Below are 57671 nucleotides of genomic sequence, written 5' to 3' on the forward strand. Positions count from 1 at the left end.
CGCACCTATAATGTTTTTCACCAGCGCGGTCTTGTAAGTGCTTGATTAATCAGAAGTTTAGAGCACCACGGGAAGCGCTGTGAGGTCGATGCCGCTTTGATGCCGAACTCGCAAGCCACGCGCAAGAGCGCAAGGCGGCGGGCGCTGCATCCGAGTCAAGCCGACGCCCACGAAACACCGATACGGAATACCCCAGCCGGCAGGCTACAAGCTGCCGGCGGATCGAAGCGAGTACCTTGTGTTGATGCTACTGATTCAACTGCTCCTGCGCTGGCTGCCGCCAGCGAGATCAGGCATTGAATCGCCAGCAGAGCGCGCCACCATTGCGCCAATAGCTATAAAAAATATAGCAAGTCAACACCACATCGGGCTCGCGCCCATCCACGCGCCCCCACCCCGTCTGCCATCGACTTGATACTCGAGGTGGTTGTCCGCGCTTGCGCGGCGGCCATGGCAGCCAGGGCACAGAGGCAATTCCTTCGTTTCGCGCGACGTCGTCCGTGCATCGTTAGGTCCGTCACGGACCGGTAGAACGACAGAAATAGAAGGACAACGCATCATGAAGCGGATGCTGATCAACGCCACGCAGGCTGAAGAACGCCGCCTGGCCATCGTCGACGGACAAAAGCTCCTCGACTACGAAATCGAGATCGAAGGGCGCGAACAGCGCAAGGGCAACATCTACAAGGCCGTGGTGACGCGCGTCGAGCCGTCGCTGGAAGCCTGCTTCGTCGACTACGGCGAAGACCGCCACGGCTTCCTGCCGTTCAAGGAAATCTCCAAGCAGTACTTCGCGGAAGGCGTCTCGGCCAGCCAGGCCCGGATCCAGGATGCAATCAGGGAAGGCCAGGAACTGGTCGTCCAGGTCGAGAAAGAAGAGCGTGGCAACAAGGGCGCGGCCCTCACCACCTTCATTTCGCTGGCCGGCCGCTACGTCGTGCTGATGCCGAACAACCCGCGCGGCGGCGGTGTCAGCCGGCGCATCGAAGGCGACGACCGCGCCGAACTCAAGGAGGCGATGGACCAGCTCGAATACCCCAAGGGTATGAGCATCATCGCCCGCACCGCAGGCATCGGCCGCTCCGCGCCCGAACTGCAGTGGGACCTGAACTACCTGCTCAAGCTCTGGACCGCCATCGACGGCGCAGCCAAGGGCGGCAAGGGCGCCTTCCTGATCTACCAGGAATCCTCGCTGGTCATCCGCGCGATCCGTGACTACTTCAATCACGACATCGGCGACATCCTGATCGACACCGACGACATCTACGACCAGGCACAGCAGTTCATGGCGCACGTGATGCCGGAACATGCCGCCCGCGTGAAGCGCTATCGGGACGACGCTGCGCTATTCAGCCGCTTCCAGATCGAGCACCAGATCGAATCGGCCTACGCTCGCACCGTGCAACTGCCTAGCGGCGGCGCGATCGTGATCGACCACACCGAAGCACTGGTTTCCGTCGATGTGAACTCGGCGCGAGCCATCAAGGGCGGCGACATCGAGGAAACCGCGACCCGCACCAACCTCGAAGCCGCCGACGAAGTCGCGCGCCAGATGCGCCTGCGTGACCTGGGCGGCCTGATCGTCATCGACTTCATCGACATGGACGAGTCGAAGAACCGCCGCGAAGTCGAAAGCCGCCTGCGAGATGCCCTGCGCCAAGACCGCGCCCGCGTCCAGTTCGGCTCGATCAGCAAGTTCGGCCTCATGGAAATGAGCCGCCAGCGCCTGAAGCCAGCGCTGAGCGAGGGCTCGTCGATCCCCTGCCCCCGTTGCGGCGGCTCGGGCCACATCCGGGACACCGAATCGAGCGCGCTGCAGATCCTGCGCATCATTCAGGAAGAGTCGATGAAGGACAACACGGCCGCAGTGCATGTGCAGGTGCCGGTGGAAGTGGCCTCCTTCCTGTTGAACGAGAAGCGCCCCGAGATCGCCAAGATCGAGCTCAAGCAGCGCGTGACCGTGCTGATGGTGCCCAACAAGACGCTCGAAACCCCCAACTACAAGCTGGAACGGCTCAAGCACGACGATCCACGGCTCGACCACATCGAAGCCAGCTACAAGATGGCCGACGAGATCGAGGACCCGACCTCCGTCACGCGCCGCTCGCAGGAGCCGACCAACAAGCAGACCCCGGTGATCAAGGGGGTGCTACCCGATGCACCGGCGCCAATCGCCGTGCCGAAGCCCGAGACGGTGCGCCCGCCTGTGGCCGCACCGGCACCCACGACGACGGCTACGGCCGCGCCTGCGGTGGCCAAGTCGGCCGAAACCGGCTTTTTCGGCTGGATCAAGCGCCTGTTCGGTGCAGAGCCGGCGCCGGCGCCTGCCCCCGTCGCCATTCCCATCGAGGCACCGAAGCCGCGCCGTGAAGGACGTGGCGGGCGTGACGGCGAAGCTCCGCGAACCGCTCGCGAAGGCGAACAGCGCCGCGGTGGACGCGGCGAAGGACGTGGTGGCCGCGACGGCGATCGCCGCGGGGCTCGCTCCGGCGAGCGTCGTGAGGGCGAGCGCCGCGAAGGACGTGAAACTCGTAGCGAAGCACGCAATGACGGCCAGGTGCGTGAGCCGCGTGAGCCCCGTGACACCCGCGCGCCTCGCGAAGGCGAGCGCCGTGGACGCGGTGAACGCCGTGACGGCGAAGCGCGCCAGTTGCCGGCCGAGGCGACCGACATTCAACTTGACGCACAAGCGATCGCCTCGAACGCCGGCGACGAAGCGGCTACGCCTTCGGAACGCGCACCGCGCGGTCGCGGCGAACGTCGGGAGCGCGGTGAGCGCGGTGAGCGTGGGGAACGCGGCGAGCGCAACACTGACGCCCAGCGCGAACGCAATGGCGAGACCACCGGCGAGACTAACGTCCAAGCTTCGCAAGGTGATGCTCCGGCCGAACGCGGCCAGCGCAACGGTCGCGAAGAGCGCGCACCCCGTGGCGAGCGCAACGAAGGACGCCGCGAGCGTCGCAACGAAGGCACCCCCCGGTCTGACGAGGCATCGGTGGAAGCTCAAGCTCAAGCGGTCGACGCCAACGCATCCACGGGTGCCGGCGCGATCGGCGAAGGCCAAGGTCCCGATGCCGCAACGCGCCGCGACGGCGAAGAGCGCCGCGGCCGGTCGCGGGACCGCTACGGCCGCGATCGCCGCGAGCGCAGCCCCCGCGACGACGCTGATGTGAATCAGCCTGCTCCGGCTGCCCCCGTGACCGCCCAGGCGGACGACGCGCTTCAGGTCGAGGCACCGCCTGTCATGGCGCGCCCTGAGCGCGTCGCAGCCCCTGTGGCGGCGCCCATCGTCGTGGAGGCGAAAACCGCCGCCTCCTCCCGGGCTCTTCCGAAGATTCAGCCCTTCGAACTACCGCTGGACGAACTCGCCCAGGTGGCGGAAGGCTCCGGCCTGCATTGGGTCAATTCGGACGCTGAACGCGTCGCACAGGTTCGCGCTGCGATCGCGGCGGAACCCAAGCCGGTGCACGTGCCGCGCGAACGCCCGCCGGCGATCGTGATCGACGAAGGTCCGCTGGTGCTGGTCGAGACCCGCCGCGACCTCGGCTCGATGGTCCTGCCTTTCGAGCAGCAGCCCGGACAGGACGCAAGCGCCCGTCACTGAGGCGCAAGGGGAGGCGCCTCGCCTCCCCTTTCTCATTTGATCTGAAGAGCCGGCTCGCACGAGCCTCGCGGCACCCGGTTGCCGCAGCCATCCTGAAGACTGGAAGGTCTCCGCCAGCGCCCGCGGGACCCTTTCCTTCACATTCGCGCACCAACGGCCTACTTTGGCTCGCAATCTCGGCGAGAAGATGCTGCGTTGCCCATCGGAAACATCCGTGCTTTCGTGACAAATCGCCAAACGGCGTATGCAAACAACACCCCCAGAGCGTTTAACGTTAACATGTTGTCATACAAAAGGATTACACTTTGGGTGGATATGTTGCAGTGCATCAAAGTGGGCCAGGCAGATACCTACAGAGGAGAAGACCTAGGCCGTTTGGCGGAAGATGTACGGCTTTTGTTGACATCACAGCGGCCGCAGCATATGTTCAAATTCTTGCTAATAGTAGTAAAGCGTTACACTGCCGCGCTCTTGATTGAGGCAGCACCCGTTACGGGGGATTTTTAAATGTTTCGTTCAGACTCGACCGCACATGGCAACGTGGTCCGACGCTTCCCCCCGGAAGGTGGTGGCCCTCCTTCGCCCCCCATTTACGCGCAACCGCGCAAGCTCAACCTCGCCGAACGCGTCACGAAGCGGACCTTTGACATCGTGGGCGCGCTGGTCTTCTTCGTCGTTTTCGGACCCCTCTATTTGCTGGTCGCGCTGGGCGTTGCAGTCAGCATGGGGCGGCCGGTCCACTTCTGGCAAAACCGCCTCGGAGAACGAGGCCAACGGTTTCGCTTCTACAAGTTCCGCTCGATGGTCCGCAATTCCGAGGACGTGCTGGACGAATTCCTGAGCCGCAACGACATGGCGCGCACCGAATGGGACACCTTTCAGAAGCTGGAAAAGGATCCGCGGATTACGCCGATCGGCCAGTTCATCCGCAAGCTGAGTCTCGACGAGCTCCCCCAGTTCTGGAATGTGCTCAAGGGCGACATGAGCATCGTGGGGCCCCGCCCCTGCATGGAGCGCCAGCGCAGTCTCTACGGCAAGGGTTGGGAGCACTATTGCGCGATGCGTCCCGGCATCACGGGGCTGTGGCAGGTCAGCGGACGCAATCGCTTGTCGTACGCCCGCCGCGTCGAACTGGATGTGGAATACGTCAGCAACTGGTCCCTATGGCTCGACATCAAGATCCTCGTGAGGACGGTCCGCGCCGTCACCACGGGGGAGGGCTCGCGATGACTCAGATCCAGCCCGTCGTCCTGTGTGGAGGCAGCGGCACAAGACTGTGGCCGCTGTCGCGCAAGACCCTTCCCAAGCAATTCGTTCCACTGGTCGGCAACAAAAGCCTTCTCCTGCTCACACTCGAGCGGTTGCGGCAGCTCAACACCGAGGTGACCTGCGTCGCGGCTGAAGAGCATCGCTTTCTCGTCCAGGAAGGCATCGACGCAGCCCAGGTGAGCGGCAAGCAACTGCTGGAGCCGGTGGCACGGAACACGGCCGCTGCGATGGCCGCGACCGCGCTGCTGACCGACCCCGAACGCCTGCTGCTCTTCGCGCCTGCCGACCATCACATCCCGGATTCGGAGCGCTTCGTCGCCACGATCCTCAAAGGCATCCCTGCCGCGCTGGCGGGTTATCTCGTGACCTTCGGCGTCGAGCCGACGTTCCCGAGCACGGCCTACGGCTACATCCGTCAGGGCGACAAGCTCGACGCGGCACTGGGCGAAGAAGCTGGCCACGCGGTCGCTGCCTTCATCGAGAAGCCGGATGCAGCCCGTGCCGAACAGTTGCTACTGGAAGGCGGAAACCTCTGGAATGCCGGGATTCTTCTCGTGCAGGCCAAGGTGCTGATCGCGGCGCTTCAGGAGCACGCGAGCGACATCCTGGACGCCTGCAAGCTTGCGACTGCAACGATCGACGCTGACGGCGATTTCATGCGCATGGACGGCGCTGCCTTCGGGCGCTGCCGCAGCCAAAGCATCGACTACGCGGTGCTCGAAAAATGCGCTCGCGTCGCGGTCATTCCCTTCCAGGGCCGGTGGAGCGATGTGGGCAGCTGGAATGCCGTCGCCGACCTGCACGACACCGATGCCAACGGCAACCGCATCAGCGGCCACGGCTTCGCGATGAGCGCCACCAACACCTTCATCCATGCGCCCGGCCGCCCGGTCGTGGCCCTGGGCACCAAGGATCTGCTGGTTGTCGACACGCCCGATGCGCTCCTGGTCGTGCACAACGAATGCGCAGAGCAGGTCAAGGACGTGGTCGCCTTGCTGACCACGCACGGCCACAGCCAGGCGACGCGGCATCGGCGCGTTCCAAGGCCGTGGGGCGCCTACGACAGCATCGACGACGGCGAACGTTTCGCCGTCAAGCGCCTGACGGTCAAGCCCGGCGCGCGACTGGCGCTGCGCATGCACCACCACCGCGCCGAACACTGGGTCGTCGTCCAGGGCACGGCCAAGGTGACCTGCGACGACAAGGCGCAGCTCGTCAAGGAAAACGAATCGATCTACATCCCCGTGGGTGCGATCTACCGGCTGGAGAACGCCGGCAAGACCACCCTGGAAGTGATCGAGGTCCAGACCGGTGGATACCTCGGCGAAGACGACATCGTGCGTCTCGACGACGCCCCTTCCGCAGGCGAAAGAAAACTCGCCTGATCGACCTCTCCCATCAACCTCAAGCCAGCGCGGTAGTTCAATGAACGAGTTTCAGAAGCGAATCTTCGTGGCGGGGCACCGCGGCATGGTTGGGAGCGCGATCGTGCGGTGCCTGGCCGAGAAGGGTTACACCCACATCGTGTCCAGGACCCATGCGGAGCTCGACCTGACCGACCAGGCCCAGGTGCGCGCCTTCTTTGCCGAGGAACGGCCCCAGGAGGTCTATGTGGCTGCCGCGAAAGTGGGCGGCATTCACGCCAACAACAGCTATCCGGCCGAGTTCATCTACTCGAACCTGATGGTCGAGGCGAACCTGATCCACGAGTCCTGGCGCACGGGCGTGAGCAAGCTGCTCTTCCTGGGTTCGAGCTGCATCTATCCGCGGCTGGCCCCGCAGCCCATGGCCGAAGACGCGCTGCTGACCGGCAAGCTGGAACCCACCAACGAGCCCTATGCGGTTGCGAAGATCGCCGGCATCAAGCTCTGCGAGAGCTACAACCGGCAGTACGGCTGCGACTTCCGCAGCGTGATGCCGACCAACCTGTATGGGCCGGGCGACAACTATCACCCCGAGAACAGCCACGTGCTGCCGGCGATGATCCGTCGCTTCCACGAAGCGAAGCTCAGCGACGCACCCTCGGTGGTCATCTGGGGCACGGGCTCACCGAAGCGGGAGTTCCTCTATGTCGACGACATGGCAAGGGCCTGCGTGCACGTCATGGACCTTCCGCGGAACACCTATGCGGCCCATACGGACGTCATGGCCAGCCACATCAACGTCGGCAGCGGTGAAGACCTTTCGATCGCCGAACTTGCACAGACGGTGAGCGACGTGGTGGGCTACCGCGGCGCGATCCACTTCGACACCAGCAAGCCGGACGGAGCGCCGCGCAAGCTGCTCGATATTTCCTGCATCCGCGAACTCGGCTGGAAGCCGAGGGTTTCCCTGCGCGCGGGAATTGTGCTCGCGTACGAAGATTTCTGCAGCGAAGAACTTGTCGCTTGAGGGGCGCGCCCCTCCCCGTCGTGATGTCGAGCATGCACGCAGCCTCCATTTCCCTCATCCCGCCGGGCACCGGCGGCGTGCGGGACTACGCGACGACCGTCGGAGGCCCACTCCACACGCCGCTGCTGGAGCTGACGCCCACGACGGACACCTCAACCCTGTCCGGCGATTTCCTGCTGCTGCATTTCAGCGGCTACGGATTCGAGAAGCGCGGCGTGCCGGTCTGGCTGGTCCGGAAGGTCCGCAGCCTGCGCACCCAGTTCAAGGCCTTCGGAATCGTGTTTCACGAACTCTTCGCGCCGGCGGGTTCTCCGCTGGGTTCGGCGTTCTGGCTCAACGGCTATCAGAAGCGGATCGCCAAGCAACTGCTCGTGCTCTCCGATTTCTGGCTCACCAATCGGGAAGAGTCCGGCCGTTGGCTGCTGAATCAATCCCAGGCCGCGCCTCATCGCGTGCTTCCGGTGTTTTCCAACGTGGGCGAGCCTCCTGCGGTCGATCTGGACAGGGAACCTCGGCTGGTCGTCTTCGGCAGCTCCGGGGTGCGGGCCAATGTCTATCAATGGGGCGACGGCGAGATCTTCCGCTGCGCCAAGCGAAAAGGACTCGAGATCCACGACATCGGGCCGGCCATGTCCGACGGCGTGCTGGCACAGCGCCTCGCGCAGGAAGGTGTCGTCACGCATGGAAAGCTGTCGGCCGAGGATGTCAGCCGCGCACTGTCCAGCGCGACCTATGGCGCCCTGTCGTATCCGACGGACTACGTCTCCAAGAGCGGCGTCTTCGCCGCATACAGCGCCCATGGCATCTGCCCCATCCTGCTCTGGCAGGACTACGGGGCGCACGACGGCCTGACGGCGAACGTTCACTACGCGGCCGGTTTCGATGCGTTGGAGGCGTCCGACATCGATTCGCGCTCCGTCGGACTCGCCGCGCGCCAGTGGTATGAGCCACACTGCGTGAATGCCCATGTCACCGCGCTTCGCACGCTGATCTCCGAGGCTCGAAGGTGAACGACATCCGCTTTCTCTGGATCTCGCGCGAGCGCCCCGAACGAGGGTCGCGGCGCTGGCTCGTGGTGTGGGCGAAGCGGGCCCTGAACTTCCGCGCCTTGCTGAAGATCCTGAGGAATCGCCGCCACTTTCGCGCGCGCGGCGTCGAGGTGGGCGCGCTGTCCATCCTCGACCGCTTCGACCTCAAGGGACCGGCCTCGAACCTGCGCGTCGGCGAGCACACCTTCATCTCGGGCTCGACGGAGATCGTCGCGCTCGACACCGTCACCATCGGCTCGCGCGTCGTCATCAACGACCGGGTCACCATCCTGACCGCCAGCCACCATGTGGGAGACCCGGGCTGGCGGCTCTTCAAGAAGCCGATCCACATCGAGGACTACGCATGGATCGCCGTCGGCGCGACGATCCTGCCCGGCGTCAGGATCGGCTATGGCGCCGTCGTCGGCGCGGGCGCGGTGGTCGCAAAGGATGTCCCCCCGCTCGCGGTAGCCACGGGCAACCCCGCAACGATCCGGCTGAACGCCCGTCCGCCCGATCTTTGCTACGACCCCGTTTCGCTGCTTCCCGCCTACGAGGCGTGGACCGGTCACGACAAGGGAATCCGCCCGCCGGCGACGCCGCCTCTGCAGGGCGAGGCGGGCTCAGGACCACGACCATGACCATGAAATCCATCCTCGTCACCCATCCCGGGCTGCAGCACTCGCACCAGCTCGCCCTGGCCCTCCATGAGAGGTCGCTGCTGCAGTCCTTCTGGTCTGGCGTGCCCGTGGCCGCGCAAGGCGAGCCGCCGCCATGGTGGCTGCCGGGAAAATACCGACAGAAGGTTCGCCACGTCGATATTCCGGCGGCGCTGCGCCGTCATCCGGCGCGCTTCCAGGTTGCGTTGCGCGTGGCGGGTTCGATGAGCCATAGCCGGACAAGCTCCGACACGACGCATCGCATCTTCCATTGGTTCGATGCATGGGCCGCCCGGCACATCCTGAGGTTCAAGCCGAAGGTTGTGGTCGCTTATGAAAACGCGGCATATCACACCTTCAAGGCCGCTAAGGCGATCGGCGCGCGGTGCGTGCTGGATGCCGCCGCGTTCCACCACCGGACATTGATCGAGCTGTACGCCGACCCCAACACGCCCTACACGCCCGAGATCAACCGGCGCAAGGACGAAGAGGTCGAGATGGCCGACCTGATCCTCACCTGCTCGCCGCTGGCGGCGGAAAGCTACGTGAGGAACGGCGTCGCGCGCGATAAGCTGCGCCCCCTGCTGCTGGGCGCTGAACCGCCTGCCCAGGTCCCGACCTGGCAGCCGCACCAGGGCAGCCCGCGGTTCGTTTACGCGGGCACGCTGAGCCGCCGCAAGTCGGCCGACCTGATCACCGACGCGTTCCAGCGGCTGCATGCGGAAGGCCTCTCGTACGACCTGGAATTCATGGGCGGCATCAGCGAGCCGAGCCTCGGGGACGCGATCGCGGCGACACCCAATGCACGCCACAGGCCCCATGCGCCGCAGAAGGAGCTGTACGCGGTACTGGCCCAGGCGGACTGCCTGCTGCTGCCCTCCCGTTCAGAGTCCTTCGGCATGGTCGTCGCCGAAGCCATGGCCTGCGGCACGCCGGCCATCGTGTCGACGAATACTGGCGCCAAGGCACTGGTCGAGGCCAACCCGGGAAGCGGCTGGATCGTCGAACCCAACGTGGACGCACTCTGCGCCACGGTGCGCCAGCTCATCCAGAACCCCCAACTGCTGCAGGCGGCGCGGCCGGCCGCGATGCAATCGGGGCAGGCCTTCTCATGGGCCAACTACCGCTCCCGCGCAGGCCAGCTCCTGGAGGAGTTCGTGCAATGAGCACCACCGCGGCGCACTTTCCACGCACGTTGAGCCATCGCACCTCGCTGAGTCGTGCCGGCTATGCGTTCATCGCGGTCTTCCTGATCGTGGTGCTGGAGGGGGCGGTCCGCAAGTGGGTGCTTTCGTCGGCGACCTTGCCGCTGATCTTGGTGCGCGATCTGATCGCGATCTACGTGATCTTCTACGCGTGGAACAGCGGGGCCCTGCGGCGGCAGAAACGCGTCACCACACCGCTGCTGGGATGGTCGTGCGTGGTCGTGGGATGGGGCCTGCTGCAACTCGTCGGTGGAGAGAGTTCACCAACAGTACTGCTGATCGGCCTGCGCTTCTGGCTGCTCTACATCTGGTTCGGCGTCGCGGCGGCTGCGGCGATGACCGAAGCCGACTACCGCGCTGCCATTCTGGTGGCGGCCGGCACCCTTCTCGTGATGGCGCCGCTCTCGGTGCTGCAGCACTTTTCGCCGCCGGGCGCGCGCATCAATGCGCAGACGGAAAGTACAGACGAGGAAGGGGTTTTCGTCGCCGTGGCCGGCGTGGTCCGCACGACGGGGACGTTCAGTTTCACGCTCGGCTACACCACCTTCATCGCGCTCCTGGCGCCTCTCGTCCTCGCGCTCGTCGGCGCGAGGAAGAGGACCCGGCTGCAGTTCTTGTTCGTGACGGCAGTCTTCGGGTGCTTGGTCGTCGCCAGCGTGGTCAGCGGCTCACGCGCTGCCGTTATCTACTCGGGGCTGATGGTGGCAACCTACTTTGCGGGAAGGCTCTGGCTGGCGAAGGGCAAGGGGAAAGTCAGGGCGGCCATTGCCATCTTCTTCGGCATGATCCTGGTGGCATTGCTCCTCTACGCGTTCAGCGGTGCCATCGAAGTCACCGGCCAGCGATTCGAGCAGGCCTCTGAGGTCGAGGATTTCTGGGAGCGACTGCTCCACATCTTCATCGGAGAGCCGTACACCTACGATAAGATCACTTGGCTCGGGTACGGGCTCGGCCTGGGCTCCAACCTGGCCACCTATGTGCGCACCGGCGACTCCACCTACTTTGCGCTGGCCGAAGTCGAGGCTAGCCGGATCCTGCTGGAAGGCGGCCTCATCGGCTACCTGTTCACGGCGCTCAAGCTCGTGGTCCTGTCCATCGGCGTCGGCAAGAGCGTGCGCCTCGCCTACAGGCAACGCTCCGTGTACCCGATTCTGCTCTGGATGACCGTGTCTCTGGCCATCCTCACATGGTCGGCAGTGGGCCAGATCTCCGCCCATGGGCTGCTGGGCCTCCTGCTGGCTTTCGGGTTGCTCGTCTTCAGGTTCCCGAAGATGGAATTCTTCCCCCCTCGAAGCGCGGCGACGTGAGGCTCCTTCACCTGATCACGTCGGTGGACCCGCGTGGAGGCGGCCCGATCGAGGGCGTCCTGAGAATCCACGAAGCGCTCGTCGGCCTGGGCCATGGCAGCGAACTCCTGTCTCTGGACGATCCCTCGGCGCAGTTCGTGCACGACTGTCCGGCGCCGATCCATGCGCTGGGGCCATCTTCCACCAGCTATCACTACAACCGGAACGTCGTCGGCTGGCTGCGCGAGCATGCGTCCGACTATGACGCCGTGATCGTCAACGGCCTCTGGCAGTATCCCGGCTTCGCCACATGGCGGGCGCTGGGCCAGTCCGTCACGCCCTACTTCGTCTACACGCACGGGATGCTCGATCCGTGGTTCAAGCGGCGCTATCCGCTCAAGCACCTGAAGAAGTGGCTGTACTGGCCCTGGGGCGAATACCGGGTGCTGCGCGATGCGGCCGCGGTGATCTTCACCTGCGAGGAGGAACGCGTGCTGGCGCGCCAATCCTTCTGGCTGTATCGCGCGCGGGAAGTCGTGGGCTCCTACGGCACCTCATCTCCGCCATCGAATGCGCGGGAACTGGCGTCTACCTTCCTGTCGGCGTTCCCCGAGCTGAAGGACAAGCGCCTGCTGCTCTATCTTGGCCGCGTCCACGAAAAGAAGGGTGGCGACCTGCTGGTCGAAGCGTTTGCCCGCGTGCTGGGTGACAGTCCGGACCTGCGGCTCGTGATGGCCGGCCCCGGCGAGGAAGCTCTCGTGCAGCAGCTCAAGAGCCGCGCCGAGCAATTGGGCATCGCGTCGCACATCACATGGACGGGGATGCTGGCCGGCGACATGAAATGGGGCGCCTTCTACGCCGCCGACGCCTTCTGCCTGCCCTCTCACCAGGAAAACTTCGGCATCGCCGTGGTGGAAGCGCTTGCCTGCGGCAAGCCGGTCCTGATCAGCGACAAAGTGAACATCTGGCGCGAGATCGCCGAAGACGGCGCGGGTCTGGTCGGCGACGACACGCTCGAAGCGACCGTCGACACCCTGCAACGCTGGCTGGCGCTGCCGCGTTCGGAAGTAGCTGCCATGCGCATCGCGGCGCTGCGCTGCTTTCAATATCGCTTTCAGGTCAGGCAGGTCGCCGAGACACTCGTCCAGATCATCGGAGACCATTCTCCCGGGGCCTCGCGCTTCGGCCCACTTCAAGGTCCGCAAAGCGCGCCGAGCCGGCGCCACAACACTGTCTGAAGGCCTCATGAAGCTCCTCGTCTACGGAATCAATTTCGCGCCAGAGCTCACCGGCATCGGCAAGTACACGGGCGAAATGGTTGCCTGGCTGGTCGCGCAGGGGCATGAGGTGCGCGTCGTCACCGCCCCGCCCTACTACCCGGACTGGGCCGTCTGGCCCGGCTACAGCGCTTCGCGCTACGCCACCGAGACATGGCACGGCGCCACTGTGATCCGCACGCCGCTGTGGGTGCCACGCAAGGTGACGGGCGCCCGCCGCCTCCTCCATCTGGCCAGCTTCGCGCTGACCAGCATTCCGGCGCTGCTCGCGCAATGGCGTTGGAAGCCCGACGTCGTGTGGGTGACCGAGCCGCCCTTGTTCTGCTCGCCGGCCGCACTCGCGTTCGCGCGCCTGCGTGCGGCCAAGGCATGGCTGCACATCCAGGACTATGAAGTGGATGCAGCCTTCGAACTCGGCCTCCTCAAAGGTGCGCGCCTGCGTTCGCTCGTCGCGGCCGTCGAGCGTGGCCTGATGCGCCGCTTCGACCGCATCTCGACCATCTCGCTGCGCATGATGGAACGCGCCAGCACCAAGGGCACCGAGGACGCCAGACTGGTCTCGCTGCCCAACTGGGCCGACGTATCCGCCATCCAGCCGCTGCGCGCCGACAGCCCCTATCGCGCTGAACTCGGCATCGCTTCCGACGCCGTGGTCGCGCTCTATTCCGGCAACATGGGCGCCAAGCAGGGTCTGGAACTCCTGGCCGAGACCGCCCTCATGCTTCGCGACCAGCCGAAGCTGGAGTTCGTCTTCTGCGGCAACGGCGCCGGCCGCGCCGACCTGATGAAGCGCTGTGAGGGACTTGAAAACGTACGCTTTCTGGACCTGCAACCCGTCGACCGCCTGGGCGACCTGCTGGGTCTTGCAGACATTCATCTCTTGCCCCAGCGCGCCGACGCCGCCGACCTCGTAATGCCCTCCAAGCTCACCGGCATGCTGAGCAGCGGCCGTCCGGTCGTCGCCGGCGCCCGCGCCGAAACCGAACTCGGCAAGGTCACAGCCCAATGCGGCATCGCCGTCCCCCCAGACGACGCCAAGGCCTTCGCCGGCGCCGTCATGACCCTGGCATCCCAGCCAGACCTGCGCCGCGACCTCGGAGCCCGGGCCCGTAGCTACGCCGAAGAACGCTTCGACCGCAACGCCGTGCTAGCGCAGTTCGAACGCGACCTGGAAGCCTGCATCACTCAAGTGGAACCCCAGGGCCGGCGTAGCCAAGCCCCTTCGTGAGCCCTTCGTGGAACACCGCGGAACCGGCTCCGCCGGGCCGCTGGTGTTGCCCCGGCAGGGGGTGGGCGGCTACACGAAGTGAGCAAGCCTGGGGGCTTGCCTATTGTTCTTCGGGCAGGATGCTCTCGTAGTTGTAGTTGGTATAGCGATACCTGCCGTACTTATACGCCGCGTACCCACGACGCCCGACGTTCATCGCATTGAGCAGTACGCCTGTGGCCGTCTTGCCGCTCATCACGAGCCGTCGCGTGCTCTCCTTCAGTTCGCCCATGGTCGACAGATCGGCGCGCGCAACCAGCAGCACCGTACCCGCATGCGTCGCGACCGTGCTGGTGTCGGCGGCGACCAACACCGGAGGGGTGTCGATGACGACAAGGTCGTACTGCCCTGACAGCTTCTCCAGCGCCGACTTGAACGAGTCGGACACCAGCAGTTCCGCAGGATTCGGAGGCAATTGGCCGGTGGCCAGGAAATCGAGATTGGGCACCACTTGGCGGTGAACAGTCTGCTGCACCGTCAAGCTGCCCGCAATCAGCTCCGACAGGCCGCCATGGCGCTGCAGCCCGAAGTACTGGTGCGTGTGGCCGCGCCGGAGGTCGGCGTCGATCAACAGCGTCTTCCGACCGGCTGCCGCCATCAGCGCGGCGAAGTTCGCCGTCACGAAGCTCTTGCCGACGCCCGGCGTGGGGCCGGTGATCAGGACCCGGTTGTTCGGAGCCTCCAGCATCGCGAACTGCATGGCGGTGCGCAGGCTTCGCAGGCTTTCCACGGCGGGATCGTCCGGATGCTCGATGGCCAGCAGCCTGACGCCGGTGGCGCCGCTGAGCCGCCGCTTGGAGATCGCGTCCTGCGCCGCACTCAGCGGGATCGTGGAGAAGACCGGCAGTCCACACTCGGCCTCGACTTCGTGCGGATCGCGAAGCCGCCGCTCGACGAAGGCGTTGCGCAGGAAGGCGGCGGCGACGCCCAGGAACAAGCCCAGGGCCAATGCGGCACCGATGATGACCTTCCGGTTCGGCTTGACGGGATAGGTCGGAAGGATGGCTTCATCCAGCACACGGACATTGCCGACCTTGCCTTCCTTCACCAGCCGCAGTTGCAGCGCGTTGTTGAGCAGCGACTGGTAGAGTTCCGTGTTCACCTTCACGTCGCGCTCCATGCGCACAGCCTCCTGCTGAAGCGCGGGCAGGTTCTTGATCCGCGCCTGGATGCCGCCCATGTCCACCTTCAAGGCGGCGATCTGCGAGTCCAGGGTCTGGATGGTGGGGTGATTCACGGTGAACCGGCTTTCCAGTTCGCGCCGGCGTTGCTCGGCTTCGAGCAGCTTCGTCTGGCGATCGACTGCCTGCCCCAGGACCAGCGTGGCCTCCTCCCCGATGGTCACGGTGCCCTTCTCCATGCGAAAGCGGTTGTAGGCGTCCTCGGAGGCCTCCACCTGGCGCTTGAACTGCGGAAGCTGGACGTCGAGGAACGCCAGGGTCTTCTGCGCCTCTGCCGCCTTGCGCTCGATGTTCTGCTTGACGTATTGCTCACCGACCGCGTTCAGCAAGCGTGTGAGCTTGTAGGGATCCCCGTCCTGCAGTGACACGCTGATGATGCCGGACGCCTTGCCACGCTCGGCCAGGGCGAGGCTGGACTGCAGGGCGATAGTGGTCGGCAGCTTGGCGGAGCGCACGAGGTTGAACTGCGCACCCGGCTTGCCGGCGAGCTCGGTCACCAGCAGCTCGATGCTTCCCTTGCCGACATTCGCCTTCAGGAGCGTGCCAACCGTCCCGGTCAGCGGCTCGGGCAGGCCCGGGGACGAAAGCGTGTACTTCCCGGCCTCCTGGGCGGTCACGATGAAGAGCGAACCCTCCATTTGGACAGGCACGTTGAATTCGGACACCGCGATCTGCTCCGTGCCCGACACGTAGCCGTCGAGCCACAGGAATCCCGGGTCCGACAGGCCGGTCGCGCGCCGCGCCATCCAGCCGCCGACGTACGGGACGTAGCGCGGATTGGCCGTGATGTAGAGCTTGGTGGCCTCCACCGCTTGGCCCGCGATCATGCGCGAACGAAGAATCTCGATCTCCGCGCTCGCGGGTGTCTTGACGTCGACCAGCCCGCCGGCTTCGCTCAGGATGCCCTTGCCGCCGGCGTCCGTATCCTCGACCTGGACGACAAGGTTCCCCTCGTAGATCGGCCGCTGCAGCAACGCATAGGCGACGCCGATCGCGAACACGACGAGGGTGACGGCAGCAATCAACCACTTGTTCGCCGTCAGGACCTCGAGGTAGTGCCCGAGGTTGAGATCCTCCTCGTCCGTCGTGCCGAAAGAACTGGGACTGGCTTTGGGTGGTGTGAGAGTGGAGGTCATCGACTGGATACTCTTGATATGCGTTTGACCCATTCCTGGGCGCCGTCTTCTATGAGCGAAAAGGACTGGCTGAAAGCCGTGCGGCCCGCGCGGTAGGGGTCAGGCACGTCCTGGTCGCTGAACTCGCACAGACGAAACACCTTGCCGGCAGCAAAGACGTAGCGCTCCTCGACCGTGCGCCGCTGCTCATGGTCCATCACCAGGATCAGATCGGCTCTCTGGCACAGGTCGAGACTGATCTGGCGCGCACGATGGCTTGCGAGGCTGAGGCCGCGCTCGTCCATCAATTCGCAGGCGATCGGATCTGCCTTGCTCCCGACCAGCGCCTCCAGGCCCGCGGAACTGACCTGCGCGTCCGGCAAGGCCGCGGCAAGAAGGCCTTGCGCCATCGGGCTGCGACAGATGTTTCCGAGGCACACGACGAGGACGTTCCGGATGGTCACGATCTCTACTGTCCGGAAACTGGCGAACCCAGCTGGCGATAGGTGATCGCGGTCGTGGCGGTCGGGAGAACGAGGTTCAGCACGCGGTTCCACTGAACCAGCGGGACGGGATCGACGTACACCACGTCCTTGGGCTTCAGCGCGAAACCATCCGCCATCGCGATGGCCGTCGGCGTGCGCGCGTCGAGGTGGAAGATCGACTGGCCCTTCGCCTCGTTGCGGATCACGTAGATCTGAATCGGGTTGGCGGTGGTCAGGTTGAGGCCCCCGACTTCGATCAGCGCGTCATTCAGGCTCAGCCGGCCGCTGCGCAGCATGACGCCCATCTGCTGCGTCACTTCACCCATCACTGTGACCTTGCTCTCGTCGCGATTGCGCACATAGATCATGTCGCCGGTCTTGAGCGGGATGCGGCTGGGATCGATGCCGGCGTCGGCCATGGCGATCAGGTCGATGCGCGTCGTCTTTCCGTCGCGCGTGAGGTTCACGGAGGTTCGGTCGCCGCTCGGAGCCACGCCGCCCGCACGATTGAGCGCCTCGGAAAGCGTCATCGGAATGTCCGTGAACACCTGCAGGCCGGGCGTGCGCACTTCGCCTTCCATGTAGGCACGCTTGCTCCGGAAAGCCTCGACGCGCACGCTGAGCTGCGGATTCTTGAAGACGCGCGACAGCCGCTGCACGACGGCTTCTTCCAACTCCTGGATGGTCATGCCGACCACGTTCAGCTTGCCCACGTAGGGGAAGCTCAAGTGTCCGGTGTTCGACACGATGTAGCCCGGCGCCGGCGAAACGCTGGCCGGATCGGCCACCGTGGTCGCCGGGACGGTGCTGAACACCATCTCCGGATGATCGAATACCACGATCCCCACGACATCGCCGATCCCGATGCGGTAGGGCCCGGCCTGCCCGAGCAAGGCCATCACGTCGGGACCGAGCTTGGTCTCGAGGGTGGCCGCGCGCTGCGCCTGAATCAAATCGGGCGTGATCTCGATGAGAGCGCCCGGAGGCGGCGGATCGATGGTGGACGTCGAGAAGCCCGCGGGCGACACGGATTTCGACGCGTCATTGCTTGCGGAACGGAAGCCCGGTGCCAGCGGCGCACAGCCCTGGACCAGCACACCTACGGCGACCAGCAAAGCGGCATGTAGTGGAAGACTTTTCAAAACTAACTCCGCATCGTGACCCAGAAATGAATACTTTTGCAAACAGTTACGACTGTACATCAGGAAATCGGGCTGCTCAAACCCTTTCTCGGCGTAGGTCGTAAGGCAGAGGCGATCGAGATTTATGACCCAAAAAGGCAATGCAAGTTGTAGGCGCACTGCCCGCATTGAAACTTTCGGGCTAATCGCAACGCTACTATTTAGATAGCACACTCGCCGCGTGCGGCGGGGGTTTCTCAGGGATTTTCTGCTTGAGCCGCGCGCTTCCAGGCTGCGGAGGCCTGGTCCGCATCGTCGCGCGCTTCGGCAAGTTGCGCCAGCGCCAGCCAGGCTCGTCGATGTAGGTTCGCGTCATGCAAGCCAAGTCCGGCCTGTGTGAGCAACTGTTGCGCCTTGCCCCAGAGCTGGCGCCGCATGCAGGCCATTCCGGCAAGGTACTGCAGATTGGCGTCGCGCGGGCTGTTTCGCTGCGCCGATTCGATGCGGGCCAGCCATTCGGCATCGACCGAGTCGAGACCCGCCTCAAGGGCTCTCACCAGCCTGACCTGCAGGGATGCACCCAGGCTATGAGGCTGCTCGATCATGCGTTCCCAGACCGGCAGCAGCCAGGCGCGCGCCAGCGTGAGATCGCCGCGCAGCGCCACCATGCGCTGGGCCGCGTGGATCGCGACCTCGGGCATCTCGCGCTCCCAGCTTTCGAACTCATTCCAGGCGCGCAACAGTTGGGTCGGATCGTGTGCGCCCGACAGCAGTTCGGTCGCCAGCCCGCGCACGATGCTTTGTGCCGCGGCATCCGAGAAGGCGCGGTGCTTGGCCAACAGGCGCGCGGTTTCGAGCGCTTCAAGCGTCCGGCCATCCTGACGCGTCGCCTTCAGGCGCAAGCGCAATGCCAACGTCCGCCGTTGCGCGCCCTGCGGCAGCTCCTCCAGCCGAGCCAGGGCGGCGGGCGCATCGCGATCGTCGAGCGCCCAGCGGGCGGCACGCAATTGCACACCTTCGCGTGTTTCGGGCGTCGACAGGGCGCCGCGCTCCGCACTCTCGTTGAGGGCCTGCTGCAGATGGGCATCGCGAGCGGGGCGGTCCTGCAGCGATTGCGCGCTCTCTGCCGCAAGCAGATGCGCCATGACACGCACCTGCAAGGCCTGCGGAAGCCCCGCGTCCAGCGCCGCGAGCGCTCTTTCCTGCGAGAGCGCGGCCAGGGCGGACTTGCGCGCGCGCGAAAAGCGTCCGGCCAGCAGTTGCACCGCGGCGTCGAGCAGCGCGGCGTGCAGCGCACGCTCCTTTTGCTGCAGGCGCCACTGACGCGCCTGCTTCGGCAGCGAGAAGAGCGCCGAGAGACCGCGCAGCGCAACGTGCAGCAGCACGAAGGCGGCCACCAGGAGCAGCAGCACCAGGTTCAGCGACAGGTCGACCCGCCATGGCGGCCAGAAGACGGTGATCGTGCCCTGGTTGTTGCCGGCGAACAGCGCGACAGCAGCCGCGATGCCGAAGAGTGCGAGAAACCAAAGGGCTGCGCGCATAACCCGACTAGCGACCGGCCGCGGCCGTTGCCAACGCCGCCAAGGTTTCGTCGACGCGCGGCGGCTCGCTGGTCTTCACCTGCGCCTGGAGCTGCTGCACCAGCGTGGCGGCGGCCTGGACGCGACGCGAGGCCGGATCGAAATAGCGGTTGATCGCCGCCGAGACCGTCGCGAGCTCGCCGCGGGCCGTATCGACCTGCCTCGACAACAGCGCCAGGCGCGCGTTGAGCAGCTTGAGCTTGAGGTTCTCGCGCAGGAAGAAGGTCTGGTCGGGCGTCAGCAGCACCGCCTCGGGGCGTTCGATGCGTCCGACCCGCAGCAGCGAGCGCGCCTCGTTGCGCACCATCGACAGGAAGCGCTGCCACCACGGAGCATCCGCCGGCACGGGCTCGACCTGCAGCGCATTGCTCCCCGCGATGCGCGTGCCCACCGCGTTGAGAACGGGCAAGTCGTCCACGCTGCGAATGAGGTCGTCGAGCTTCTGGAGCGCTTCGCCGTTGTCGCCGCTCGCGCTGCTGCGAAGCCGGTCGGCATCGTGCTGCATCGCGCGCTGCAGCGGAGCGAGACGCGGCTGCGCGGCGCGCGAAATTCGCATGTCGCCCGCCTTGAGCGCCGCAAGCAAAGGCTGGACGTTGCCCGTGACCTGCGCCTGCTGCAACGCGAGCCGCACGGCCGCCTCGATGTCGACGACCAGGTTCTCGTCGCGCGAGCGCGAAAGACTCTGCATCAGCTCCTCGAGCTGGGAGCGTTGCAAGGCGACCTCGCCCACGCGCGTCTCGGCGAGGGCCAGCCGCGCCGCCGTGTCGCGCACGACTTCATGCGCTTGCCGTGCAAGCGTGCGGGCCTCGAGGGATTGGGCGAGTGCATCGGCGCTCTGGCGCGCGAGCTGCTCCTGCATGCCGCTGACCTTTTGCCAGAGCGCCAGTGCAATCACCAGCGCGGCCAGGGCAACGATGGCCAGCACCGCGAACATGACTTTCGACAGCAACGCCACGGCCGCCGCATGGCTTGTCTGCACAGGGGACAGCACCGGAGCGCGCACCACAGCCTCATGCGGGGACTCATTCAAGACGGAAGCGTCGCTCATGCGAGGGATTCTATCGACGCGACCAGTGCCACCGGCGACGGGCTGGAGACTCGCACACTGCCGAAACCCGCCGCGCGCGCTGCATCGGCGATGCGCTCGTGCGTGGCAATCGCCCGCGCCGCGTTCCATCGCGTGTCGGGCATGCAGCGGCACAGATTGGCGATGGCCTCCGAACTGCTGAACAGCCAGACCGCGCCCCCGCTCGCAGCTTCGGCCGCGAGCTGGTGCTCGGCCTCGCCGAAGGTCGGTGCCAGACGTCGATAGGCGGTCACCTCGTCGCAAGCACCGCCAGCCGCGGCGATCTCGCGCGCAAGCCAATCGCGTCCAGAGACCCGGCCCGAAGCGTCGCCACCCCGCACGATCAGCACCCGTGTCCCTGGCCGCACCTGCGGTCGCACCAGCGCCCACAGGGCTTCGGAATCGAACTGCGCGGCATCCGCAGGCGGCGCGTCGATCGACGACTCCGGCACGCCAGCTTCCCGCAGCCCGCGCGTGGTGCCGGGACCTGTTCCCCAGAAGCGCGAACGTGCGGCCGCGCTGGCGTCGATGCCCCTGAAGAAATGCTCGGCTGCGGCGGCGCTCACGAACATCAGCGCGTCATAGTCGGAGAGGTGTCGCCACGTCGCGTGAAGCGCCCGGGGATCTTCCAGCGGCTCGATTGCGATCAACGGCAATGCGACCGCGTCCAGCCCCGCGGCCCGCAAATCGTCGACCCAGCGCGCAGCCTCGCGGGCTGGGCGCGTGACGATCACGCGTGAGGCGGCCATTTCAATGTGCGCCGGCCGCGCGCAGCATCCTCGCGGCATCGTCGCCTAGCGCGCCGGCCTCCGCGAAATCCGAAACATGGGCCAACACATGCACCCGCACCAGCGGTTGCGTGCCCTCGGGATCGCCCCAGGCCGCATCGATGCGCAGGCCGTCATCGGGCTGCCATCTCGCATGGGCCGCCAGCGGCATGGAGCAGCTGCCGCCCATCGCGCGGCTGACCGCGCGCTCAGCCGCGGTGGCGAGCCAGTCGCTGCGGCTCGACAGTGGCGCGAGCAGATCGATCAAGTCATTTCGATCCGCGCGCACCTCGATGCCGAGCGCACCCTGCCCTGCGGCCGGCAGCATGGTGTCGGGCTCGAAGGTCTGGCGGATGCGGCTTTCGAGGCCCAGCCGCTTCAAGCCGGCAGCGGCCAGCACGATCGCGTCGTACTGACCTTCGTCGAGTTTGCGCAGCCGCGTGTCGAGATTTCCGCGCAAGGGCTCGATCCGCAGATCAGGCCGCAGCGCGCGCAGCAGCACCACGCGACGCAGGCTGGAGGTGCCGACCACCGCGCCTTGCGGCAAGTCGTCGAGCGACGGATAGCGCGGCGACACGAGCGCGTCGCGGGGATCCTCGCGCTCCAGCACGCAGGCCAGCGCGAACCCTTCGGGCAGGTCCATCGGCACGTCCTTGAGCGAATGCACCGCGATGTCGGCGCGCCCTTCTTCGAGCGCGAGTTCGAGTTCCTTGACGAAGAGTCCCTTGCCGCCGACCTTGCTGAGCGAGCGGTCGAGGATCTGGTCGCCGCGGGTGGTCATGCCGAGCAGGCTTACCGTGTGGCCTTGTTCTTGCAGAAGGGCCTTGACGTGCTCGGCTTGCCACATGGCCAGCCGGCTTTCGCGCGTGGCGATGACGATGTTGCTCAAGACCGTTTTTCCCATGAGAAAGAGACCCGCGGGATGCTAGCATGTTGCGCCGCAGCAACGTCGCCGCAGGCCCATCGAACGAGGAGATGTTCCGAATGAAGACGAGCCCCGCCCCGGCTGCCACCAAGCGCCGGCACAGTGACGAAGACCTGCCCCTCATCAACGACATCCGCCTCCTCGGCCGCATCCTCGGCGATGTGATCCGCGAGCAGGAAGGCGCGGAAAGCTACGCGCTGGTGGAAAAGATCCGCACCCTGTCGGTGGCTTTCCGGCGCGACGCGGACCATGCGGCGGACCGCGCGCTCAAGAACCTGCTCAAGGGCCTGAGCGCGGCCGAGACGGTGCGGGTCATCCGCGCCTTCACCTACTTCAGCCACCTTGCGAACCTGGCGGAGGACCGCCACCAGATCCGGCGCCGCACCGAAGCCGACCGTGCCGGCGAGAGCGCCGAAGGCAGCCTGGAGGTCGCACTCGCGCGCATCCGCAAGGCCGGCATCAAGCCCGAGGCGGTGGTAGCGTCGCTCGTGCACAGCTACGTGTCGCCGGTGCTTACCGCGCACCCGACCGAGGTGCAGCGCAAGAGCATCCTGGACGCCGAGCGCGCCATCGCGCAGCTGCTAACCGCTCGCGACGAGATCGCCTTGCGGCAGCTCGCCTTCGCGGGCAAGAAGGATGCGTTGACACCGATCGAATACGCCGAGAACGAAAGCCAGATGCGGACCCGCGTCACGCAGCTCTGGCAGACGCGCCTCCTGCGCTTCTCGAAGCTCACGGTGGCCGACGAGATCGAGAATGCGCTGAGCTACTACGAAGCGACTTTCCTGCGCGAGATCCCGCGCGTGTATGCCGATCTGGAGAAGGCGCTGGCCCACGGCGGCGCTGTCCCTTCGGTCGCGCCCTTCCTGCGCATGGGCCAGTGGATCGGCGGAGACCGCGACGGCAATCCCAACGTGACGGCCGAGACCTTGGAGTACGCCCTGCGGCGCCAGGCCGAGTTGGCGCTGCGCCACTACCTGACGGAAGTGCACTACCTGGGCGGCGAGCTGTCGCTGTCGGCCACCCTGGTCGACGTGTCGGTGGAGATGCAGGCGCTGGCCGAGCGCTCGCCCGACAAGAACGAGCACCGGGTGGACGAGCCCTATCGCCGCGCATTGACGGGTATCTACTCGCGCCTGGCCGCGACCCTGCGTGATCTCACCGGCGGGCAGGCCGCGCGCCACGCCGTGCCGCCGCAGAACCCCTATCCCAACGCCGAGGAGTTCCTGGCCGACCTGCGCACCATCGAGGAATCGCTCGGCGACAAGCACGGCGCCGTGCTGGCCGCGCAACGGCTGCATCCGCTGATCCGCGCGGTGGAAGTGTTCGGCTTTCACCTCGCAACGGTCGACCTGCGCCAAAGTTCGGACAAGCACGAGGCGGTGGTCGCCGAACTGCTCGCCACCGCGCGCATTGAGCCCGACTACGCCTCGCTGGCCGAGGAGGCCAAGCAGACGCTGCTGCTGCGGCTGCTCGACGACGCCCGCCCCTTGCGCGTGCCGGATGCCGACTACTCGCCCCTGGCAAGGAGCGAGATCGCGATCTTCGCCGCTGCCCGCACGGCGCGTGCGCGCTTCGGCGTGGCGGCCATCCGCCACTACATCATCAGCCACACGGAGACCGTGAGCGATCTGCTCGAAGCCTTTTTGCTCCAGAAGGAGGTCGGCCTGTTGCGCGGAACGCTGGCCGAGAACGCCACCTGCGATTTGATCGTCGTGCCGCTCTTCGAAACCATCGAGGACTTGCGCAACGCCGCGCCGATCGTGCGCGCCTTCTACGCCCTGCCCGGCATCCATGCACTGATCCAGCGTTCGGGCGCCGAACAGGACGTGATGCTCGGCTACAGCGACAGCAACAAGGACGGCGGCATCTTCACCAGCAACTGGGAGCTTTATCGCGCCGGCCTCGCGCTGGTCGCGCTCTTCGACGAACTGAACGTGGAGAGCAGCGTGCCCATCCGCCTGCGCATGTTCCACGGCCGAGGCGGCACGGTGGGTCGCGGAGGCGGTCCGAGCTACCAGGCGATCCTCGCGCAGCCGCCGGGCACGGTGCGCGGGCAGATCCGCTTGACCGAACAAGGCGAAGTGATCGGCTCGAAGTACGCCAACCACGAGATCGGCCGGCGCAATCTCGAGACGCTGGTCGCCGCGACGCTGGAGGCCACGCTCCTGCCGACCGCCAAGGCGGCGCCCGCGACCTTCGTGGCGGCCGCGGCCGAGTTGTCGGCGGCGAGCATGGCGGCTTACCGGGCGCTGGTCTACGAAACACCGGGCTTCGGCGACTACTTCTTCAGCGCCACGCCGATCCGCGAAATAGCCGAACTCAACATCGGCTCGCGCCCGGCCTCGCGCAACCCGAGCCGCAGCATCGAAGACCTGCGGGCGGTGCCATGGAGCTTCAGTTGGGGGCAGTGCCGGCTCACCCTGCCTGGCTGGTACGGGTTCGGATCCGCCATCGAGCAGTTCCTCGCGCAGGCCGCCAATCCGGCCGCGCGCAAGGAGCGCCACGCCTTGCTCCAGCGCATGTACGTGCAATGGCCCTTCTTTCGCACGCTGCTGTCCAACATGGACATGGTGCTCGCCAAGAGCGACCTCGCACTGGCCTCGCGCTACTCGGAGCTGGTAGCCGAGCGCAAGCTGCGCCAGAAAGTGTTCTCCATGATCGACGCCGAGTGGCACCGGACCTCGGATGCGCTGGTGCTGATCACGGGCGCGAGGCAACGACTGGAAGGCAATGCCGAGATGCAACGCTCCATTCGCCATCGTTTTCCGTACATCGACCCACTGCACCACCTGCAGGTGGAACTGATGCGCCGCTACCGCGCGGGGCAGGACGACGAACGGCTGCAACGCGGCATTCACATGTCCATCAACGGGGTGGCGGCAGGGTTGCGGAACACGGGTTAGCTAGCGCTGCATGCTCATGACCGGGCCGGCCTGCTGCTGCGCGTTTCGCTGATCGAGGGCCTGAGCCCGCTCTCGATCGTGTGCGTGACGCTGGAACTGCTGCATCGCCTGCGGCCATTGCGCCGCGCTTTGCGCCATCGGCGTGTGGAGCGACTCCATCGTCGGCACGCTGGCGATCTGCTTGAACAACGATTTCAGATCGCCTCGCACCGCGAAGATCTTGGAGGCGGCGTCGGTGCTGGGCGACAGATGGTCGATGCGGCTCATTCCATGGTTGCGTGCGGCGACTATTAACGCGGCAGCCAGGTTGTCGCTGCGCTCGTCGGGTGCACGGCCATGCGCTCGATCCATCTCATGCACCAGGGTGCGGGTTCGCAAATAGAGCGCATGGTCCGGGTGTGCGGAATTGTCGAGGCCGACTTGCTCCGCCTTGGGGTGTGCCGGGCCGGACGACCCGACGGGCGTGATGCCGCGCGATCGAAGGACGCTCCACTCGGGCACAGGACGGCTCTTTCCGTCGACCAGAACATCGCCGTTGCGCGCAATCTGATAGACCTCGGTGTACCGTGCAATGGGCCGGCTGGGATCGAAACGGCGTTTAGGCGGGACATCGCCCAGGGCGACGCCGCTGTTATGAAAATACGCAGTGCTGGCTTCAAGGACCACGGCCGCTGTGCCATGCAGGTCGTAGCCGCCGCCGATGCCCGAGTGGTTGCCGTCGATTTCGGTGAACCTGACGCGCGGATCGGCCCTGTAATCGGCAAGCTTGAATTCACCGCGCAATTCGTCCTTGGCGCCGAACACCATGACGTTGCCCAACACGTTGGGGGGCAATGACATGTCTCCCTGGATGAATGTATGCACGGGGTCGATCAGGACCATGCTGGCGATGGGGACGGAGCCCGGCGGGGCGACGACGGTGCCATCGGGCAAGACGAGGCCGCGCTCGTGCAGGAGTTGAGCAAACACCACTTGAGTGGCGGTGCCTCGACTGAACCCCACGGTGGAGACGGAAAGGTCGGAGGAAGTCGCCGCAGTGGTGTCTCTCCAAATAGTCACGGGCTTGTCTCGTCAATTCCTGCGGCGCGGCTTCGGCCGCCTGATGAACAGTTGGCGTGGGTAAAACCCCCGCATTGATCCGGTTGCCATGACTGCCGCCAGTGCCGACGCCAGGGAAGTAGCCAGCCCTGAAACCATCGCTTTCGCTCGCCTGCGCTTGGTCGTAAAGATTGGCCACATTGGTCTGAAAAGGATGGCCGGACAACGGTATGTTGTTCCGGTCATTGCCGGTGCCATCAAAGGCCGCGAGGTAAACGAACCTGCGGGCCGGAACGCCGGAATCGGCCGTTAAAAGACGGGCTCTCGCTGCTTCCAATTCTGCGACTTCGGCGGGGCGACAAGTATCCTGCAATTGAGGCTCCCATTTTCACGCTCCCTGATGACTTGTTATTTATGCGTATTGACGGGGTAGATTTCGCGAGTTACGAGGTACCTTGACTCCGTTGTTTTCAGAATTGGCGGGTCGTATTCGTGCTTGGCTTTCGGCGTCACCAAGAACACATGAAGCTGCTTGCCATCAATCACAAAAGTCACTTTATATTTCTCCATGTCGGACGGCAAAAGGTTGCGCAAATCGACCCGATCCTCAATAACTTCGCCTGTGGCCTTGATGCGCCATTTCACGAATAAAAATTCGCCAATAGGCATGGCGCCAAAGACACTGGACTGCGGCCCGAGTCTTTCCTTCGGTGGCTGAACTTTGTCTCTCACCATTCGATACTGATCGCCGTAGCTGTACTCCAGCAAATCAACTTGGGTGGCCCATCTGTCGGATTTCCCATCAAAGGAAAAACCGTGAAAGGCCTGCTTCGGCCCCATCGCACAGGCAGCCAGGGTCGTCAGCATGGCCACACATATCGCCGTGGAGAACCGGCGCGTCAAAGGAGTGAGGGTAAAACGGTTCATGCCGCGCTCCACCGGCAAGCGCCAGCTGAAGCGGTGGGGCAGTGGAGAAGCCGAGTCCAGCAACCTTAGCAACACGGTGCCCCGGTGTTGCAGCGGCTCTTGGCGAGACGAATGAAATCGTTTGGTCGGGCGTGCGCGTGCCCTGACCGCAAGCGGTTTTCCATGTGAACACTCCCTGAATCTTCTATTGGCCTGCGCACGGTTGCGCGCGAGGCTGCGCCACTATACCGGCCGCAAAAGACCGCGCGCCCGGCCGATGAAGAAGATAAAACGGTGATGTGCGCCGTCTCCTACGTCAACAACCGACAAGGGAGAAAGGAAGGGTATTCAATGAAGAGTACCCTGACCCCTACGTTCACAGCTCTCGCAATCGCGCGGCGGCTCAAGGGCCGTTCAGAGGAATCTCCGCCATGTCTACCCCGCAATCGCTTGCCCGTTCCCCAATCGACTTCGTCAGCGGCGACTTCGATGCGCTGGCATCCCACATGCGACATTGCGCGTCTGCACAAGGGCGATGGTTTGCGGTCCAGAGCCATCTGCAGCGGGTGCGTTCAGTCGCCGCTGGCCGCATCGTGACGATGGCCTGCGTGGCCGTGGTGCTCGCCATCGGACTGTTCGCGGTCGCTTGAGCGCCGCGGCGGTCGTCGACCGGCTCGATTCGCTGAGCCAGTACGCGCGCAACCTGCTCCTGAGCCCGCACCAACCGGTCGAGCCACCGATCCGGGCCGAACTGTTCGGCGCCCAGCGTTTCGAGCAGCACGGCCACAGCCTGGCACGCGCGCAGGTCGTACAGCGCGGCAACGCGCGAGGCGATGCCACACCTTTTTTTCCGAGAGTCGACAAGAACCTCGCATCGCTGCGCAGCGCCTTCGACTACATCGCGTTGATCTCGCAGAGCGGCCGCTACGTGACGCCGGCGGCCGAATGGCTGCTCGACAACTTCCATCTCGTCGAGGCGCAACTCCATCAGATCCGCGAGGGCGTGCCACGCAGCTACTACGCGCGGCTGCCCAAGCTGGCGGCACCACCGCTGGCCGGCCTGCCGCGGGTCTACGGAATCGCCTGGGCCTACGTGGCGCACACGGACAGCGTGCTGAACAAGGAACTGTTTACCGCGTTCCTCAACGCCTACCAGGACATCGACGAGCTCACGCTCGGCGAGCTGTGGGCCTTGCCGACCACGCTGCGGGTGGTCCTGCTGGAGAACCTGCGGCGCGTCGCGGAGAGCATTGCCGAGAGCAAGGTGGCGCGCGAAGTCGCGCACGCGGCATGGGACGCGGCCGAGAGCCTTTCGATGCAGGACCTCGATGTGCTCTACCGCGCGCTGCAAAGCCGCGGCATGCAGGAGAACTACCTCACTCAGCTGTGGCAGCGCTTACCCGTCGAGCACGGCGATAACGCACCAGCGCTCGTGAAATGGACCGAGCAGCACTGCCCGAACGGTCCCGCACTGATCGCGGATGCACAAACGGCGCAGGCCGCCGCCAACCTCACGGTCGGCAACATCATCATCACCCTGCGCATGATCGGGCAGGTCGAGTGGGCCGACCTGATCGAGCCGGTCAGCCGCTCGCTGCGGGTGCTGCGGCAATTGCCCAGCTATGGCCGCGAGAGCGAACTCACGCGTCAGCAGATCACGCACGCGATGGAGCAGGTCGCGCGCGCCCTGCGAAAGCCGGAGCGCGAAGTCGCGGAAGTGGTGGTACGCCTGGCGCTGGAAGCCACCGACGACCCTCGGGCGCAGGAAGATGAAGAGGCGCGCTGGTCGCTGGCTGAGCGGACGGCCGGCTACTACCTCTTCGGCGAAGGCCGCCTGGCATTGATCGCCGCGCTGGCGCCCGCCGGCGGCGACCGGGCGGTGCCGTTTTCGCTGCGACGTATTTCTCATCGCAGCTGGCGCCTGCCGCTCTACGCGCTGACGATCGTCGTCGGCACGGCGCTGATGCTGGCCGCTTCAGTCCATGGCCTGAACCGCGTCGGCTGGCCCGATGCCGCCTGGACGTCCGTGGTGGCGCTGGTGCTGCTGGCCTGGCCGCTCTCCGAATCGGTGATCGCGCTGGTGCACCGCATCGTCGCCGAATCGACTCGCGTGCGCGCGCTGCCGCGTCTGGATTTCGCCGCGGGCATCCCGCAATCGCATCGCGTGCTCGTGGTCGTCCCGTCGATGCTCAGTTCGCTGGAGGCCAATGCCCAACTCACTCACCGTCTGCACTTGCATTGGCTCGCCAACCGCGAGGATCATGCGCAGTTCGCCCTGCTGACCGACTGGACGGATGCCCCGCAAGCCTCGATGCCGGACGACGCAGCCCTGCTCGACGACGCGATGCGGCGCATCGCCGCGCTCAACGACACCTACCCCACACCCGCAGGCATGCCGCCGCGCTTCACGCTGGTGCACCGCCCGCGAACCTGGTCCGACACCGAACAGCGCTGGATGGGCTGGGAGCGCAAGCGCGGCAAGCTCGAGATGCTGCTGCGCCTGCTGGCCGTCGACGACGCGAGCGGCTTCATGCCGACCGCGCAGGGACTACAACTGGCCGCGCGCATCCCGTACGTGATGACGCTCGACAGCGACACCGGCCTGCCGCCCGGCACGCTGCGCGACCTGGTTGCGGTCGCCGCGCATCCGCTGAACACACCGCAGATTGCCGAAGAAGGCCAGCGCGTGGTGGCGGGCTTCGGCATCTTCCAGCCGCGCATCGTCACACCCTTTCCAGAGCACGAGGAACGCTCGCTGTTCCACTGGATGTTCGCGGGCCAGTGCGGGCTCGACCCTTACAGCAACAGCGCCTCCGACCTCTACCAGGACGTCTTCGGCACCGGGTCGTTCACGGGCAAGGGCCTGCTCAACGTGCAAGCCGTGCACGCGACGTTGGACCGGCGCATGCCCGACGGCGCGGTGCTCAGCCACGACCTGCTCGAAGGCACGGTCGCGCGCTGCGCGGTGGTGAGCGACCTGGTCCTGATCGAGGACCATCCCCACCACGCCGGCGTCGCTGCGTCGCGCGTGCATCGCTGGACGCGCGGTGACTGGCAACTCCTGCCGCTCATGCTGCGCGCTCGGCGCTTCGGCATCGATGCACTCGGTCTATGGAAGATGAGCGACAACCTGCGCCGGGCCCTGGTGGTGCCGGCATCGATCGCGCTGCTCGTGTGGGTCATCTTCACGGATTCGCTTCCGTTGACCTGGGCGCTGGCAGCGGTCGCCTCGGCGCTCGCGCTCGGGCCTCTGCTGGGCGCCCTCGCCGGACTGGTGCCGACGCGGCGCTCGATCGAGCTGCCGCACTTCTTCGATGTTGGAGGGACCGAACTGCTGCGCGCCCTGGCCAGCGCCGCCTGGCAATTCATGCAGTTGGCGGCGCAGACGCGCCTGCTGCTCGATGCGTCGGTCCGCGCTGCATGGCGATTGGCGGTGAGCCGTCGCCATCTGCTCGAATGGACGACGGCCGCCCAGGCCCAGGCGCAGGCGCGCTATGAGTTGCAGTCGTTCGTGCGGGGTGGCGCACTCACCAGCACCGTGTGCCTCGCGCTCGCCGTGGCATCGATGTGGAGCCCGCATCCCTGGATGGGGCCCCTGCTCTTCGGGCTGTGGGCGCTCGCCCCGGTCGCTGCGTGGTGGAGCAGTCGCACGCCGGCAGCAACCGAAGGCGAACTGACCGCCGAACGGCGCAGCTACCTCGAAATCCTGGCGCGCGACACCTGGCTCTTCTTCGAGCACGTCGTCGGTGCCGAGGACAACCACCTTCCGCCCGACAACCTCCAGTTCGAACCCGAGCCCACCGTCGCGCACCGCACGTCGCCGACCAACATCGGCATGTACCTCCTGGCGTGCTGCTGCGCACGGGAGTTCGGCTGGATCGACACGGGGGCGCTCGCCGCGCGGCTGGCCGCGACGCTCGACACGGTCGATCGCCTCGACAAGCACGAGGGACATCTCTACAACTGGTACGACACGCGATCGCTGCGGATGCTGCCGCCAGCCTATGTATCGAGCGTCGACAGCGGCAACCTCGCGGGCCATCTGATCGCGGTCGCGCAAGCTTGTCGCGCTTTCGCTGCCGCGGAGGGCGAGTCCGCAGAGATGGAGACGCTGGCGCAGCGCTGCGAGACCTTGTGCGCGGGCATGGATTTCCGCGGGCTGTACGACACCAAGCGCCACCTCTTCCACATCGGACTGCGGATCGAAGAGAACGTGCTCGACGCAAGCTACTACGACCTGCTCGCCTCCGAGTCGCGGCTGCTCAGCTTCCTGGCCATCGCCAAGGGCGACGTGCCGCGCCGCCACTGGATGGCGCTGGGCCGCCCCTTCCTTTCCGTGGGGGTGAAGCCGGGCCTCAAGTCCTGGTCGGGCTCGATGTTCGAGTACCTGATGCCCGCGCTCGTCATGGCCGAGCCGCACGGCGGCTTGCTGCAGGTTGCGAACCTCGTCGCCATCGGCGAACAGCAGAGCTTCGGTTCGGCACACGGGCTGCCATGGGGAGTTTCCGAATCCGCCTACTTCGCGCAGGACCATTCGCTCGCCTATCAATATTCGCCTTTCGGCGTCCCGAGGCTCGCGTTGCGCCGCACGCCTCCTACCGATCGCGTGGTCGCACCCTACGCCACCGCGATGGCGGCGGTGCTCCGGCCGGCCGATGCGGTGGAGAACCTGCGCCTGCTCGAATCGCTCGGCGCGCGCGGCGAGTTAGGATTTTTCGACGCGGTCGATTACACCGTCTCGCGCCAGCCTGCCGGACAACCCTACACCGTCGTGCGCAACGTCATGGCGCACCACCACGGCATGACTCTGGTGGCCCTGTGCAATGCCGTGCGCGGCGACGCACCGCGCCGCTGGTTCGGCAGCGCACCTCTGGTGGAAGCGCATGCGTCGCTGTTGCACGAGCGCACGCCGCGCCAGATCATCGGCAGCGCCGATCCGCGCACGCCGCCCGAGCCGGCGACGGGCGAGGCGCCACCGATCTTCCAGCCCCGCGTCGTCGACCCGATGGAGCCCGGCTTCCAGCCCACGCACCTCCTCTCGAACGGCAGCTACACCGTGGCACTGCGCGCCAACGGTGCGGGCGTGAGCCGCTGGCGCTCGTTCAACGTGAGCCGCTGGCGGGACGATCCGCTGCGCGACGGCTACGGCACCTTCTTCTACGTCCGCGACGCGAACAGCCGCGCACTCACATCGCTGACGGCCCTGCCCGCCCCCGGCGAACATTGGCGCTACGGGGCACGCTTTCTCGCCGACCAGGTGCAGTTCGACGCGACGGGACCGGGACTGCAGGCGCGCATCACCGTGCTCATCAGCCCCGAGGACGACACCGAGCTGCGCACCGTCGCGCTGCACAACACGGGCACCGAAACGCGCACGCTGGAACTCATCTCGTACTTCGAGCCGGTGCTGTCCAACCCAAAGGCCGACGAGGCGCATCCGGCCTTCGCGAACCTGTTCGTCGACAGCCGCTGGGAGCCAGGTTGGCGCGCGCTGTTGATGTCGCGCAAGCCGCGCCTGCATGGCGACCCGATTGTCGCAGCGGCGCACTTCGTCGCGTCAGTGGACGCGCAGGTGCTGTCCATCGACTGCATGACGGATCGGCGCGCCTTCATCGGGCGCAATCGCACGCTCGCCACGCCTTCGCTCGATCCGCAGCCGCTGGCGGCGGACAGCACACCGATCAACGGCCTCGACCCGATCGCGTGCCTGCGCGTGCGCCTGTCGATCGAGCCGGGCGCCACCGCCCGCGTGACCTTCGCGACCGCAGCCGACGACGACGTCGAAGCGCTCATGCCCTGCATCGACCGCTACCTGCAGCCGATGCACGTGGAACGTGCGACGCGCATGGCCGCGACGTTGGCGCAAGTACGCCTGCGCGACCTGAGCATCGATCCCGCGAAGAACCTCGCGCTGCAGGATCTCACGACCATCCTGACCTACACCACGCCCCGCGTGATGCGCGACCGTGGCCTGATCGACCTGCGGCAGATCTGGCGTTTCGGCATCTCGGGCGACAAGCCGATCGTGCTCGTCTATATCCACTCCATGGAGGGCAAGGGGCTGGTCGACACGCTGCTGCGTGCACAGCCCTGGTGGGGCTTCGGCGGCGTGGCTTGCGACCTCGTGGTCCTCAACAGCGAGCCGCATTCGTACCTGATGCCCCTGCAAAGGGACATCGAGGCGCTGCGCAACCGCGTTGCACAACAGACGCAGAACAGTTTTCCGCGCAACGACGCCGCCGGCTTCTACCTGCTGCGCGACGCCGAAGTGGCGCGTTCGGAGAAAGCCGCGCTGTCGAGCCTGGCCCGCGTGGTCTTCACCGCCGATGGGCGATCGCTCGAATCCCAGGTGGCGGCGCTGCGCGAGTCCGTGGGGCCGACCGAAGACGACGCGCGGCCTCGCGTCCCGCTCTCGACGCTCCCGCCCACCGCACACATCAACGACGCCTTGATTGCGCCGCAAGGCGGCTTCGACGCCGAAAGCGGCGAATTCCGCTTCGAAGTCGATGTGAACCGCCGCACCGTGCGGCCCTGGGTCAATGTGATCGCCAATGCCTCGTTCGGCTTCCAGGTCTCGGAATCGGGCACGGGCTTCACCTGGGCGACCAACAGCCGGCTTCATCAGGTGACGCCATGGTCCAACGATCCCGTGCAGGATCCGGCCTTCGAACACTACCTGTTGCAGGACCTCGACTCGCGCGAGCTGTTCCCTCTGACTCCGGCCGGCCGTGGTGTCGTCGCTGCGCGGCACCGCGTGCGCCATGGACAGGGCTATACGGTATTCGAATGCCTGCACCGCAACGTGGTACTCGAAACCACCTTCTTCGCCGACCGCGACGAGCGGATGAAGCTGGTGCACGTGAAGATCCGCAACGAGGGCATCGACGCCCGCCGCATGCGGGCCGTTGCGATGGTCGAGTGGCAGCTGGGCGCGGCCCGTGGAGAGCGGCGGACGGTTCACACGTGGAAGCCAGAGGGCCTCGCGGCGACGTTCGGCCAGCAGCGGGAATCGAGCGCCGGCTTCGGCGGCAGTACCGGCTTCCTGCAACTCGCGGGACTCAACGGCGCCACGCAGTGGACCTGCGAGCGCAGCGAATTCTTCGCCGGCCGCGGCACGATCGAATTGCCCGAGACCCTCGGCGGGCGCGGCGGCAGTGGCCTCGATGCCTGCGCCGCGATCGCCGGCGAATTCAGCCTCGCGACCGGCGAGAGTGCCAGCTTTACCTTCATGCTGGGACACGCGGACGATCCGGACGCGGCCATGCAGTTGGCCCGGCGTTGGCAACAGCGCGACGTGCCCGAGGCTCTTGCGCAGGCGCGCGGCTTCTGGGATGAACTGTTGGGCCGCCTTCAAGTCAGGACGCCCGACCCGCTCTTCGATGCCATGGTGAACCGCTGGCTGATGTACCAGACGCTGGTGTGCCGGCTGTGGTCCAAGGCCGGCTTCTACCAGGCCGGCGGTGCCTTCGGCTTCCGCGACCAGTTGCAGGATGCGATGGCTTTTGCGCTGACAGATCCGGCGCGCCTGCGCGAGCAGATACTCGTCAATGCGGCGCGGCAGTTCCCCGAAGGCGACGTGCAGCACTGGTGGCACGCGCCCGGGGGCGCCGGCGTGCGCACGCATTTCTCCGACGACCTGCTGTGGTTGCCGTACGCGGTGTCGCATTACGTGGAGGTCACCGCCGATCGTTCGGTGCTCGACGAAGTCGTGCCCTTCGTCGAAGGCCCGGAAATTCCGCCCGGCGCCGAAGACGCCTACTACGCGCCCCAGGTCGGCAGTCGCAACGCCAGCATCTACGAGCACAGCGCCCGCACCATCGACCGCAGCCTCGCGGCCGGCGCGCATGGCCTGCCGCTGATGGGCACCGGCGACTGGAACGACGGCATGAATCGCGTCGGCCACGAGGGCCGAGGCGAATCGGTCTGGCTCGCCTGGTTTCTGTGCAGCGTGGTAGAGCGCTTCGCGCCCTTCGCTCTGGCGCGCGGCGAACACGAGCGGGCACGGCGGTGGCTCACAGCGCGACAAGGCTGGATCAGCGCCCTGCACGCCGCAGGCTGGGACGGCACCTGGTTCCGGCGTGCCTTTTTCGACAACGGCGCGCCGCTGGGCTCGTCGATCAACGAGGAATGCCGCATCGACCTGATCGCGCAAGCCTGGTCATTGCTCTCGGGTGCCTCGGACGAGAAACACACGGCACAGGCGCTCGCGTCGATGAAGCAGCATCTGCACGACGAGCCCCACGGGCTGATGCGGCTGCTGCATCCGCCGCTGGCGCGATCGACCAACAACCCCGGCTACATCCAGGCCTATCCGCCCGGCGTCAGGGAGAACGGCGGCCAGTATTCGCACGCCGCCGTGTGGGCTCTGATGGCGCAAGCGTTGCACGGCGAGACCGAAGCCGCATGGCAGAGCTTCCAGGGCTTGAGCCCCGCGCATCGCGCTCGCCATCCCGAGCGCGGGCCGTTGTATGAGCTGGAGCCCTATGTGATGGCCGGTGATGTGTACGGCGCGGCGCCCTATGCGGGGCGCGGCGGATGGAGCTGGTACACGGGCTCGGCGGCCTGGATGCACCGGGCCGCGGTCGAGACCCTGCTGGGCCTGTCGGTGCGCGGGGACCAGCTTTCGCTCACGCCGAGAGTGCCGAAGGATTGGCCGGGGTTCGAGATCGTGCTGCGTTTGGCAGGAAAGAAATTCACACTGCAGCGCGGCGATCCGCCGGAGGCAGCGAAACCGACGCATCACATTGCGACCGGCGAGTGGATCATCTGGCGCGTACTACCCGACCGGGCTGTCGTCCGGGTGAAATGACTCCTTGGGGAAATACCGCAGAACCGGCTCCGCCGGTCTGCCGGTGTTGCCCCCGGTCGGGGGGAGGCGGCCACACGAAGTGGGCAAGCCTGGGGGCGAGCTTTATTCCCCCAGCAACTCCCCGATCGGCTGCAAATCCTCCACGTGATCGCAGGTGGCCTTTGCCACCATCATGATCGGGATCCCCAGGAGCAGCCCCCAGATCCCCCAGAGCCATCCCCAGAAAATCACGCCGACGAACACGGCGACCGGGTTCATCCGGCTCGTGCGGCTCGTCAGAAACGGCACCAGCAGGTTCCCCACGAGGGTGTGGATCACCAGCGACACGCCACCAACCAGCAGTGCCATCTCGATACCGTTGAACTGCAGGAAAGCGACCAGCCCCGCCGCCGCCATCACGATGACGGAACCGATGTAGGGAATCAGATTGGTGACCGCCGCCAGGATGCCCCACACCGCGGCGTTCTCCAGCCCGATGGCCCAGAAGGCGAGCCCGGTCGCGACGCCGACCAGCGCGCTGGTGAGGATCTGCACGATCAGATAGCGTTCGATGTGCTTCGTGATGTCATCCAGCACATGCACCGTGATCTTTTTCTTCTGCAGGCTGGGCCCGGTGATCTTGACCAGCTTGCGGCGGAAAGTATCGCCCGAACCGAGCGCGAAAAAGGTCAGGAAGGCCACCAGCGTGAGTTGCCCGGCCGCGCCGATCAATCCCACGGTGCCGCTCCATAGATAGTCGCGCACGTTGAAGGAGGGTCGTTCGATGACCACGCGCGCCACGCCCTTGCGGGCTGCGACCTTGGCCGAGTTTTCCTCGGCGGCCTGTTCGAGCTGCGCGGCTGCCTTCTGCACCGTGTCGAGCGCGTTCGCATCGGTGGCGCGGCTGTTGGTGCGCACAGCGATCCGCAGTTTCTGCGCCGCGACAGGGAGCGCATCGAGCAGTTCGGAGGCGCTGCCCGACAGCGAATAGCCCGTCCAGCCAAAAGCCCCGCCGAGGCCGAGGAGGATCACGGCCGCGCCGATCCAGCGCGAGATCTTCCAGCGTTCGAGCAGGTCGACCAGGGGGGCCAGCGCATAGGTCAGCATCAGGCTCACCATCAACGGAATGAAGACCGCCGCAGCCCAGCGCAAGGCGAACACGGTCGCCAACACCGCGAGCACGACCAGCGACGCGCTGCGCACGTCGACCGGCATGTGCAGCAGCACGCGATCCGGTTCCTGCGACTCGACGGGTGCCTCGACCTTCGCGTCGGCACTTTCGGCGGCTTTCTGATCGGCCTCGGCGCTCACCGCGGCTCCTTGAGCACTTCGCGCACCGAGGACAGCTGCCGGCGCGACACCACGACCGGCTCCGGGATGCCGTCGAGCCGAAGTGCCCAGCCTTCGGCGTCCTCGCCGTCGTCGTACTTTTCGAGCGCACGGATGGCCGAGCGCGCGACCAGCGCATTGCGATGCACACGCACGAAGCGCGCGGGAAAGCGCTCTTCCAGCTCGGAGAGCGAGCCGTCGAAGATGTGGCTGCGCGCTGCAGTGCGCACCGTGAGGTACTTGAACTCGGACTTCAGGTAGAGCACCTCGGCCACGGGCACCCGCTCCGTGCGGCCGCGATCCTGGATGAGCAGGACGTCCTGGGGTGCCTCCGGCGCCGCTGCTGGCCGACGTTCCTTCAGGTGGCGCTCGACCTTCTGCAGGGCCTGCTGCAGGCGCTCGGCCCGCACGGGCTTGGTCAGGTAGTCGACCGCCTCCAGCTCGAAAGCGGTGACTGCGTGCGCCGCGAACGCGGTGACGAACACGACCGCCGGTGCCCCTGGCCGGCTGCGCAGGCTGCGTGCCAGTTCGATGCCGTCGATGCCGGGCATATGGACGTCCAGCAACACCAGGTCGAAGCGGGTGCTCGCCAGATGGTGGAGGGCACCCTCCCCGTGTGCCGCCTCGGCGACGACCTCGGCCGTGGGTTCTCGGCAATCGGCCAGCAGAGCCCGCAGACGCGAACGCGCCAGCGCTTCGTCATCGACGATCAAGGTGCGAAGTGGGGTCATGTTTCTGCAGGAATGGCAATGCGGACGCGATAGCTCTTCTGGTCCATGCCGGCGCTGAACTGCGCCTGCATGTCGTGGAGCAGCCGGAGACGGTCGCGCACGTTGTCCAGCGCAATGCCGTGTCCTCGGGGCAAGGGCTGGTCGGCCCAGCGCAACGGCGGCAGGCTGTTGATCACCTCGATCAGCACCATGCTGCCGCGGCGCTCCGTGCGGATGCGCAACTTGGCGCCCTCGGGACTCGGCTCGACGCCATGCTTGACGGCGTTCTCCACCAACGGCTGCAACAGCAGGGGCGGCAGGCGGGCGATGTTGGCCTCGGGGTCGATGTCCCAGCGGATGCGCAGGCGTTCGCCGAAGCGCACCTGTTCGATGGCGAGATAACGCTGGGCCAGCGCAATCTCGTCCGCGAGCGTGACCGACTCGCCGGGGTCCGCCAGCGCCTGGCGGAACAGCTCGCTCAGGTCCTCCAGCATCGCCTCGGCCTTGGCCGGCTCCTCGCGGACCAGGGCAATCGCACTGTTGAGGGTGTTGAAGAGAAAGTGCGGCCGGATGCGCGACTGGAGCTCTTCGAGCCGCGCCGTCGTGGCCGCTGGCGTCCGCCCCCGCGCGCGCAGCACCAGCGCCGCCATCATCAGCCCCGCAAACAACGCGCCGGCCAGGGCACTGGCCAGCCAGGGGGCGCCACCGACCACACCGGTCAGGCGAAGCAAGGCGCATCCGTAGAGACCGGCCACCGCGCCGAGAAAGGCGCCCGCCGCGTACTGCGCCTGGACCGGCAATCGGCTGAGCACTTTCTTCAGAGCACATGCAATGAGGAGCCAGAGCAAGGTGGCGGGCAAGGCCCCGCCCGTCACGGTCGCGGCCAGCAGCAGCCACTCCGACAGGGTGGGCGCCAGGAACAGGGTGACGACCGCCACCACGACCTCCACGAACAGCACCGCGCGCAGCACAACCCCTATCTGGCAGGCGTCGAACAGCACCATTCCCACGCGCGCAGGCACCCGCCCCTTGGGCTGCAAGGGCGCCGACGGGGTCGTCGCGGACGACGACGAAGGGGTGGCCGATAAAATCGACGGGTTGCGCATCACAGAAACATTGGGTGACAAACCCATTATTGCCTCCCGAACGGCTCCCATGACCCAAAACCAACTCGACAAGAAATCCGAAGCCTGGTCCGCCCTGTTCTCCGAACCGATGAGCGACCTGGTGAAACGCTATACCGCGAGCGTCTTCTTCGACAAGCGTCTGTGGCAGGCTGACATCGAGGGTTCGCTGGCGCATGCCGGGATGTTGGCCGCCCAAGGGATCATCGGCGCGCAGGACCACGCCGATATCCAACGCGGGATGAAGCAGATTCGCGAGGAAATCGAATCGGGCGCCTTCGAATGGAAGCTCGACCTCGAGGACGTGCACCTGAACATCGAGGCCCGCCTCACCCAACTGGTGGGCGACGCCGGCAAGCGCCTGCACACCGGCCGCAGCCGCAACGACCAGGTCGCCACCGATGTGCGCCTCTGGCTGCGCGGCGAGATCGACCTGATCGGCGGCCTGCTGGTGGACCTGCAGAAGTCGTTGATCGAGATCGCCGAAAAGAACGTCGAAGTGATCCTGCCCGGCTTCACGCACCTGCAGGTGGCACAGCCCGTGAGCTTCGGGCACCACATGATGGCTTACGTCGAGATGTTCGCGCGCGACGCCGAACGCATGGCCGACGTGCGCAAGAGGTTGAACCGCCTGCCGCTTGGCGCCGCTGCGCTGGCCGGCACCAGCTACCCGCTGGATCGCGAAGCCGTGGCCCGCACACTCGGCATGGACGAGGTCTGCCAGAACAGCCTCGACGCCGTGAGCGACCGCGACTTCGCCATCGAATTCACTGCTGCGGCATCGCTCGCGATGGTGCACATCAGCCGCCTGAGCGAGGAACTGGTGCTGTGGATGAGCCAGTCCTTCGGCTTCATCGACATCGCGGACCGCTTCTGCACCGGCAGTTCGATCATGCCGCAGAAGAAGAACCCGGACGTGCCCGAACTCGCCCGCGGCAAGACCGGCCGCGTGGTCGGCCACCTGATGGCGTTGATTACGCTGATGAAGGGCCAGCCGCTCGCCTACAACAAGGACAACCAGGAAGACAAGGAGCCCCTGTTCGACACCGTCGACACGCTCAAGGACACCTTGCGCATCTTCTCGGAGATGGTCGGCGGCATCACCGTTAAACCCGTGGCCATGGAAAACGCCGCGCTGCGCGGTTACGCGACCGCCACCGATCTGGCCGACTACCTGGTGAAGAAGGGCCTGCCCTTCCGTGACGCGCACGAAACCGTGGCGCACGCGGTCAAGGCGGCGATCTCGCACAAGGTGGATCTGTCGGAGCTGCCGCTGGCCGTGCTGCAGACCTTCAATTCGAAGATCGAAAAGGATGTCTACGGCGTCCTGAGCCTGCGCGGCTCGCTGACTGCGCGGAACATCCTCGGTGGCACCGCTCCGGCGCAGGTTCGTGAACAGATTGCACGGCACCGCAAGCGGCTGGCCTGACGTGCTCGGGTTTACCCGAAACCCCGCCAATACCATGATGCTGTTGGCTTTTCTGCTATCAGAAAAGTAGCAAGCTGAGGTCATAGGCCGTTGGGACGAGTACCGCCGGCCATCGGATCTGTTCCAAAACGTAAGAATGTAGTGCTAAAGTTTGGCACGCTTCGCGCTTGGGAAGGTGGCAAGCTCCACCGTCCGAACCGCACATCGAGCGCCCAAACCTCATGGAACTACCTCGCTGCGTTGTTGTCATCCTGACCTTCAATTCCGCTTCGATCATTCGGGAAACCGTGTCGCAGGCGAAGAAGGTGAGCCCCCACGTCTATGTGGTCGACTCCCACTCGTCCGACGGCACGCCCGCCATTCTCGAAGAACTGGGATGCACCGTCGTGCAGCGTCCCTTCTCCAACTACAGCGACCAGCGCAACTGGGCGATCGCCCAGATCGAGGGCGCGTACGCCTGGCAGCTCCATCTGGACGCCGACGAGGTGCTGGATGACCGGTCGGTCGACGAAATCAACGCCCTGCTAGCGGGCACGCCCGAATTCGACGCCTACCTGATCCGCCGCCGCGACTACTTCATGGGCAAGATGCTGCGCTTCAGCGGCGTCAATCCGTGGCACCTCAGGCTCTTCCGGTCGGGCTCGGGGCGCTGCGAGTCCCGGCTGTACGACCAGCATTTCATCAGCCCCGCGAAGCCGGGGCGGATCAACGGGTTCATGCACGACAAGAATTCGGCCCGGCTCAGCGACTGGATCGCGAGCCACAACCGCTGGAGCGACGCCGAAGCCAAGGAGAAGCTCGGCCCGCGCGTGGCCGCCGATAACGTGCTGACGCCGCGCCTCACGGGCGATGCCCGCGAACGCACCCGCTACATCAAGGAGCTGTACTACAAGCTCCCGACGGGCATGCGCTCGCTCAGCTACTTCATTTACCGCTACGTCTTCCGGCTGGGTTTCCTCGATGGCCGGACGGGCTTCTACTTCGCCTTCTTCCAGGCCTTATGGTTCCGGATGCTGGTCGACGCGAAGATGTACGAACAGCGGTCCCAGCAACCCTGATCCGATGGATCTTTTTACGGAGTGATCACACGCATGCGGCAATACAACGCTTCCAAGCGAATGCTCGTCACCGGCGGCGCCGGCTTCCTCGGCAGCCACCTCTGCGACCGGCTCATCGAACAAGGACACGACGTCCTGTGCGTCGACAACTTCTTCACCGGCACCAAGCGCAACGTCGAGCACCTGCTCGACCATCCACGCTTCGAGCTGATGCGCCACGACGTGACCTTTCCGCTATACATCGAGGTCGACGAGATCTTCAACCTCGCCTGCCCCGCCTCGCCGATCCACTACCAGCACGATCCGGTGCAGACCACCAAGACCAGCGTGCATGGCGCCATCAACATGCTCGGGCTGGCCAAGCGGGTGCGCGCCAAGATCCTGCAGGCTTCCACCAGCGAGGTCTACGGCGACCCCGAAATCCACCCCCAGGTCGAGGCCTACTGGGGCCGCGTGAACCCCATCGGCATTCGGAGCTGCTACGACGAAGGCAAGCGCTGCGCCGAGACGCTCTTCTTCGACTACCACCGCCAGCACAAGCTTCGCATCAAGGTCGTGCGCATCTTCAATACCTACGGCCCCCGCATGCACCTGAACGACGGCCGCGTGGTCTCGAACTTCATCGTGCAGGCGCTCAAGGGCGAGGACATCACCATCTACGGCGATGGCCAGCAGACCCGCAGCTTCTGCTACGTGGACGATCTCGTCGAAGCGATGCTTCGCATGATGGGCACCGGCGACGAGGTGCCGGGCCCGATCAACATCGGCAACCCGGGCGAGTTCTCGATGCTGGAGCTGGCCAACAAGGTCATCGAACTGACGGGGTCCAAGAGCAAACTGGTGCGCATGCCCCTGCCCGCCGACGACCCCAAGCAGCGCCGCCCCGACATCTCGCTCGCGCAGAAGGAACTCGATGGATGGGCGCCCCGCACCCAGCTCGAGGAAGGGCTGACGAAGACCATCGCCTATTTCGACCAGATTCTCTCGGAACCCAAGGCGGCCTGAGCTCATGAACATCTCGATCATCGGCACCGGCTACGTCGGACTCGTCACCGGTGCCTGCCTGGCGGACCTCGGCAACCAGGTGTTCTGCCTCGACGTCGACCCGCGCAAGATCGCGACGCTCAACGAAGGCGGCATCCCGATCTACGAGCCCGGCCTCGGCGACCTCGTCGAATCGAACGTCGCGGCCAAGCGACTCTCCTTCTCCACCGACATCGAAGCCTCCGTCGCGCATGGCGACGTGCAGTTCATCGCGGTCGGCACGCCGCCCGACGAGGACGGCAGCGCCGACCTGCAGTACGTGCTGGCCGCGGCGCGCAACGTCGGCCGGTACATGGAGGGCTTCAAGGTCGTGGTCGACAAGTCGACAGTGCCGGTGGGCACGGCCGACCGCGTCACCGCGGTGATCCAGGAAGAGCTCGACAAGCGCGGGCGTTCCGACCTGCGCTTCTCGGTCGTCAGCAATCCCGAATTCCTGAAGGAAGGCGCGGCGGTCGAGGACTTCATGCGGCCCGACCGCATCGTCATCGGCTACACCGACGACGATAACGGTCGCGAGGCGCTGGGCTGGATGCGGCGGCTTTACGCGCCTTTCAACCGCAACCATGAGCGCACGCGCGTGATGGATGTGCGCTCCGCCGAGTTCGCCAAGTACGCGGCCAACGCGATGCTCGCCACCCGCATCAGCTTCATGAACGAACTGGCCAACCTGGCCGACCGCGTGGGCGCCGACATCGAGGCCGTGCGCCAGGGCATCGGCTCCGATCCGCGCATCGGCTACAGCTTTCTCTATGCCGGAACGGGCTACGGCGGAAGCTGCTTCCCCAAGGACATCCAGGCGCTGACGCGCATTGCGCGCGACAACGGCCAGGCACTGCGCGTGCTCGAATCGGTCGAGGCGGTCAACGACGAGCAGAAGCGCGTGCTGACCAACAAGGTGCTGCAGCGCTTCGGCCCCGACCTGAGCGGCCGCACCTTCGCGCTCTGGGGGCTGGCCTTCAAGCCGAACACCGACGACATGCGCGAGGCGCCCAGCCGCGTGGTGATCAGCGTGCTGCTTCGCGCCGGCGCGCGCGTGGTGGCGCACGACCCCATTGCCGTCAACGAGACGCAGCGCGTGCTCCAGCTCGACTTCGCGGATGCGCCTTCGCTGCTCGAACGCATCAGCTTCACCTCCGCCAAGGACCCGATGGAGGCGCTCGACGGCGCCGACGCGCTGATCATCGTGACCGAGTGGAAGGCCTATCGCAGCCCCAACCTCGAACGGCTCAAGACGCTGATGAAATCGCCAGTCATCTTCGACGGCCGCAATCTCTACGAGCCGATCAACATGAAGGAAGCCGGCGTCATTTACCACGGCATCGGGCGCAACAGCCTCTGAGCCCGGACTGACGCGACTTGTTCTACGCGATCCCACTCGAAAGCCGGCCGACCTGGCGCAACCCGCCATGGATGACCGTTCTGCTCATCCTCGTGAACATGCTGGTGTTCTGGGGACCGCAGCGCAGCGAGCAGAGGGCCGAGCATCGCGCGGCCCGCTTCTACGTGCAAAGCGAGTTGCCCCGGCTGGAGTTGCCGGCCTTCGTCGAGTGGCTCGCTGAAACCGGCTCGCCGCATGCGCCCACGGCCCGGCAGCTGCTCGCACGCGGCGATGTCGAGAACCTGCTGGAGGGCCTGCAGCGCGAGAAGGCCTTTCTCCACAAGCTGCATGTCGATGCGGTCGTGACACCTGCCAACCCGCGCTACATCGAGTGGAGGAACGAGCGCCGCGAGTACGAGGCGATGCTGCCCCCGCCCTTCACCGAGCGCTGGGCGCAGGACCACAACGCAGGGGCCGAGTTCAAGCCCTGGACCTGGGTCACCTCCGCCTTCCTGCATGGCAGCACGAGCCACCTGCTTGGCAACATGCTCTTCCTGTTCCTCTTCGGCTTTTCGGTCGAACTGGCGCTGGGGCGCGGTCTCTACCTGGCCTTCTACCTGCTGGGTGCGGTGGGGGCCTCGGCGCTGGCCGCTTGGGCCTATGCGGGCAACGGCGGGTACGGACTGGGCGCCTCCGGCGCAGTGTCTTCGCTGATGGGCATGTATGCGGTGATGTACCGGCTGCGGCGCATCCGCTTCTTCTACCAACTGTTCTTCTACTTCAACTACGTCACCGCGCCGGCGTTGATCCTGCTGCCGGCGTGGATTGCCAACGAACTGCTCCAGCACTTCGTCGGCGGGCAGGGCATTGCCTACATGGCCCACCTGGGCGGCCTTTTGACGGGCGCGATGCTCATGGCCGGCACCATGCGGTGGCGGCAGCTTCAGCTACCCTCCGCGCCGACCGAAGCAGCGCCGGACCCGTTCGCGCAACACGTCGCGTCTGCGCGCCGTCTCGCCGCCGAAATGAAGTTCGACCTGGCGTGCGCCGAATGGCGGGCGGCGGCCAAGCTGCGGCCCGACGACGCCGACACGCTCCGCGCATGGTTCAACACCGCCAGGCTCTGGCCGGCCGGCGAGGATTTCCATCGCGCGGCGCACCGCATCTTCAGGCTCTCGCCGCACGATCCGGTCACGCTTGAGCTGCAGTACACGAGCTACAAGACCTACCTCGATCACGCCAAGCCCGGCGCACGCCTGAAGCCCGACGACATGGCACGGCTCGCCCGGCGATTCACGCGCGCGCGCCAGTTCGCCGATGCCGAGCGGCTGTGCCAGGCGCTGCTGAAGACCGCGCCCGATCACCCCGAGTTGGCCGACACCCTTTCGCTGTGCGCCAATGGCCTGCTGCAGGCCGGCCGTCGCGATCAGGCCCTGGGCTGGCTGCCCGACCTGTTGCGCCTCGCGCCGCAGGACATGGTCACGCGCACGCTGCAGAAGGGCTGAACGGAAAGGCTGAATCAGCCCTGGGGAACCTCGCGCAGCAGCCAGCGCACTTCGGAGGTCTGCTCGCTACCGGGGTAGCGGACTTCGAGCGTCGTGAGGATCGGCTGCGCCATGTCTCGGCGGTTCAGCCCCTGCACCAGCACACGCGCGGCCAGCTCGTAGGCCTGCGGGATCAGCGCATGACCGCGAAAACGCTTGTCGAAACCGGACAGCAGCGCGAGCGCGGCGCGTGCATCGCCGTTGCGCCATTCGGCCCGGCTGAGCGCCATCGTGGCGGCCGGGTCATCCACGACGAAAGTGGCGTCCTTCTCGCGGCAATCCTTGTACACCTTGACCGCTTCGGAGGTGAGGTCGCGGCGCACGAGCATGTCGATCAGCCGGCGCGCATGGTCCAGCAGCGTCGCAGTCTTGTCGGGCGACAGCAGCAGCATGCGGTGATAGCGGCGCCGGGCCGCCAGGTCGTCCGGCTGCGTACGCTGTGCCTCGTAGGCGAGCGCGAGCGCGCCGGCGGTGTCGCCGTCGGTCACCATCTGCGCAACCAGCGCATCGGTCTGCTGCTGGGCGATCTGCGCCGGCGTTCGGGTGTCGATCTGCCGGTCGTCGGCGCCTGCCCCCGGCAGCAACTCGATGCCCAGCTCGGCGTGGTTCTGGTACATCACATAGCCCAGCAGACTGGCCATGACCCAGCCGAAATAGATCATCACGAAGTTGATGGCCGGCAGCATGATCCAGCCGCTCATCAGCGGCAGCAGCATGACCAGCGCGATCTGCGCACCCGTGTTCAACAGGAAGAGAAAGACGCACAGCAGCGCATAGGGCCAGCCGACCGCGCGCATGGTCTCCCAAACGAGCGCCGGGTTCAGCGCCTGGAAGAAGCTGCCCGAGTGCACCAGCACCATCATGGTGGCCGGCAGGGTGAATGACACGACAAACATCGCGATCTGCGCCAGCACCGGATTCAGCGCACCCAGGAGGCCTGCGGCGAAGGCCTGCACGAGCACCAGCGCGAAGAGCTTCCAGGGCAGGTTCGTCCACTCGTCGTCCAGCGTGCGCGGGAAGTCGCTGGCGCGCACGATGCCGCGTGAGCCGAGCGCCATGACCTTGAAACCATAGCGGGTGGCCGCGAGCACGATGCCGAGCTCGACCACCAGCACGGCCAGCGCGCGCGGCAGGAAGATCAGCAGATGGGCAATCAAGGCGCACAGTGCCAGCACCACCGCGTAGGCCAGCGGCTCCCATTGGAAGGGGAACGCGAAAAAGGTGTTCAGGCGATGCCAGAACGGTCGAGGTGCAGGGCCGCTTTGCTCGTGCATGGGACGCTCCAGGGAAGGACCCCAGTATATGTTTCCATATGTTGCAGATCCCGTGCCGGCTTTCGGCCACGCCTCTGACCCCGTCTCTTGCACATGCGACCCGTTACCATTTGGCGACACGTTGGCAGGGAACTTGCCAACGTATTCAGGTCGAAGAACGTTTGGATTTCCATGGTGTCGATGAAAGCTGTTCGCCTTGCCGCTCTATCGCTCGCGTTGCTCACAACGCTGGCATCGCAGGCCCAATCCCTTGCATCGACCGACGCCGCACAGCCCTCTCCCGCCACCTCCTCCGCTTACCTCGCCGCCCAGGCCCGCTGGCAGAGCGAGCTCAACGCCTTCGCGAGTGCCGACCGGGCAGGCCTGCCCGCCAGCGACGGCGTGCTCTTCGTCGGCAGTTCCACCATCCGGATGTGGCCCAACATCGCGCAGGACTTCCGGCAGCAGCCGGTGGTCATCAACCGCGGGTTCGGCGGCTCGACGATGGCCGACTGCAGCCTCTTCGTGCACGAACTGGTGGTGCGCTACAAGCCGCGGCTGGTGCTCGTCTATGCCGGTGACAACGACCTGGCCGAAGGCCGCACGCCGCTGCAGATCCTGGAGAGCTTTGCGCACTTCGCCAACACCGTGCGGTCTGAACTGCCGAACACGCGCATCGCCTACATCTCGGTCAAGCCCAGCCCTTCGCGCGAAAAACTCATGCCGCAGGTTCGCGAGACCAACAACGTGATCGCAGCCTACCTTCGCCGCCTGCCCAACAGCGAATACATCGATGTGTTCACACCGATGGTGGGCGCCGACGGCCGGCCCCGGGCCGAGTTGTTCCGCGGCGACCAGCTGCACATGAACGACGAGGGCTACCGGCTCTGGCAATCGGTCATTGCGCAATACCTGGACCCGGCAGCGCGGGTCGACGCCTCAGTCGCGCAAGGGCTGCGCTAGCGCCGTCGGGGGCTGGCCCCGCTCGTCCCACCACTGGACGGCCCTCGCCACACCGTAGAGGCCCGAGAACACCACGCCCAACAGCAACGCATCGCCCCACCAGGGCCGCGCGACCTGGTTGTCGCCGTAGACAGCCAGCACAGTCAACACCGCCACCAGGTGCGCGCAGAAGACCGGCAGCGAGGCCCGGCCCATGGCCTCCAGCCAGTGCAGGCGCGGGATGCGTCGCATGAAGTCCGGGCCGAACTGGATCGCGAGGATGCCCAGCACAAGGAGATTCACGATGCGCAGCGGCCCCAGTTGCCACTTGTCGAACAGCAGGTTGCGCTCCACGTCGCCACCGAACGGCGCCTGGCCGTTGATGCCGTGGTGGCGCCAGTAGAAGCCGTACAGCGCGGCCGCTCCAGCCACCGCCAGCAGCCACTTCGGGAAGCGGAAGGGCTGCGCGCCGGGCGCGTTGCGGCTCGCGCCCATCCACAAGCCCGCGAACCAGAGAAACTGCCACGCGAAGGCATTGAACGCGCCCATTTCATGAAAAGGCACCGGGAGCCCGACGTACCGGACCGCCAGCTCATAGAGCCATTCGCTGAGCCCGAACTGCGCCAGCCCCCAGACGATGGCACTCGCCACCATCACGCGGGCCCAGCCGTGCCGCATCGCGAAGGCCAGCACCCAGGGGCTCATCAGCATGAAGAAGATGTACATCGGCAGGATGTCGAGCAACGCGGGCTCGTACACCAGCAACAGCGAATAGATGAACCCCTCCCACGGATTCGCCAGGTAGAAGGACAGCAGGTTCTTCACAGCCGGCTGGTCGATGCGCAGGCTCACCGCCGTGATGATGGTGAAAAGGAAGAGCAGGGTCGCGGCCTGGCTCAGGTACACCTTGAGCGCGCGCCGCCAGAAGGCTTGGCGCATCGAATCGACGCCGCGGTTGTAGCTGATGCGGCTATAGACCAGCCCCGCCACGAAAGCCGACAGCAGCACGAAGCCTTCGGCCGCGGACACGAATCCGAAGGGCTGCCCCAGCGGGTCGGTCAGGCGCGTGGGTAGATGGGTGATGGTCATCAGCACGAGCATGAGCCCGCGCAATGCATCGATTTCCCAGTAGCGTTTCATCAGGCGGCGTGATGTGTGAGGCGGTCCGCGCGACACCCGCACGACGAGCCTCCAATTGTAAGGAACGCCCCTCCAGGCACCCGATTCGCAAGGCCAAATAGGCTACGCTCCCAAGAGGAGGAATACCCGTTTGAGCCCTTTGATTCCGAGTCTTCTGCTGGCCGCCGGCGCTTTCGTGGCCGGCCAGAGCCACGCGCTTCAGATCACCAGCCTGACGCCGCAGGGCGAAGTGGCGCGCATTCGCCAGGTCGTCGCGAAGTTCGACCAGCCGGCCGTCAGCTTCGGCGACCCCAAGGCGCCCGCCCCGATGGCTCTGAGCTGCGACGACGCGCAGGCGGCCAAGGGCACCGGCCGCTGGACCAGCGAGAAGCAGTGGGTCTTCGACTTCGAGAACGACCTGCCACCGGGCGTGCGCTGCACGGCCACGCGCGTCGCGGGCTTCAAGTCGCCCGCGGGCACGGCCCTCGGCGGCCCGGAGCGCTACCAGTTCAACAGCGGCGGCCCCTTCATCCGGCACTGGCAGCCGAGCTACGGAAAGATCGACGAGCAGCAGCTGTTCATGCTCGAACTCAACGGCGCGGCCACGCCGGAGAGCGTGCAGCAGAACGTCTGGTGCGCGGCCGGCGACATCGGCGAGCGCATCCCCGTCAAGCTCGTCGACGGCGAGCAGCGCACCGCCTTGCTCAAGGCCTTCGGGCGCGACAAGGAAGCCGAGAAGGAACCGCAGCGCTTCGTCACCCTGCAATGCAACCGCACGCTCACGCCGGGCAGCCGCGTGCAGCTGGTCTATGGCAAGGGCGTCGCCACGCCGTCGGGGGTGCTCAACAACGTCGAGCGGCGCCTCAACTTCGAGGTGCGCGAGCCCTTTGCCGTCTCCTTCAGCTGCGAGCGCGAGAACGCGCAGGCGGCCTGCCTGCCGCTGCGGCCGATGGTGCTGCACTTCAACGCGCCGGTCGCGCGCAGGCTCGCAGCGGAAATCACGCTCAAGGGCGGCGGCAAGACTGTCAAGCCCCGCTTCGACGAGAACGTCGCGAAGGACGCCGACGCGATCGTCGAATCGGTGAGCTTCCCGCCGCCCTTCGCCGAGCAGACGCAGTTCACCATCGAGCTGCCGCCCAAGTTCGAGGACGCCTCCGGCCGCGCGCTGGCCTCGCCCGACAGCTTTCCGATGAAGGTCGCCACCGGCGCGATGCCGCCGCTCGCGAAGTTCGCCGCGTCGCCTTTCGGCGTGGTCGAACGGCTGGCCGAGCCGGGCGGCGTGGCGCTCATGCCGGTGACCGTGCGAAGAGTCGAGCCCGCACTGCAAGTCCAGGCGCTGACGCCGGGCAAGGTCAGCGACATGAATCCGAAGACCGACGCGGAAATCATCGCGTGGTTCCGCAAGGTGCGCCGCTACGACAGCAATTACACCGTCACGCGCAAGCTGGCCGCACGCGACGTCAAGGGCACGCTGCCGAAGGTGATCGACAAGGACGACCGCGACGCCATCCAGACGCGCATGGTGTCGCTGCTCAACGGCCAGAACGGCGTCAAGACCCTGGACATGCCCAAGTCCGACGGCGCCGATCCGCGCCCCTTCGAAGTCATCGGCATCCCGCTCACGCCGGGCTTTCACGTTCTGGAGATCGCGTCGCAGAAGCTCGGCGACGCGCTGCTCGACGAACGCTACGGCAACGGCCGCACGATGTACGTGCGCACCACCGCGCTCGCCACCAATCTGGCCGTGCACTTCAAGCTGGGTCGCGAGAACTCGCTGGCCTGGGTGACGACGCTGGACAAAGGCAAAGTTGTCGCGAACGCCACCGTGCGCGTGTCCGGTTGCGACGGCAAGGAAGTCGCCGCCGGCACGACCGATGCACGCGGCCTGGTGCAGTTCACGGGGCTTTCCCCTGACGCTCCGAGCTGCAACAGCGAAGACGACTACAACGCGGACGCCTGGTTCGTCAGCGCTCGTGCGAAGGACGACGCGGGCGTCGAAGACCTGGCCTTCACCTGGAGCGACTGGCAACGGGGCATCGAGCCTTGGCGCTTCAACGTGCCGACCAGCCTGGACCCGCAGCCCGACCAGATCGCCCACACCGTGTTCGACCGCACCTTGTTGCGCGCTGGCGAAACGGTGTCGATGAAGCACCTGATCCGCACGCAGACGAGCAAGGGATTCGGCCTGCCCGGGACTTCGCCCGACACGCTGGTCGTGACGCACGTCGGCAGCGGCCAGCAGTTCACGCAGCCGGTTCCATGGCGCAAGACCGCGACCGGCGGCCGTAGCGGAGAGAACACCTTCCAGATCCCGCCCGGCGCCAAGCTCGGCGTCTACCAGGTCGAACTGCGCAGCGGCAAGGACGGCGACCAGCGCAGCTACAGCACAGGTCAGTTCCGCGTCGAAGAGTTCCGCCTGCCGGTGCTCGAAGGCCGTATCGCACCCACTGACAAGAAGCCGCTGGTGGCGGTAACTTCGCTGCCGGTCGACGTGCAGGTCAACTACGTGGCCGGTGGCGGCGCGGCCCAGTTGCCGGTGCACGTGTCGGCCATGGTGCGCGGCAAGCGGCTTGCGTTTCCCGACTTCGACGCCTTCAGCTTCGCGCCGCCCGGCAAGGAGAGCGCGAGCGACACCAGCGATGCGTCCGCCGACGACGCCAAGGTGATCGCCGACAAGCTGCCGCTCACACTCGACAGGAACGGTGCCGGCAAGCTCACGATCGACAAGATCCCGCCGACGAAGGCCACGCCGCGCGAACTTCTGCTCGAAGCCACGTACGCCGACCCCAATGGCGAAGTGCAGACCCTGCGCAGCACCCACACGCTGTGGCCCGCCGCCGTCATCGCCGGCATCAAGACCGAGGGATGGGTCTCGACCAGCCAGAAGCTCCGCTTCCAGGCGCTCGCGCTCGACCTCGCCGGCAAGCCGCAGGAAGGCGTGACGCTCAACGTGCGCGCCATCGCGCGCATCACCACCACCAGCCGCAAGCGCATGGTGGGCGGGTTCTACACCTACGACAACAGGACCGACGTCAAGGAGATCGGCACCGTGTGCACCGGCAAGAGCGACGCGCGTGGTCTGCTGCTGTGCGAGGTCGACCTGAAGGAGCCGGGGCAGGTTGAACTCATTGCCAGCGCCACCGACAAGGACGGTCGCGACAGCCGGGCAGCCAGCTCGGTCTACGTCACGCGCCAGGGCGAGCTCTGGTTCGGCGGCGAAGACCACGACCGCGTCGACGTGCTGCCCGAAAAGAAGAACTACCTGCCCGGCGAAGTCGCAAAGTTCCAGGTGCGCAGCCCCTTCCGCTTCGCGACCGCACTGGTGTCGGTCGAACGCGAAGGCGTGATCGAGACGCACGTGGTGCAGCTCAACGGACAGGACCCGACCGTGAGCCTGGTCGTCAAGCCCGAGTGGGGTCCGAACGCCTACGTGAGCGTGCTGGCGCTGCGCGGACGCCTGCGCGAAGTGCCGTGGTACAGCTTTTTCACCTGGGGCTTCAAGGCGCCGCGCGAGTGGTGGACGGCTTTCTGGTACGAGGGCAAGGAGTACGTCGCGCCCACCGCGCTCGTCGACCTGAGCAAGCCGGCCTACCGCCTCGGGCTGGCCGAGATCCGCGTGGGCACGCAGTCGCACAGCATCGACGTGAAGGTGGCGAGCGACAAGCCCACGTACCCGGTGCGCGCCCAGGCACAGGTGACCATCACCGGCAGGCTGCCCGACGGCAAGCCCGCGGCCGGCGCCGAAGTGGCGGTGGCCGCGGTCGACCAGGCCCTGCTGGAACTGATGCCCAACGACAGCTGGAGCCTGCTCGAAGCCATGATGCAGCGGCGCAGCTGGGGCGTGAGCACCTCTACCGCCCAGATGGAAATCATCGGCCGCCGGCACTACGGTCGCAAGGCCGTGCCCGCGGGCGGCGGAGGCGGCAAGAGCCAGACCCGCGAACTGCTCGACACCCTGCTGCTGTGGAAGCCCGCCGTGGTGCTCGACGCCAACGGACAGGCCACGGTGACGGTGCCGCTCAACGATGCGCTGACCACCTTCCGGATCGTGGCCGTGGCCGACGCGGGCACCGGGCTGTTCGGCACCGGGCAGACCTCGATCCAGGCCACGCAGGACCTGCAGATCATCAGCGGCCTGCCGCCGCTGGTGCGCGAGGACGACCAGTTCCGCGCCCAGATCACCCTGCGCAACACCACGCAGCAAGCCATGAAGGTCGAGGCCACGCCGCGCGCCACGCTCCTCACGCTCGAACCGCAGACGGTCGACATCCCGGCCGGCGAAGCCCGCGAACTCGCATGGACCGTGAGCGCGCCCGCGCAACTCGCGCAGACGCGTGTCGAAGCCTTGTTGTGGGAAATCGAAGCGAAGGACACGCTGTCGGGCGCACGCGATGCGCTGAAGGTGCGGCAACGCATCGCGCCCGCCGTGCCGCTGACGGTGCAGCAGGCGACGCTGGTGCAGCTCGACGGGCCTTTCACCATCGACGTGGCCCTGCCCGCCGACGCCCTGCCCGGCCGCGGCGGCCTGCGCATGTCGCTGCAGCCCCGGCTCGCCGAGGGACTGACCGGCGTGCGCGACTGGTTCGCTGCCTACCCCTACATCTGCCTGGAGCAGAAGGCCAGCAAGTCCATCGGCCTGCGCGACGGCAAGGCGTGGCAGGCGGTGGTCGCGCAGCTGCCGACCTACCTCGACGGCGACGGCCTCGCCAACTACTTCCCGCCACGCGACGGCGAAGCCAACCGGGGCAGCGACATCCTCACGGCGTACGTGCTCGCCGCCACGCACGAAGCCGCCGCGCTCGATCCGGCCTTCGCGTTGCCCGCGGCAGCCGTCGCGCCGATGGCCCAAGGCCTGACCGCTTTCGTCGAAGGCAGGATCCAGCGCGAGTTCTGGAGCCCGCGCAAGGACCTCGACGTGCGCAAGCTCGCGGCGCTCGAGGCGCTGTCGCGCTACGGCAAGGCACAGGGCCGCATGGTCGGCAGCATCACCATCGCACCGAACCAGTGGCCGACCAGCGCCGTGATCGACTGGCTCAACATCCTCAAGCGCGTGCAGGACGTGCCGCAGCGCCAGCAGCGCATCGACGAAGCCAGCAACGTGCTCAAGGCACGGCTGAGCTTCCAGGGCACCAAGGTGGTCTTCAGCACCGAGCAGGACGACTACTGGTGGTGGCTGATGACCAACGGCGACGTCAACACCGCGCGCCTGCTGCTTGCGGTAATGGACGACCCGGCGTGGAAGGACGACATCGGCAAGCTTGCCAACGGCTTCATTGGCCGCCAGCGGAACGGCGCGTGGCACACCACCACCGCCAACCTGTGGGGCGGACTCGCGCTGGAGAAATTCTCGAAGCGCTTCGAGAGCGCGCCGGTCACCGGCATCACCGCCGCGAACCTGGGCACGTTCAAGGCGCAGGTGGATTGGAGCAAGGTCGAGCGCATCAAGGCGACCGACACGTCCGGCGCGGCCAACCAGACGACCGCCTTCGGTGCTCCGGCATCGCCGGGCACGCTGCGCAACAACAGCATGTTCATTCCGTGGCCTGAATCGCCCGCCACGCCGGACACGCTGCTCGTCACGCAGAGTGGCACGGGCAAGCCGTGGCTCACGCTGCAATCGATCGCCGCGGTGCAGCTCAAGGCGCCGTTCGCTGCCGGCTATGCGATCACGAAGACCATCACGCCCTTCGAGCAGGCCGTGAAGGGCATCTACACGCGCGGTGACATCCTGCGCGTGAGCCTGGAGGTGAACGCGAGCGCCGACATGACGTGGGTGGCCATCACCGACCCGATCCCCGGCGGCGCCACCATCCTCGGCGGCGGACTGGGCCGCGACTCGCAGATCGCGACCCAGGGCGAGAAGCGATCAGGGCGCGGCTGGCCCGCGTTCGAGGAGCGCAGCTTCGAGGCCTTCCGCAGCTACTACGAGTACCTGCCCAAGGGCGTGGTGAAGATGGAATACACCGTGCGGCTGAACAACGTCGGCGACTTCGCGTTGCCGCCCAGCCGGGTGGAGGCCCTGTATGCGCCGGAGATGTTCGGGGAAGCGCCAAATGCGAGGGTGAAGGTGGAAGCTGTGAAGTAAGGTGTCGGCACACCGCGACGGCTCACTCCTCTACCAGCAGGTATTCGCCCCGGCCCGCCGCTCGGCGCGGTCTCGGCCCGACCTTCACGCAGAGCGCCCGCTCCTCGCCGCAGACTGACAATGCGCCGGAGCGGGTTGCGCGCAGGATGGATGTGCCGAATTCGGCCTTGCGAATTTCGCGCATGCTTTGCCAGGCGACAAACGCGCTGCCACTTGCGGCAAGCAGCGAGCCGATGGTCAGCGCAATCAGGCTTTTCCAGATGAGGCCGCGTTGCGCCAGGGTCAACGAGCGCCTCTGCTCGCCCAGCGCGTCGGCGGCCCATTTTGCGCGGCCGGTGGATTGTTCCAATTCTTGATTGAACCGCTCCAGTGCCTGATGGGCGCCCTGCGCAACCGCGGCCTGCGAACCGTGGCTGATCGCCTGCGTGGCCTGCTGGGTAAAGCGCTCGACGCCACCGTCCAGGCGCTCCACGCCCTGATGCATGGCCCCGGTCGTGGCTTCGATGCGGCGCATCGCGTCGGCGCTTCGCGCCTCGATCTGGCTGGCGATATGCGCCAGTTTCACCAGCAACTGCTGGACTGATTCGATGTTGTCCGTATTCATGGGGGACTCGTTCTTGTGCGTTGGCTGGATTCAGGCACGGCGGTCACATCCGCATCGCGTGCGGCTGGTGCGCGGGAGCTTCCTGCTGCTGGGCAGACTGCTGCCTCTGCTGTTGCTGCTGGGCCTCCTGCAAGGCCTGCAAGGCCTGCAAGGCCTGCTGAGCCTGCCCGTATTGATCCACTTCCTGCTGCCAGGCCTGCCCTTGCGGCGAGGCCATGAACTGCTGCGACGTGGTTTGAATCGCATGCTGCCACGCGGCGTTGCTGCCGCTCAGCGAGGCCGCATACAACTGGTCGATCATGCGGTCCAGGTCGCTCTTGGGTGTGACATCTGACTGCTGTGCGGGCGCGAGCGATGGCGCAGCAGTGTGGCGCTCCAGTTGCTACTCCAGCACGGGGCTCATCGGATCCTTGCCGAAGCACTCGCGCACCGGGACGACAAGGCATTGCGCCTCGGACCCCATTTCATTGACGTGGTCGCGCAAGCCGTCCGCGTCGTAGCCCTGGGTACGGTAGAAGAACGCGTGCTGCTCGGAGTGGTGAACGCGGTAGAGGTCCGGGTCTTCGGGCGCGATCCGCGCCTGCACGATGGGCGTGTCGCTGAGACGGTTGATGTACTGCGCCGCGAGGTTGTAGCTGAGCACGCCCAGGCCGTCGATGGCGTAGGTGTTGCCGATGTCGCTGTGCGCACCGCCCACGGTGGCGTTGAGCGCGCGATTGTCTTCACTGAAGCCGGATGGGATGTGGTCGCTGGACTTGAACAGGTCGCGGCGTTCGTCTGCCGCTGTGATCTGCAGGATGGACATCACCGAGGCTGGCAAGCGGCGGTCGTGTTCCTCGAGGCCTGTTGCTACCGGGTCCAGCAGCAGTGCGGCCTGGATGGTCTGGCCTGGAGGGACTAGGAGGGGCTTGGTGTATTCGGCGTGGATGATCAGGTTTTCTCCGTCGAGGACGATCTTGGCGCCTTCTGGATCCTGAATGCCACGCTCGTCGATCATTCGCATCAGGGCGGCCGTCTGTTCGGCACCACGGCTGAAGCCGATACCCATCACTCGGATCTGCGCATTGGGATCGTCCTTCAGCCACGCCTTTGCTTGCTCGCAGAACTGGTGATAGGCCTTCTCCGCTCTCCGCTCGAAGGTGTAGCCATTGATGCCATCCGGAATGCGCTTGAGCGGGTTGTCCTGGGTATAGATGCCTTCGACGTAGCCGCTGGCGAGGTTGGTGACGCCCTGATCTTTGAGGTCGCGAATCTGGCTATGAACCCGCGCCACGATGCTCTGGTTTTCAGGTGCGTCCTTGTACAGGCTGTTGCCGGTACCGTCCTGCGCGGCGATGTAGAGACGCTCGTGCGGATTGCCCGCGTGCAGCAACACTGGCATCCGCAGTTGCGCCAAGTCCGTTTCCGCGCGCGTGTAGCTTTGCAACTGCTCTTCAGTGGCCAGATCGGTGTCCGCGCCGTCGGGCTTCCTGTAGATGCTCCCCATGATTGATGCTCCCTGATGATCCTGTTAGTTAGTAGGTTTGGCTGAAAGCCTTGATCAAGTCATTGCGGAAATCGCTGTAGCGATTTCCAGGTACTTGCAGCTCTTTAGAAGAAATGTGCGCCCGCATGTAGACATTGATCGTGCGGTCATTCACTTCCAGGATGATTCCCGGTGTGATGCCGCTGGCATTCGTTGAAACCTCCTCGCGCTTGAGGTTGTGGCGGATCAGTTGATCCTTGAAGATCTCCGCCATGTCGATCTCGGCATGTAATGGCGTGCCGTCCTTGGAGCGCCAAGTGACGATGGCCGGTGGCGGAAAGTTGCGGATCGGACCGTAGCCGGCGCTGAGGTTGTTCGGGTACTTGGCGCCGATAGAGGCCGAGGACAACTTCAGTTCATCCTCGTTGTCGATCCGACGATAGTTGCCGTACTTCACATTGCAGCCGTAGGTGCTATAGCAAGACGCATCGAACCAGTGACCGGTGAACCGCAGTGGCCAATCCGCCACGACATTGGCGGACGACCCTTTCCCGGAAGCAGGCGTCACGCTGTCGGAAGGTTCAGGAGACTGGGCTGGATTGGTCATAACGGTCTGACATCCTGTCAATGCGAGTGAGGTGAGTAGTGCGGTGGCCCATGCGCGCCTTCGCGTCCATCGGTGTCGATTCATCGATGAGGCAGGCGGCCCTGCCGATCTTCGTATCGTGCGTCCGTCCGCCCACCACGAGCCTTGCTGGTGATCCTCAGTGGCCAGATCGGCGT

At 66.0% G+C, this 57671-nt stretch carries 40 protein-coding genes (1 of these 40 running past the window's edge); 21 read left to right on the forward strand and 19 right to left on the reverse strand.

Going from position 1 to position 57671, the window contains the following annotated elements:
* Positions 1 to 21, reverse strand: the 5' portion of a protein-coding gene (locus QTI04_RS24490; RefSeq protein ID WP_286617850.1) for an RluA family pseudouridine synthase. 1029 nt of this gene lie to the left of the window's left edge; the window shows 21 of its 1050 coding nt (coding positions 1-21); it begins with the start codon at positions 19 to 21; its stop codon lies beyond the left edge, outside the window.
* Between the two features lie 538 nt (positions 22 to 559).
* Here QTI04_RS24490 and QTI04_RS24495 point away from each other — a divergent pair.
* The 10 genes from QTI04_RS24495 to QTI04_RS24540 all read left to right on the forward strand — a co-directional run bounded on the left by QTI04_RS24495 (position 560) and on the right by QTI04_RS24540 (position 13947).
* Positions 560 to 3604 (forward strand): Rne/Rng family ribonuclease, encoded by a 3045-nt coding sequence (locus tag QTI04_RS24495; protein ID WP_286617851.1) that lies wholly within the window; start codon positions 560 to 562, stop codon positions 3602 to 3604.
* Between the two features lie 507 nt (positions 3605 to 4111).
* Positions 4112 to 4834: a sugar transferase gene (locus tag QTI04_RS24500; RefSeq protein WP_286599396.1), complete on the forward strand. Its 723-nt coding sequence runs from the start codon at positions 4112 to 4114 to the stop codon at positions 4832 to 4834.
* Entirely contained in the window at positions 4831 to 6258 is a 1428-nt protein-coding gene (locus QTI04_RS24505) for a mannose-1-phosphate guanylyltransferase/mannose-6-phosphate isomerase (RefSeq protein ID WP_286599395.1), read from the forward strand. The genes QTI04_RS24500 and QTI04_RS24505 overlap by 4 nt, the downstream gene beginning before the upstream one ends.
* A 40-nt stretch (positions 6259 to 6298) precedes the next feature.
* Positions 6299 to 7264, forward strand: a complete 966-nt coding sequence (locus QTI04_RS24510) for a GDP-L-fucose synthase (RefSeq protein ID WP_286599393.1) — start codon at positions 6299 to 6301, stop codon at positions 7262 to 7264.
* A gap of 32 nt (positions 7265 to 7296) precedes the next feature.
* Positions 7297 to 8274, forward strand: coding sequence for a hypothetical protein (locus QTI04_RS24515; RefSeq protein WP_286617852.1), 978 nt, complete (start codon positions 7297 to 7299; stop codon positions 8272 to 8274).
* Positions 8271 to 8933 carry a hypothetical protein gene (locus tag QTI04_RS24520; RefSeq protein WP_286617853.1) on the forward strand — a complete coding sequence of 221 codons (663 nt, stop codon included), beginning with the start codon at positions 8271 to 8273 and terminating at the stop codon, positions 8931 to 8933. Before QTI04_RS24515 ends, QTI04_RS24520 begins: the two co-directional genes overlap by 4 nt.
* Complete coding sequence (locus tag QTI04_RS24525; RefSeq protein WP_286617854.1) at positions 8930 to 10117, forward strand: glycosyltransferase; 1188 nt, start codon at positions 8930 to 8932, stop codon at positions 10115 to 10117. The genes QTI04_RS24520 and QTI04_RS24525 overlap by 4 nt, the downstream gene beginning before the upstream one ends.
* Positions 10114 to 11463, forward strand: coding sequence for a hypothetical protein (locus tag QTI04_RS24530; protein ID WP_286617855.1), 1350 nt, complete (start codon positions 10114 to 10116; stop codon positions 11461 to 11463). The genes QTI04_RS24525 and QTI04_RS24530 overlap by 4 nt, the downstream gene beginning before the upstream one ends.
* Positions 11460 to 12680, forward strand: coding sequence for a glycosyltransferase (locus tag QTI04_RS24535; protein ID WP_286617856.1), 1221 nt, complete (start codon positions 11460 to 11462; stop codon positions 12678 to 12680). Before QTI04_RS24530 ends, QTI04_RS24535 begins: the two co-directional genes overlap by 4 nt.
* Before the next feature lie 7 nt (positions 12681 to 12687).
* Positions 12688 to 13947 (forward strand): glycosyltransferase WbuB, encoded by a 1260-nt coding sequence (locus tag QTI04_RS24540; RefSeq protein WP_286617857.1) that lies wholly within the window; start codon positions 12688 to 12690, stop codon positions 13945 to 13947.
* 100 nt (positions 13948 to 14047) lie between these two features.
* Here QTI04_RS24540 and QTI04_RS24545 read toward each other — a convergent pair whose 3' ends face one another.
* The 7 genes from QTI04_RS24545 to hemC form a co-directional block, all read right to left on the reverse strand.
* Entirely contained in the window at positions 14048 to 16303 is a 2256-nt protein-coding gene (locus QTI04_RS24545; protein ID WP_286617858.1) for a polysaccharide biosynthesis tyrosine autokinase, read from the reverse strand.
* A complete protein-coding gene (locus QTI04_RS24550; protein WP_286600067.1) occupies positions 16300 to 16740 on the reverse strand; it encodes a low molecular weight protein-tyrosine-phosphatase in 441 nt (146 codons plus the stop codon). Before QTI04_RS24550 ends, QTI04_RS24545 begins: the two co-directional genes overlap by 4 nt.
* Before the next feature lie 11 nt (positions 16741 to 16751).
* Positions 16752 to 17909: a polysaccharide biosynthesis/export family protein gene (locus QTI04_RS24555; protein ID WP_286599384.1), complete on the reverse strand. Its 1158-nt coding sequence runs from the start codon at positions 17907 to 17909 to the stop codon at positions 16752 to 16754.
* A gap of 236 nt (positions 17910 to 18145) precedes the next feature.
* Positions 18146 to 19429, reverse strand: a complete 1284-nt coding sequence (locus QTI04_RS24560; protein ID WP_286599383.1) for a heme biosynthesis protein HemY — start codon at positions 19427 to 19429, stop codon at positions 18146 to 18148.
* Positions 19430 to 19436: 7 nt separating this feature from the next.
* Positions 19437 to 20516 carry a uroporphyrinogen-III C-methyltransferase gene (locus QTI04_RS24565; RefSeq protein ID WP_286599382.1) on the reverse strand — a complete coding sequence of 360 codons (1080 nt, stop codon included), beginning with the start codon at positions 20514 to 20516 and terminating at the stop codon, positions 19437 to 19439.
* Entirely contained in the window at positions 20513 to 21283 is a 771-nt protein-coding gene (locus tag QTI04_RS24570; protein ID WP_286617859.1) for a uroporphyrinogen-III synthase, read from the reverse strand. The genes QTI04_RS24565 and QTI04_RS24570 overlap by 4 nt, the downstream gene beginning before the upstream one ends.
* 1 nt (position 21284) lies before the next feature.
* Positions 21285 to 22205, reverse strand: a complete 921-nt coding sequence (gene hemC / locus QTI04_RS24575; protein WP_286617860.1) for a hydroxymethylbilane synthase — start codon at positions 22203 to 22205, stop codon at positions 21285 to 21287.
* Between the two features lie 80 nt (positions 22206 to 22285).
* Here hemC and ppc point away from each other — a divergent pair, with 80 nt between their 5' ends.
* Entirely contained in the window at positions 22286 to 25132 is a 2847-nt protein-coding gene (ppc, locus tag QTI04_RS24580; protein WP_286617861.1) for a phosphoenolpyruvate carboxylase, read from the forward strand.
* On the opposite strand, the gene QTI04_RS24585 is transcribed toward ppc, so the two are convergent.
* Positions 25133 to 26191, reverse strand: coding sequence for an XVIPCD domain-containing protein (locus QTI04_RS24585; RefSeq protein ID WP_286617862.1), 1059 nt, complete (start codon positions 26189 to 26191; stop codon positions 25133 to 25135).
* Between the two features lie 88 nt (positions 26192 to 26279).
* On the opposite strand from QTI04_RS24585, the gene QTI04_RS24590 reads away from it, so the two are divergent.
* The gene (locus QTI04_RS24590; RefSeq protein ID WP_286617863.1) at positions 26280 to 26483 is read left to right on the forward strand and encodes a hypothetical protein; all 204 of its coding nucleotides are present in this window, start codon (positions 26280 to 26282) and stop codon (positions 26481 to 26483) included.
* A gap of 95 nt (positions 26484 to 26578) precedes the next feature.
* Here QTI04_RS24590 and QTI04_RS24595 read toward each other — a convergent pair whose 3' ends face one another.
* Positions 26579 to 27097, reverse strand: coding sequence for a hypothetical protein (locus tag QTI04_RS24595; protein WP_286617864.1), 519 nt, complete (start codon positions 27095 to 27097; stop codon positions 26579 to 26581).
* A 410-nt stretch (positions 27098 to 27507) separates the two neighbouring features.
* On the opposite strand from QTI04_RS24595, the gene QTI04_RS24600 reads away from it, so the two are divergent.
* The gene (locus QTI04_RS24600) at positions 27508 to 27726 is read left to right on the forward strand and encodes a hypothetical protein (RefSeq protein ID WP_286599373.1); all 219 of its coding nucleotides are present in this window, start codon (positions 27508 to 27510) and stop codon (positions 27724 to 27726) included.
* Positions 27723 to 35885, forward strand: a complete 8163-nt coding sequence (locus QTI04_RS24605) for a glucoamylase family protein (protein ID WP_286617865.1) — start codon at positions 27723 to 27725, stop codon at positions 35883 to 35885. The genes QTI04_RS24600 and QTI04_RS24605 overlap by 4 nt, the downstream gene beginning before the upstream one ends.
* Before the next feature lie 102 nt (positions 35886 to 35987).
* On the opposite strand, the gene QTI04_RS24610 is transcribed toward QTI04_RS24605, so the two are convergent.
* From QTI04_RS24610 to QTI04_RS24620, 3 genes are read right to left on the reverse strand one after another with little or no spacing between them, the layout of a single operon-like run.
* Entirely contained in the window at positions 35988 to 37175 is a 1188-nt protein-coding gene (locus tag QTI04_RS24610) for an AI-2E family transporter (protein WP_286599371.1), read from the reverse strand.
* Positions 37172 to 37924, reverse strand: a complete 753-nt coding sequence (locus QTI04_RS24615) for a LytTR family DNA-binding domain-containing protein (RefSeq protein ID WP_286599370.1) — start codon at positions 37922 to 37924, stop codon at positions 37172 to 37174. Before QTI04_RS24615 ends, QTI04_RS24610 begins: the two co-directional genes overlap by 4 nt.
* Complete coding sequence (locus tag QTI04_RS24620; RefSeq protein ID WP_286617866.1) at positions 37921 to 39009, reverse strand: sensor histidine kinase; 1089 nt, start codon at positions 39007 to 39009, stop codon at positions 37921 to 37923. Before QTI04_RS24620 ends, QTI04_RS24615 begins: the two co-directional genes overlap by 4 nt.
* A 49-nt stretch (positions 39010 to 39058) precedes the next feature.
* Between QTI04_RS24620 and argH the strand changes: the two genes are divergently transcribed.
* The 5 genes from argH to QTI04_RS24645 all read left to right on the forward strand — a co-directional run bounded on the left by argH (position 39059) and on the right by QTI04_RS24645 (position 45381).
* Positions 39059 to 40456 (forward strand): argininosuccinate lyase, encoded by a 1398-nt coding sequence (gene argH / locus QTI04_RS24625; RefSeq protein WP_286617867.1) that lies wholly within the window; start codon positions 39059 to 39061, stop codon positions 40454 to 40456.
* A 221-nt stretch (positions 40457 to 40677) separates the two neighbouring features.
* A complete protein-coding gene (locus QTI04_RS24630) occupies positions 40678 to 41514 on the forward strand; it encodes a glycosyltransferase family 2 protein (protein ID WP_286599364.1) in 837 nt (278 codons plus the stop codon).
* A gap of 33 nt (positions 41515 to 41547) precedes the next feature.
* Positions 41548 to 42519, forward strand: a complete 972-nt coding sequence (locus QTI04_RS24635; RefSeq protein WP_286600066.1) for a UDP-glucuronic acid decarboxylase family protein — start codon at positions 41548 to 41550, stop codon at positions 42517 to 42519.
* A 4-nt stretch (positions 42520 to 42523) separates the two neighbouring features.
* Positions 42524 to 43897 (forward strand): UDP-glucose/GDP-mannose dehydrogenase family protein, encoded by a 1374-nt coding sequence (locus QTI04_RS24640; RefSeq protein WP_286617868.1) that lies wholly within the window; start codon positions 42524 to 42526, stop codon positions 43895 to 43897.
* A gap of 17 nt (positions 43898 to 43914) precedes the next feature.
* Positions 43915 to 45381, forward strand: a complete 1467-nt coding sequence (locus tag QTI04_RS24645; RefSeq protein WP_286617869.1) for a rhomboid family intramembrane serine protease — start codon at positions 43915 to 43917, stop codon at positions 45379 to 45381.
* Positions 45382 to 45395: 14 nt separating this feature from the next.
* Here the strand turns inward: QTI04_RS24645 and QTI04_RS24650 are convergent, their stop codons facing one another.
* Complete coding sequence (locus QTI04_RS24650) at positions 45396 to 46694, reverse strand: hypothetical protein (RefSeq protein WP_286617870.1); 1299 nt, start codon at positions 46692 to 46694, stop codon at positions 45396 to 45398.
* Between the two features lie 180 nt (positions 46695 to 46874).
* On the opposite strand from QTI04_RS24650, the gene QTI04_RS24655 reads away from it, so the two are divergent.
* Positions 46875 to 47636: an SGNH/GDSL hydrolase family protein gene (locus QTI04_RS24655; protein ID WP_286617871.1), complete on the forward strand. Its 762-nt coding sequence runs from the start codon at positions 46875 to 46877 to the stop codon at positions 47634 to 47636.
* Here QTI04_RS24655 and opgC read toward each other — a convergent pair.
* Positions 47613 to 48755 carry an OpgC domain-containing protein gene (opgC, locus tag QTI04_RS24660; RefSeq protein WP_286617872.1) on the reverse strand — a complete coding sequence of 381 codons (1143 nt, stop codon included), beginning with the start codon at positions 48753 to 48755 and terminating at the stop codon, positions 47613 to 47615. The genes QTI04_RS24655 and opgC overlap by 24 nt on opposite strands.
* Positions 48756 to 48885: 130 nt before the next feature.
* On the opposite strand from opgC, the gene QTI04_RS24665 reads away from it, so the two are divergent.
* Positions 48886 to 54819, forward strand: a complete 5934-nt coding sequence (locus tag QTI04_RS24665; protein ID WP_286617873.1) for an alpha-2-macroglobulin — start codon at positions 48886 to 48888, stop codon at positions 54817 to 54819.
* 22 nt (positions 54820 to 54841) lie between these two features.
* On the opposite strand, the gene QTI04_RS24670 is transcribed toward QTI04_RS24665, so the two are convergent.
* The 4 genes from QTI04_RS24670 to QTI04_RS24685 form a co-directional block, all read right to left on the reverse strand.
* Positions 54842 to 55423, reverse strand: a complete 582-nt coding sequence (locus QTI04_RS24670) for a hypothetical protein (RefSeq protein ID WP_286617874.1) — start codon at positions 55421 to 55423, stop codon at positions 54842 to 54844.
* 43 nt (positions 55424 to 55466) lie between these two features.
* On the reverse strand, positions 55467 to 55724 hold the full coding sequence (locus QTI04_RS24675) for a hypothetical protein (RefSeq protein WP_286617875.1): 258 nt from the start codon (positions 55722 to 55724) through the stop codon (positions 55467 to 55469).
* Between the two features lie 81 nt (positions 55725 to 55805).
* Positions 55806 to 56909, reverse strand: a complete 1104-nt coding sequence (locus QTI04_RS24680) for a DUF2235 domain-containing protein (protein WP_286617876.1) — start codon at positions 56907 to 56909, stop codon at positions 55806 to 55808.
* 28 nt (positions 56910 to 56937) lie between these two features.
* Positions 56938 to 57495 (reverse strand): hypothetical protein, encoded by a 558-nt coding sequence (locus tag QTI04_RS24685; protein ID WP_286617877.1) that lies wholly within the window; start codon positions 57493 to 57495, stop codon positions 56938 to 56940.
* Positions 57496 to 57671: the final 176 nt, after the last annotated feature.

The sequence above is a fragment of the Variovorax sp. J22R115 genome (assembly GCF_030317005.1).
Lineage (GTDB): Bacteria > Pseudomonadota > Gammaproteobacteria > Burkholderiales > Burkholderiaceae_C > Variovorax.

Bases quoted from the DNA above. Each gene is read 5' to 3' on its own strand.
- QTI04_RS24630 (WP_286599364.1), top strand. From the start codon at position 40,678: ATGGAACTACCTCGCTGCGTTGTTGTCATCCTGACCTTCAATTCCGCT.
- QTI04_RS24620 (WP_286617866.1), bottom strand. From the start codon at position 39,009: ATGCGCAACCCGTCGATTTTATCGGCCACCCCTTCGTCGTCGTCCGCG.
- argH (WP_286617867.1), top strand. From the start codon at position 39,059: ATGACCCAAAACCAACTCGACAAGAAATCCGAAGCCTGGTCCGCCCTG.
- hemC (WP_286617860.1), bottom strand. From the start codon at position 22,205: ATGGGAAAAACGGTCTTGAGCAACATCGTCATCGCCACGCGCGAAAGC.
- QTI04_RS24590 (WP_286617863.1), top strand. From the start codon at position 26,280: ATGACTGCCGCCAGTGCCGACGCCAGGGAAGTAGCCAGCCCTGAAACC.
- QTI04_RS24495 (WP_286617851.1), top strand. From the start codon at position 560: ATGAAGCGGATGCTGATCAACGCCACGCAGGCTGAAGAACGCCGCCTG.
- QTI04_RS24515 (WP_286617852.1), top strand. From the start codon at position 7,297: ATGCACGCAGCCTCCATTTCCCTCATCCCGCCGGGCACCGGCGGCGTG.
- QTI04_RS24615 (WP_286599370.1), bottom strand. From the start codon at position 37,924: ATGACCCCACTTCGCACCTTGATCGTCGATGACGAAGCGCTGGCGCGT.
- QTI04_RS24525 (WP_286617854.1), top strand. From the start codon at position 8,930: ATGACCATGAAATCCATCCTCGTCACCCATCCCGGGCTGCAGCACTCG.
- QTI04_RS24675 (WP_286617875.1), bottom strand. From the start codon at position 55,724: ATGATCGACCAGTTGTATGCGGCCTCGCTGAGCGGCAGCAACGCCGCG.
- QTI04_RS24655 (WP_286617871.1), top strand. From the start codon at position 46,875: ATGAAAGCTGTTCGCCTTGCCGCTCTATCGCTCGCGTTGCTCACAACG.
- QTI04_RS24570 (WP_286617859.1), bottom strand. From the start codon at position 21,283: ATGGCCGCCTCACGCGTGATCGTCACGCGCCCAGCCCGCGAGGCTGCG.
- QTI04_RS24545 (WP_286617858.1), bottom strand. From the start codon at position 16,303: ATGACCTCCACTCTCACACCACCCAAAGCCAGTCCCAGTTCTTTCGGC.
- QTI04_RS24565 (WP_286599382.1), bottom strand. From the start codon at position 20,516: ATGAGCGACGCTTCCGTCTTGAATGAGTCCCCGCATGAGGCTGTGGTG.
- QTI04_RS24600 (WP_286599373.1), top strand. From the start codon at position 27,508: ATGTCTACCCCGCAATCGCTTGCCCGTTCCCCAATCGACTTCGTCAGC.
- ppc (WP_286617861.1), top strand. From the start codon at position 22,286: ATGAAGACGAGCCCCGCCCCGGCTGCCACCAAGCGCCGGCACAGTGAC.
- QTI04_RS24595 (WP_286617864.1), bottom strand. From the start codon at position 27,097: ATGAACCGTTTTACCCTCACTCCTTTGACGCGCCGGTTCTCCACGGCG.
- opgC (WP_286617872.1), bottom strand. From the start codon at position 48,755: ATGAAACGCTACTGGGAAATCGATGCATTGCGCGGGCTCATGCTCGTG.
- QTI04_RS24560 (WP_286599383.1), bottom strand. From the start codon at position 19,429: ATGCGCGCAGCCCTTTGGTTTCTCGCACTCTTCGGCATCGCGGCTGCT.
- QTI04_RS24640 (WP_286617868.1), top strand. From the start codon at position 42,524: ATGAACATCTCGATCATCGGCACCGGCTACGTCGGACTCGTCACCGGT.
- QTI04_RS24650 (WP_286617870.1), bottom strand. From the start codon at position 46,694: ATGCACGAGCAAAGCGGCCCTGCACCTCGACCGTTCTGGCATCGCCTG.
- QTI04_RS24635 (WP_286600066.1), top strand. From the start codon at position 41,548: ATGCGGCAATACAACGCTTCCAAGCGAATGCTCGTCACCGGCGGCGCC.
- QTI04_RS24670 (WP_286617874.1), bottom strand. From the start codon at position 55,423: ATGAATACGGACAACATCGAATCAGTCCAGCAGTTGCTGGTGAAACTG.
- QTI04_RS24500 (WP_286599396.1), top strand. From the start codon at position 4,112: ATGTTTCGTTCAGACTCGACCGCACATGGCAACGTGGTCCGACGCTTC.
- QTI04_RS24530 (WP_286617855.1), top strand. From the start codon at position 10,114: ATGAGCACCACCGCGGCGCACTTTCCACGCACGTTGAGCCATCGCACC.
- QTI04_RS24540 (WP_286617857.1), top strand. From the start codon at position 12,688: ATGAAGCTCCTCGTCTACGGAATCAATTTCGCGCCAGAGCTCACCGGC.
- QTI04_RS24510 (WP_286599393.1), top strand. From the start codon at position 6,299: ATGAACGAGTTTCAGAAGCGAATCTTCGTGGCGGGGCACCGCGGCATG.
- QTI04_RS24680 (WP_286617876.1), bottom strand. From the start codon at position 56,909: ATGGGGAGCATCTACAGGAAGCCCGACGGCGCGGACACCGATCTGGCC.
- QTI04_RS24685 (WP_286617877.1), bottom strand. From the start codon at position 57,495: ATGACCAATCCAGCCCAGTCTCCTGAACCTTCCGACAGCGTGACGCCT.
- QTI04_RS24505 (WP_286599395.1), top strand. From the start codon at position 4,831: ATGACTCAGATCCAGCCCGTCGTCCTGTGTGGAGGCAGCGGCACAAGA.